The sequence below is a fragment of the Aurantibacter crassamenti genome (assembly GCF_016811105.1).
GTDB classification, from domain to species: Bacteria; Bacteroidota; Bacteroidia; order Flavobacteriales; family Flavobacteriaceae; genus Aurantibacter_A; species Aurantibacter_A crassamenti.
In genome coordinates this window covers 1,441,789-1,488,220 of record NZ_JAFBGM010000002.1, presented here as the reverse complement: position 1 = coordinate 1,488,220, position 46,432 = coordinate 1,441,789, and the positions used below count along the sequence as shown (strand labels likewise).

Sequence of the window (46,432 nt, the reverse complement as noted above, 5' to 3'; positions counted from 1 at the left end):
TGCAAATTTTGAAACAAAAAAGCAGCAAAAGCATAAAGCCCTTGCTGCGCAGGATAACAATTTGATTACTCAACTTGTTTCCTAAATTTTAAAGAAAAAACTTGTTTTTTGACACAGTACCTAAGAGTAGTGCGGATTTAGAGAAACAATTCCCATAGCGCCACAACGCTTAGCAGAAGCTTTTTGTTTTGTTTTACTTTTTTCTAGTCCAAAGCAAAATCCTAAAGATTTTGCGACCATCTAAAAATACATAAACCATTGAATTAAACACCAAAGCCCGCATTACTTTTAGGTTCTGTTGGCACAAGTGTTTTTTTTGCGATGTTGCTTGCGTTCTACTTGCGTACTTAAAGTGTTGCTTGCGAATTGCCACCCCGGTAGGGGGAAGTAAGCGAACTACTTGCGTTTTACTCCGAACAGATTGGAAATTATTTTTTACATAACGATTGCGTCAACGTAAATAATCCGTCAAGTTATTCAGAATCCGTCTGCGTTTTAATTTCAGGAGAATATCAGGCAGTATTTTTAGTATTGGATATACTTGCTTAACATTTGCGCCAACGGTGCGGCTATGATTAGTGTGGGGCGGTGATTTACAATTCCTATTGCTCCACAGCTCGTAGCCAAATCTTTTTGTTTTGTTTTATTTTTTCTTGTCTAAAGCAAAATCCCAAAGATTTTGCGACCTCATAAATATACACAGACCTTGGCGTAAAAACCCAAACCCCACATTAATTATAGGCATTGTTACCACACGTTTTTATTTTTTATTTCGAATTTATATGGGTTTTCACTATCAAAAATCCCATTATGATAAATTAAAAATTCAGCGCCATTTTCGTTGAACTCTACCGTTTCTATCTTATCTATTCCGATTAAACATAAATCCGTTCGTATCAATATTCTTTTACGGAATATCCCTAAATCCGATTTAGTGATTGAAACTCTTTCTCCGCAGCCTAAAAATCCACTCTTTGAAACTTCAATTTTATATTTTTCATTTATCTTGTATTCGGTAATAACTTGCTCAAATACAAGTAGTAATGTTGCCAAAGAAATTAATGGGACTAATATAAAAAGTGATAATAACTTCGATTTATTGTTCTTGAAAAAACTAAAGTAAAAAAGAATTAAAATTATAAAAGTCAGTTCTATAAATGAGTGAGAGTAAATTCCTTTTAGTTGGTAACCATTTGACAACAAGATTACCATTAAAATAAAAATAATCGAAGTGATTATTAGTGTTCGTTTAATAAGTGTTTCTAATTTTGGAAACTCCGTTTTGACCACAAAAGGAATGCAATTCAATCCAATTATAATCAAGAAAAATAATATTATTACGGTCATTTCTTAAATGTGTGGTAACGCTTAGGCTATGGCAAGTAGGGCAGGCAAGGAAACTTTTCGTTTCCGTCTGGTCTGCGAGCCAGAGCTTTTTGTTTTGTAATTATTTTTCTTTTTTTAATTGCCAAATCCAAAAGATTTGGCGGACTTAGTAAATGAGCCCAAGCCTTTAAATTAGGCGCTTTATGCCCTATTTGCTATAGCCATTGTTAGGCGCAGTACTTTTTTCTTTAAACATCCCGTAGTCAGAAAATTCACTCAATTCAATTTTGTTTTTGGACGTCAAAACGCAACTCAAGTTAGATATCAAACTATCCTGTCCATTTGATAGGGTTAAATCCTCAATTTCTATTGCTACTATTCCTAGATTCTCTCTTTGCCGTATTATTACATGTCCTTTTTTTACTTTTATACTATCTCTATGTGGCGATTTGTCCATACTAACTATATCATTTAAGTCATAAAAAGTTATAGAATCTCTTGTCTCTTTAAAACCATTGAATTGATATCTGTAATATCTTCTTTTCATATTTCTCAAGTCTTTATCTTGATAGTATTTTATTCGAAGATTTAGTCCCTCAATTTCTATTTTTTTTGTTTCTACAGGTACAAATAATTCTTCTAAGTCTTTCATCTCTTCATAAGGAACTCGAACTGTCGCAATAGCCTGAATTAGATTTTTATTTGGGATGTCAGTTAACTGTGAAATCGGTAAATTATTGACTCCTGCGATTGTGAATTTTTGAGTGGTGTCCCGAACCGTATATCCGGAAACGTGCGAATCCCTTCCACCCCAAGCATCGTATTTATAAATAGCCTTAGACGTTCCCTCAATTTTTTGTTCATATAGGGTTATATCCCATTCTCCAATGCCAGGTAGACACCCGTAAAATGATATTAAAAGACCTATACAAAATATTTTGGCTATGATTTTCAAATTTTGACTGCGTTTTTAGTATTGTGCCTAACAATTGGCTAAACGTACTATTACGTTTATTCCATTTTTAGTATTACTAATCTAAAACTTATTTTTAATTTTATTCCTTTCGTGTCAAAAGCTAAATTTATTCTCGATAGCTATCGGGGTATCATCATTATAAATATACACAGACCTTTTGATTTGGCCTTAAACACTGCATTATGTTTTTATTGTAAACTGTAGCGATGCGCACTAGTAAGCACGAACGATTAGGTTTATGTTTTTTTTCGTCTGAGTAAAGTCCATTTTGTTCATAAAGCAGAATTCTTTTTAAATATCTTTAAATCCGAAAGCAATAGAGCAACTTTAAAAAAGTATTTGCCTTACTATTGTGTTAAAAATCGACCAGCTATAATTATTGGCTATTTTTAGTATCACCTTAAATAAGCAGTATGAGAGTTTTCTTTACCCTACTATTTTTTTCATTAGGTATTGTGCAAAGTACAGCACAGAATGATGACACCATATATTTTACTACTGGTTTTAAAATAGGGGAGGTTACCCACTCATCGGCAATTATTCTAACACGTTTATGTAAAACTGCAAAACCTGTTGCCATTTATCATGAACAAAAAAACACCACTTTCAGACCTCCTATAGATTTTGATAATTCCATGCCCGTGCAAAAAATGGAGGGTGCTGTAGAAGGTGCTGCCGGTCAAGTGAAAATAACCTTAAAGTCTAAAGACACTACAATTACAACGGATTGGGAATATGTGTCTGGCTATAAAGATTTTACTATAAAACAAAAATTTGATGGCTTAGCTTCAAACACCACATATGCTATTATTATTCAAGGTAGAAAAAATAGCGATGCCACTAGTACTGAAATTAAGGGTGCCTTTACAACGGCTCCTTCGGCTGATGAAGCAGTTCCAATATTGTTTACCTCGTCAACATGCCAGTATTTTTGGTCTCATGATGATCCACAACGTGGTTTTAAAATTTATGATAGCATGCGGAAATTGAACCCGTCTTTTCATTGCCAAACTGGTGATTATGTATATTATGATAAACCCGGGCCAATGGCCTATACAGTTGAATTGGCACGGCACAAATGGCATGCAATGAATTCGTGGCCTGCCTTAGTTGATTTTTATAGTAGCACGTCTGTGTATCAACAAAAAGACGATCACGATTTATTAAAAGATGATACAACGCCGTATTCTACACCTTTTGGAGAATTAAGTTATCTAGATGGTTTAGACATATGGCGTGAGCAAGTGCCCATTATAGAAAAACCCTACAGAACTGTTCGCTGGGGTAAAGATTTACAAGTATGGATGGTAGATGTACGCGAATTTAGAAGTGACAATAAAGCACCCGATGGAAAGGAAAAAACTATTTGGGGTGCCGAACAAATTGAATGGTTTAAAGAAACGGTAGAAACATCGGATGCAAGTTTTAAAATTCTTGTTTCACCAACACCTGTTGTTGGACCAGACCGATCAAAAGGTAAATTTGATAATCATTCAAACCGTTCATTTGAAACGGAAGGCGAATGGTTGCGAAAGTACTTAGCCACACAAAAAGTTTTTGTAATTAATGGGGATCGGCATTGGCAATATGTTTCTGTAGATCCAAAAACTGGTTTGCGTGAATTTAGTCAAGGCCCCGTTAGTGATAATCATGCACAAGGTTGGGATCCTAATGATATTCGACCGGAACATAAGTTTTTACGTGTAAAAGGTGGCTTTTTGGCAGTGAACGTATTTCGCGATAAAAAAACACCTACAATTCAATTTACACATTATGATGTTGATGGTGCGGTTGTGAATCAAGAAGTTATAAAGGCACCAAAGTAATATAGGTATTGTGTTAGTTTCTGTTTTGATAACGACAATACTAATAGAATAGAAGAAAGTTAAAGTGATTTGTTGTTCTTAATTTTACAGTAACAAATAAATGAAAGATAAAGACATGTTAAATTGGAAAGATATAATTCATTTTAGTGTTAAAGGTAATCCGACACCAGATAAAAGGGTTGAGAAAACAGAAGCCGAATGGAAGGCTATTTTGACGCCTGAACAATATAGAATTACACGCCAAAAAGGAACTGAAGCTCCACATTCTGGTGCCTTATGTAGTGTTCATGAAGCGGGAAAATATAACTGTGTGTGTTGTGATACGCCTTTGTTTGATTCTACTATTAAATTTGAATCGGGTACGGGTTGGCCAAGTTTTACACAACCTATTGCAGCAAACGCAATTAAATATCATAAAGATTCTTCTTTCGGAATGGTGCGTGTAGAAGTGATGTGCAATACCTGTGACGGACACTTAGGGCACGTTTTTCCGGATGGCCCTGAGCCAAGTGGACTCCGTTATTGCATCAACTCAGAATCAATGCAATTAGAAACACAATCTAACGAAGAATAATTGCGGTTTTAGCTTGAACCTTTCCGTAAGGACTAGGCTGAACAAACGACTTAATTTGTTGGAATCACCATGGTATATTAAAAAGAAAGGAAAACTATTTTGAGTTTAAAATTAAACATACAAGACAAGTTCAATAAAGAGCTGCCTGCGGATCCAATTACAGCGAATGGTAGACGGCAAGTAATGAAATCTTGTTTTTCTTATGTAACGCCAAAAACCACAGCAAATGCTGAAATGCTTCATGTTTCTTCTGAAATGTTGAATGAATTGGGGCTAACTGTTGACGATGCTAAAAGTGAGGCTTTTTTAAAGGTTTTTACGGGCAATGAGGTTTTGCCAAATACATCTCCTTTTGCAATGTGTTATGGTGGTCATCAATTCGGAAATTGGGCTGGGCAGTTGGGTGATGGTCGCGCAATTAATTTGACTGAAGTTGAACACAATAATAAAAGCTGGGCTTTACAATTAAAGGGTGCAGGTGAAACACCGTATTCAAGAACTGCTGATGGTTTGGCGGTCTTGCGTTCGTCAATTCGTGAATACCTGTGTAGCGAAGCTATGTACCATTTGGGTGTACCTACAACTAGAGCATTATCATTGGCGCTTTCTGGTGATCAAGTTTTACGTGATGTACTCTACAATGGTAATCCTGAATATGAAAAAGGCGCTATTGTGTGTAGGGTAGCACCATCTTTTTTACGCTTCGGTAGTTATGAGATTTTTGCTTCCCGCGAAGATACAACGACTTTAAGAATCCTTGTTGATTATACCATCAAACACCACTATGCACATTTGGGTGAACCGTCAAAAGAAACCTATCTGAAATTTTTAAAAGAGGTGGGTGAGAAAAGTTTGGCAATGGTTATGCATTGGCAACGTGTTGGTTTTGTTCATGGGGTTATGAATACGGATAATATGTCGATTTTAGGATTGACTATTGATTATGGTCCGTATGGTTGGTTGGAAGGATATGACCATGGCTGGACACCCAACACTACAGATAGGCAACATAAAAGATATCGTTACGGTTCGCAGCCAGATCTTGTGCTGTGGAATCTATACAAATTGGCGAATGCACTTTATCCGTTGATTGATGAGGTTGCACCTTTACAAGATATTTTAAAGACTTTACAAGAACAAACGGATGCCGCGTATTTGTCTATGATGCAGTCAAAACTTGGATTGTTTGAAAAGGATGAAAATGACCTACAATTGGTTACTTCACTTGAAGCAATTTTGCAAAAATCTGAAACGGATATGACTATCTTTTTCAGGAATCTAGCAAATTTTCAAAAAGAGGGTGAGGTAGAAGGTTTGGCAATTGTTGAAGCAGCCTTTTATAATGCAATAGAAATTACGGGTGAACTTGAAGGCGAATGGAACGAATGGTTTTCAAACTATCAAGTTCGGTTGAAAAAAGAGATGCTTTCTGATGATGAAAGAAAAACGGCCATGAATAAAACCAATCCTAAATATGTGTTGCGAAATTTCATGGCGCAATTAGCTATTGATGCCGCTGACGAAGCGGATTATAGTTTGATTGATGAATTGTATCAGTTATTGAAAAAACCCTATGATGAGCAACCCGAAAATGAAAAATGGTTTGCAAAACGACCGGATTGGGCGCGACATAAAGTAGGATGTTCAATGTTGTCGTGCAGTTCATAAAACTATTTTGAATTTGTTTGTTTTAAGACGGATAGATTAAAAGAATTAAAAAGAAAAGAATGAGTATTAAAAAAGCATATATCGCTGGGGGTTGCTTTTGGGGAATGGAAGATTTGTTTAGAGTGCAACCCGGAATTAAAGATACTGAAGTTGGTTATTTAGGTGGAGAAAATGAAAATCCTACGTACAAAAATCACCCAGGTCATGCAGAGGGAATCGAATTAACTTACGACTCAAATGAAACTTCGTTTAAGGCTATTTTAGATTATTTTTTTAGAATTCATAATCCTACCACAATAGACCAACAAGGCAATGATCGTGGGTCTAGTTATCGTTCTACTATATTTTTTCAGAATGAAGAAGAGAAAGCGATATCCGAAGAAGTGATTAAAATTGTTGATGATTCCAATCGGTGGGAAGCAAATGCGGTGACTACTTTAGAACCTTTTACAGTTTTTTGGCCAGCAGAACCTGAACATCAAGATTATTTGCTTCGTATACCTAATGGGTATACGTGTCATTTTGAACGTTTTGGTACTTTTCTTAAGTAAGCCATCTTATTCAAAACATATAAATAATAGTGTTGAGTTTATGGTTGCCTATAATTAGATCAGCACGGCTTTTCATTTTCCATAAACCATTCAATTAATTAATCTGAAGACAATTTCGGAATCTAATCTTATTTTACTTTCAAGAAATAGATAGCTGTTTGCGATTCTCAAAATATCAAAAAAACAGCTTTACCCTAAACAAATATTAGCGTCGACAGAACATTGAAAAAAAAAGTTTATATCTTTTAGGCATAATAGTATTTCATGCAAAATCTATTTAGCAAACTAACTTTAATTTCAATTCTAAATGACGACAAGAAGAAACTTTATTAGAAAATCAGGAACCGCAGCAGTCGGTATTTCCATTCTTCCCAGTAATGTAATTACCGGATTAGGACACAAGGCACCCAGTGACAAATTAAATATTGTTGGTGTTGGTGTCGGAAGCATGGGATTTGGAAATTTAAGAAACCTTGAAAGTGAAAATATTGTCGGTCTTTGTGATGTAGATTGGAATTATGCGAAACGTTGTTTTGAACATTTTCCTAAAGCGAAACGCTTTAAAGATTTTAGAGTCATGTTCGATGAAATGGCTGATGAATTTGATGCAGTGGTTATTGCCACTGCAGATCATACACACGCCATTGTTGCGGCAGAGGCTATGATTCGTGGCAAGCACGTGTATGTGCAAAAGCCATTGACACATTCCGTTTATGAATCACGTTTATTGACCAAACTTGCCAAGAAACATAAGGTTGCAACTCAAATGGGGAATCAAGGTGCCTCAGGTGCTGGGGTGGCTGAAACCTGTGAATTGATATGGAGTGGTGCCATTGGTGAAATTACCAAAGTAGAGTCGTTTACAAATCGTCCTACTTGGCCACAAGGTTTAAATCCGCCGACACAAGGTCACTGGGTTCCTGATACTTTAGATTGGGATTTGTTTACAGGACCTGCAAAATTAGTTCCGTATAATCAAGTGTATCATCCTTGGAACTGGCGTGGTTGGTGGAATTATGGTACTGGTGCCTTAGGTGATATGGCCTGCCATATTTTACACCCCGTTTTCGAAGCTTTAAAATTAGGATATCCGACGAAAGCACAAGGTAGTTCTTCATTACTACTAAGAGATTGTGCGCCAACTGCACAATCTGTTAAGATGACTTTTCCGAAGCGTGGAAAAATTGGTAAAGTAAAACTGCCAGAAGTTGAAGTCTCATGGTTTGATGGAGGAATTAAACCAGCATTACCTAAAGGATGGACGAATGGTAAGGATCCAAATAAATCAGGTGGTGGTACCTTCTTTTATGGAACTAAAGGAATTATTCATGCAGGTTGTTATGGAGTGGAACCTGAAATTATTGGTAGAGATTTACCAAAAGTTGCTAAAACAGAACGACGGGTTGAGGAAGAAATAGGATTGGCTTGGAACAAAGGGGCACATGAGATGGATTGGGTTCGTGCTTGTAAAGAAAGTCCTGAAAATCGCAAACCTTGTACTTCTGATTTTTCTGAAGCAGGACCATTTAATGAAATGGTAGTTATGGGAGTTTTAGCTGTACGATTACAATCATTGAATAAAATTTTAGAATGGGATGGTGCCAACATGCAGTTCACCAATATTGGAGATGATGAAACTATTAAAACAGTTATTCGTGATAATTTTGTCACTACCGATGGTGGTCGACCGAAATTTCAAAAAGATTGGACGGAGCCTTTTTCTGCTAGTGAATTTGCAAAAGAACTGGTGAGTCATACCTATCGTGATGGATGGAAGTTGCCTGACATGCCTGCGTAGGTTATTTGATTTTTAAACAATTTTTTAGCACAATGGGAATAGATAATAAATTCTATTCCCATTGTTATTTTAAGAAACTTTGGTCCGCGTAACTATTTTTACTTAATAGCTACTACTGGTTCTTTTTTTAAATACCCAAGCGACTGTAAAAAAATATCAGTTTCAGTAATTGTCTTTTTGTAATTTTCAAAATTTGCATAATTAAAGAAACCGTGTCCCTGACCCTCATAAATTTTTAATTCGCATCTGCTTTCAACTTTGTTCATTACGGTTTTGTAATACTGTACCGTTTCAACCGGTATATGTTTATCCTTTGTCCCTAAAAATAATATTGTTGGAGGAGCTCCTTTTTTTATGTTGTGTAAAGGGGAAAAACTTTTATAGGTAGCACCAATTCGTTCGTATCCATAACCGCCTGGGCCATTATCAATTACTGGGTTGTAAAGAACTAAGGCATTTGGTACAGAACTTATAGATATATCATCAGTGGTTTCATTAAAGTCTTCTATTAATGCTGTTGCAGCAGCAAGATGTCCGCCAGCTGAGCCTCCAGAAGCGATAATTTTAGCGCTGTCGATTTTAAAATTACTCGCGTTTTTTCGAATAAATCGCATTGCAGATTTAGCATCTTTGAGCGATTCAAACGGCGTGGTGTTGTTTTTACTTTTTGTTCTATAATCCGCCAAAAAACACACAATTCCTCTTTTAGAAAAATACTGCGCATGGTTAATAAAATGACTTCTATTTCCACCAGTCCATCCGCCACCAAAAAAGAAAATCATAGCTGGGTAACTTTTATTTGCTTCAAGCTCTGCCGGATAATATGTTTCTAAAAATAATTTCGTTGAATCAATCTCTTTGTACAAAGTTTTTTCTTGAGCAATACAATTTGAACTATTTATAATAGCAAATAGCACTATGGTAAAGAGGAGTTTAAATTTCATACTTTTTTGAATTCATTAATCATTTCTAGGGGTGACTTATGAGATTTACCCGTAGCTTTTTTATAATCCGAAGATACGTCATTAGCGCCATTTTTAATGCCTTCGTAAATGCCTGAAATTATAGTTCCTATAAAATCACCCAACGCATTTTTTCGCTCAATTAAATAGTTCGCTACCGAAACGGAGTTGTATACGAGATGTGTATTATAAACCTGATTTATGTAATCAGCGAGTTGGTTTTGGGTTATAGGTTGGCCGACAAGATTATATGTTTGACCATTGTGTTTTTCTTCAATAAGCATTTTAGCGTATGCATAACCTAATTCTTCTCTGCTGGTATAACTACATTTTCCATCACCAGCACAGTTTCTAATTTCACCTTCCTTTTCGTAGGTTTCTATATACTCTAAATCGGGCTCAATATAAATTCCGTTTCTACCAATTACCCAATTCAGACCTGAATTTTGAACATCAACTTCTGTTTGGCGGTTACTTTGTACTACGGGACTAAATGCAGTATTTTCTTCGTCTCCAACAATGCTGGTATATACTATTTTCTCTGCACCATTTTGTTTTGCTGCTTCAATTACATTTCTATGTTGTTGAATTCTTTTTTGGGGTTCATCCATTCCAGAAAGCAACATCACAGTGTCTATTCCTTGTAAAGCAGTATTAAAATCTTCACGATTATTATAATCTCCTTTTCTTATTTCAATACCTAGATGTTTTGCTTTTTCTGGTGTACGTGCAATGCCTATAACATTTTCTTTTCCTATTTCCTTAATTAAGTTTTTTATAATTGCCGAACCTAATTTTCCGTTTGCTGAAGTAACTGCTATTTTCATTTTATTAAATAATTTTTGGACCCAATATGTAAAATTAGTTTTGATCTAGGTTATTGCGTACTAGAATTTAAAAGGAATTGAGATTGCTTTTAGATTTTAAAAATGGAAACAGTATCGATACATTTACCGGTATTCAGGATTGTCAAAATTCCATCTTGTACCATCATCCCATTCTTCTCTAGAATTTCCGTAACTAGGATATCCATCTTGTTTTTTTAACATAGAAGCCAAATGCAATAAATTGTACGTCATGAAAGTTGTATTGCGATTGGTGAAATCGGAATCAAAACCCACAGGTGTTTTTAATTCTTCGCCATTCCATTCAGTATCTCCATAACTAGGTCCGGGGCCTACTGTTCCTATCCATCCGCAATCTGCTTGTGGTGGTATAGAGTATCCTACATGTTGTAGTGAATATAATATCCCCATAGCACAATGCTTGATTCCATCTTCATTACCAGTAACCATGCAGCCACCCACTTTACCATAAAAACTATATTGGCCTTTAGCATTTGTTTTGCCACTCATACCATATAATCGCTCGATTAATTTCTGTGCGACGGATGATTTTTCTCCCAACCATATTGGCGTACCAACAATTAGAATATCTGCGTCAAATATTTTTTCAAAAAGTTCAGGCCATTCATCTTCTTTCCATCCATGGTCTTTCATATCTGGATAAACACCGGTAGCTACATTATGATCAATTAACCGAATCTCTTCAACAACAACTTGTTCTTTCTTCATTATCGATTTTGAAACCTCGATAAGTTTTGACGTATGGCTAGTTAATGGTGATTTCTTTAATGTGCAATTCACATAAACTGCTTTTAGGTCTTTAAAATCTTTATAGCTCATAACAATTGCTTTATTTGTTTACTTCAGTTCTTTTGAAGATACTAATTTTAATTTCTTGTTAGAATGTAATCTGCAAAATAGGCTTTACTATCTAGTATTTTGTTTTCAAGAACGAAATCAGTTTTAGAAATGATTTTCTTTATAAGGTCATCATTATATTTTCTAGATATTTCGGTATGAATTTTTTCGCCTTTGGTAAAATTGTATGTTTTGTCTATGGCTTTAATTTCTACTTTTTGATCCGCCGTACTCATAATAAAACTTTTAGCGATACCCTCATTTTTATTGTATTCGGGTTGGTGTTTAAACTGTTTAAGATTAAAATTTCCGCCAAGTTCATTATTAATTCTATCGAGTAAATTAAGATTAAATTTTGCGGTAATACCTTTACTATCATTATACGCAGGTAGTACAATTTCTTCTGATTTTATTAAATCTACACCCAACAATAACTTATCGCCTATTTGCAGATTTGACCCTAAATTATAAATGAAATCTGCGGCTAAATCATCTGTCATATTTCCAATATTTGAACCAAGAAATAATATGATTTTAGGCTTTTTATTATCTTTTAGTGAAGCTAAAACCTTAAAGTAATCACCTTGCTTTGTTTGTACAGATACTCTTGGTAATGCTGCGTTAAGGTCCTTTTCTAATAAGTTTAACGCATTGGAAGAAATATCGATAGGGAAATAATCAAAAGAATGATTCTGTTCATCTAATAATCGAAGTAATTCTTTGGTTTTTGTGCCGTCACCAGCACCTAGCTCTATCAACTCGAAATAAGAATCTGGTTTTACGCCCAAAGCCTCAACAAGTTGCTGGGTTTTGTTTTGAAAAATATTCAATTCACACCGGGTAAGGTAATACTCAGGTAAATTCATTATTTCAACAAAAAAAGCATCTCCTTTTTTATCATAAAAGTATTTTGAAGGTAGTGTTCTCGGACATGATTCTAATCCTTTTTCTACATCACTTTTAAAAATCTCTATCATGTTATTTTACTAATCTTATTCCAGTGAATTGCCAGCGTTCTGAAGGATGAAAAAAATTGCGGTAGGTAATGCGACTATGGTTTTTAGAAGTAGCAACAGAAGCCCCTCTTAGTACCATTTTGTTACTCATAAATTTGCCATTGTACTCACCAACAGCACCATTTTCTTTTACAAAATTCGGGTAAGGTAAATAGGCACTGTTTGTCCATTCCCAACGTTTACCCCAGTCCAATTTTTTAGCAGCTATTTCCCATTCAAATTCAGTAGGTAACCGCATACCTTTCCACTCTGCAAAGGCGTTTGCTTCATAAAAGTTAATGTGACATAATAGTGCTTGGCTATCTATTTTTTGTAAACCTGCAAGCGTATAGGCATGCCATGTACCATCAATTTTATGCCAGTACATGGGTGAATCAATTTTGTTTGAGTTTACCCAAGACCAACCTTCATCAAGCCAAAGATTAAAATCAGAATAGGCACCGGATTCTATAAATTCAATAAACTCCTCATTTGTTACTAGATGATTGTTTATCTCAAAATCATCAATATAAACCTGGTGTACACCTAATTCATTATCGTAACTAAATTCATTGCTTTGATGCCCAATTTCATAGACGCCGGCATTAATTTTTATGCTTTCTGAAGTTGCGTTTTTGTCTTTTATTAAATTGTATGCAGTATCAAAGACAGGAAACAAAGCATTATGACCAAGCATATATTTTACATCTGTAATCAATAATTCTTGGTGTTGTTGCTCATGGTTTAAGCCTAAAACAACTAAATCGATAATTTTTTTTGAAGGATCTTGTTGTAGATAATCCAACATTTTTTCATCCACATAGTTTCTATAAGAAAAAATTTCATCGGTACTCGGGCGAGACATATTGCCTCTGTTCGCCTGTAAAACTCTATCGCCTACATTGTTGTAATAACTATTGAAAAGGAAGTTAAAATTTGAATCAAATTCAGTGTAATTGGCTACTTCATTTTTTAAGATAAAGGTTTCGAAAAACCAAGTTGTATGCGCCAAATGCCATTTTGCAGGACTCGCGAATTGTACAACCTGAATGGAGTAATCTTCTGCTTGTAAGTGGCTGCAAAAATTGAGGGTTTGTTGCCGTATGTTTTTATACTTTTCGTCTAGATTCATATTGATTACGAATGTGAAGTTGTTCTAATTTTTCGAAGTATACTGAAATAATTTTTAATCAAAATTTTCTTATTAAAAAGCCAATGGTTACAATTATAACATAAATTAATCAAGCTTTAGTTTTTTGCAGTCACATGTAAAATAACTGCATGAGCAAAGCGCTATTGCTTACACCATTTTTTATACCAACACAAAGCTGGCAGCATTTAATTTGACTGATTTTTTTTTATTCCTTACTATTAATTGGTGCTACTTTTTTCTATATGTTCTATGTGATTGATATTTAGTTATTTAACTTGATGTTTTTATAGCTGTTTTATTTCTACAAAAGTTCATTGTATAATTTGGTAATCCATTCTCCATTTTTACCATTTTCAATAATTTTAAGCCCTTTTCGTAAAGTATTTTTGAATTTATAGAAAAGCATTAAAGGGCTACTTTAATTAATAAAGCAAGCCTCGGCTATCGGCAAGGTTTTAACAAAACATAAGTGTGTCGTCGCGTTTCATTCTTATTTGGAATGTCGCCTAATTAATTGATTTGGAATTACGTATGATGTTTACTGAACAAACCTTACGAAAGGGACATAAAACTGTTTCAGAAATAGCTTATGATTTTAGTTTCAATTCACTCCAAAATGTAATTTAATAATTGGGTGTTGTAGATTTTGTGACAGGTTTTGGAACAAATCTTACATCAAAACTTTTAGCAAGCTTTTAGTTTTACATTATTGTTTTAGCACGGTATGAGAATTGAATCTCATGTTGCTATAAACAGCTACTAATCACTAAAACATATAGTATGAAAACTAAAATGACGCTTATATTATTTACTGTTTGTTCATTTTTTATTACAGGTTGTAATGATGATGACGAAGTGCAACCGCAACCTACTGTTCAAGTAGATCTTATACAAACTGAATTTCCTGAAGCCAAACAAGAAGTTATTGAAACTTGGAATGCAATTGAACAAAGCCTTAGAGATGGCGATATGGACAAGTTAATTGCCTTTCATGGCTATAGTACAAAGTTTACCGAATTTAAAAATGGTGAAGCAGTTAATGATGCAGCAGCTAACGAAGCTTATGAGCGGGGAGCTTTTGGTGCAGTTACTGAAGTTGTGAAATTTGATGCAATAAATTTAAAAGTTGCTGTCTATGGTGATGTTGCTAATTTGACTTTTCAGTCTGATTTTCATTTAAAGTTTGGAGAAGACCTAGTTGTAATTAATGAACAAACTACTCTATTATTTGTACGAACAGACGGTGGATGGAAAATAGTGCACGAACATCATTCGCCTTGGAATCAATAATGTATTTAGTTTTGATTGCTATACTATTTAAAGTTTTTCATACGCTGCTCTAAAATCAGCAAACATAGAGGTTACAATTTGTTTTGGGTCGCCGTCAGTTAAGCTTTCGAAAGAAATGTAACCTGTATAGTTTGCATCTTTCAAAATGCGAGCTATCTTTTGCATATTAACAGGTTCCGCAATTCCATTTACATAAACTAATTCTTTTATAAACCAGTAATTTGCGTAGGGTGCTAATTTCTGTATTTCTTCGTACGGATTTCCTTTTCGTAAACTACCAATATCTAAAATTAATCCGAACCATTCTGAATTTACTCTTTTTAAAATATCGATAACCTCATCTGCTTCAAACAAGAAATCGTTGTGATGTTGCATGCCTGCAATAACACCTGTTTCTTCAGCATATGTAGCACACTTTTGAAAGTCTGATACCATCCATTTTTTAACTTCGTCTCTTGAATAACCTTCGTGCTCTCCTTTCCCTGGAAAAATGCGCATAATTGAAGCTCCAAGTTTTGATGATACTTGCAACCAATTTTTTATCAACTCAGCATCAGATTCTCGTACAGTTTTATCTGGATTTACAAAGTTATTTCTAACACCTGTCCATGAAATATTTAACCCTAATTCTAATGCTTTCTTCTTTAGTTGAAACAGAGTTTTATCATCAGGTATTTTAGGAAAATTGGTAAAATAATAGCCTGTTATGTCCACTGCATTCAAACCCAGAGTGGAGGCAAACTCCATCATATCAAAAAATGTCATTTCTCCGCTTTTAAGCAAAGAATTGAATGTATATGCATTGACACTATATTGCAATCTAGACGAGGCTGAGGTTGTATTTAATGGACTTGCAAAAAGGTTTCGAGAACTCAATAAAATAGGAGCAAGTGCTAGGCTGCGCAGTACATTTCTTCTTTTCTTATCCATATTTAAAATCAAATTTTGGCTGTTAGGCAAATCATGATTGCTAACAAATCATCTTTAATATTGTTTCAAGTCTGAAGATAAGATATTTAGAAAAACAAATGTGTTTCTAAGTTAGGGTGATTTCTAACTTTGGATTGTATTAAAAATATAATTAACGGTCATAATTTAATTTATAGCTATGCGCATTAAAATTCGCGTTTACCGAATTCGCTATCAATAAACTTAGATTGGTTTTTACCATTCTTGAAAGTGTAGGATACGTTTAGCATAACCATGTCTACTTCATACACATAGTTAGTTGTAGTATAAAACTCGTTTGGGCGGTAGGTTGTAATGCGTTGCTCATTGGTGGCTAGTAAGCCCATATCAATGTTCTGCCATTGCAACGTGGCCGTTAATCGATCTTTTAAAAACGATTTTTGAAAAGTTAAGTTTGGTGAATAAAATCTTGAATCTTCACCTTGAGCGGTTATTCTTTCTGATAAATAATTAAAGGTAAATTGTAGTGATGCGTTTTCCCAAAAATTATAAGTCGAGTTCAAATTTACGGAGTATACAGTTGCGTCAGTAGCTATTGGTTTGTTGTCAAATGAACCGTCTATTTTATAACTATATAGATTAGCTCCGATAAAATTAGACCAATTTTTAGTAGGTTTTAGTTGTGTGCCTATTTCTAAGCCAAGGGCCTTTGCAGTGCCAACATTTGAATAAATTCGATTTAAAATAGTGTCGTTGTAAATTGTGTTTACACGATTTACCACATTTTTTACATTCCTGTAATACGCTGTTGCAAAAAGTGAATTTCCACCCTTTAAGTTTTCGGTGATTCCCAATTCAATTAAATCTATAAATTCAGGTTTTAAAGTAGGATCACCTTGTTCTAATGTTTCAGAATGTTCTCTTTCAGGAAAAGGATTCATTTTAAAAGTAGTTGTGCGTTCAACACGTTTGCTATATGAAGCCTTTAGTTTTGTGCGTTCACTTAACGCATATTGTAGTGAAGCTGATGGATATAATTTTGTAAAATCATAAGTGTAGGTCGTGTCTATTGTATTGGCTTTATCACGCAAGTCTAAGGTTCGGTTTGTAAGTTCTAATCGCGCTCCGGCAGCATAATTCCATTTATCACTTTTGCCTGTCAATTGTGTGTAGGCCGAATTAATTGTTCGATTTAAATCTACTTCACTTGAAAAATCTGGAACCAATGCAAAGTCAGCATTATAATCAGTTCGTCGTTGGTAAACAAAATCGCCGGTATGATTTAAATTTCGATACTGATAACCTGCTTCTAGGGTTCCGAATTTAAAAGGCTTAAAAGCATAATCAACTTGTAGGCGCAATCCGTTTAAGGGGTTGTCATTGGTATTGTATTCATCTTGATACACAATTGAATTGTCAGGATGACCTAGATTTTGATTCACCGTTGGTCCACCTAAAAGCGTATACTCATATAAAAATGAAGTTGATAGTGTTGATTTGTTTTTAAAGAGATGCGTATAATCAAAACTACCTAAGGCAAAATCACTGGTACGTATTCTTAAATTATGATTGTAATAGCTAAAGGTTCTAAATCTATTTTCATTTTCAACTGGGGTACGTGCATGATTGTCATAATAAACAATATCCGCTAAACGATCCTTACTACGTTTGCCTGCAAAAAAGCCCAATGAAAAGGTGTTAGTTGTATCTGGCGTGAAATCTACGGTTAGCCTTCCGTTGTAGTTGACTTCATCAAAACTACGCTCGCCTGATGAAGGAAACTGGGTTAGTATATCATTGATAATTGTAAATACATCACCTTCACGTCTTCCACCTAAATCATTCCTTTGATAATTTGCTCCGAAGGAGATATTCCATTTATCATTTCGAATGTTATACGTTGCATCAATGCCGTAACGTTGGTGAAATTTATCATTGTCATATGTTTCAATTGATGGTAACCCACCTTTTAAATTTAATTGACCGTAGGCACCATCGGTTGCGCCCTTTTTTGTAATAATATTTAGAATACCTGCTTTTCCTTCAGGGTCATATTTAGCAGAAGGGGCTGTAATTACTTCAACACGTTCAATAGCATTTGCTGGTAATTGTGCAATCAATGCGCTGGCATTACCTTGTGTGGGTTTTCCGTTAAGTAATACCATAAAACCTGTACTACCTCTTACGCTAATTTCACCTTGCGCATCAATACTTACTGAAGGTAAATTTCGTATCACATCTACACCCGTTCCTCCTTTGGCATTTTTAAATTTTTGAGCGTCAAAAACTTGACGGTCTATTTTATTAATCACCGTAGCACGTTCGCCTTGTACAACAACTTCATTTAGCTGATTGCCCAATATTAATTGAATGTTTTCTAGCTGTTTTACATTTTTTGAATTGGTGATGCTAATATTTTTTATAGTTTTTATGTCATAACCAATAAAAGATGCTTCGATGTAATATGTGCCATTTTCGATATTTTCAATTCGAAAAATACCGTCAATGTCAGTAATAACACCGGTTACTAATGAACCATCTGACTGCTTAAATAGTGCAGCAGTCGCATATTCAAGCGGGATATTTTGCTCGTCTATAATTTTGCCCTGAATTTGAGCAGTAGCGCTCGTTAGCGATACAATTAAAAAGAAGAATACTATAAATGTACCTTTTGCCATTCGTTTGTTGTAGGTTGATTTAATAGCACAAGGTATTATTAGGATATTTCCTTTTATGGTCTATTTTACAAATAAATGGTACTATTTATTAGGATGAAGTCTTACGGAATTGTAACGGAGTTAATTTGGTATGACGTTTAAAAAATTTGGTGAAATTTGAATTGTCATTGAAGTTTAGATCATACGCAATGTTACTTATATTTTTAGATGTATATAACAATTGACGTTTAATTTCTTGTATCAAATGTTCTGTAATTACTGTTGAAGCAGTTTTGTGAAATGTTTTTTGGCAGACTGCATTTAAATTTTGCGCTGAGGTATTTAATTTACGAGCATAAAAATCTACGTTGTTATTAAGTTCTTCAGATAGTAATTGTATAAAACCTTGTTCTAACGAATTGTTTTTTTCTTTTGAACTACTTGAGTGTGAAATTACTTTTGAGAGTAATGCTTTTAAACAACCTTCTATTACTTCTTGATTGATTATTTGTGCTTTCATTTCAAGGTGTAAAGCTTTAAAAAGAATGTCAATGACCTTGTCATTTTTGTCAATAGCTATTTCTTGTAGGGCTTTTAGTTCAATCAATTGCATATGAATTGATTTGTCAAGTATGTTATCTAAAAACGATTCTTTAATTATTATTACATAGCCTTCAGGAAGCGAATCTATACTCCAATGATGTACTTGGTTTTTATGAATAAGAAATACAATTGGTGGTTTAATTTCAAGTGGATTTAAATCTAAAAAATGAAAGCCACTACCCTGTGTGAAATATGCAATTTCAAGATATTTATTGTGCTTGTGCGGTTTGGTATATCTTTTAGTGATGTCAAAGGGCTCAATCTTTATATCATTAAAAGTTGGAATTTTATTGTAAACAGGTATGTCTTCATTTGCATCGCTACCCATAAATTTTCGCTTGATAGAACTTCTTTAAACAACTAAAATACGCTAACTTTTTTAAGGAGAATTTATTCTTACTTATATGAAATACTCATGTGCATTCTGCATATTAATTTTAGTCAAAACTTTTAACCCGTTTTAGCGCCATTGCTTTAATCATCCAATTGGGTACAGCTTTTAACGGACTTCTCTTTTTTAGATTAATATGTAACCCCAATTGTTTAATTAACGGAACTTTATGAGTTTCTACAAATTCAATTAAGGTTCCATCGCAATCTTCAATATAGCCCCAGTGACCATTTGCATCACCCATGTCAAATGACTCAGCACTCAATACTTTAAAAGGAAATCCTTTGGCTTTACATTCTTTTGTCAGGGCTTTCATATTTCTGATGTCAAAGCACAGATGAATAAAACCGATATCGCCCCAGTACCTATCTTTAAAAATTTTCTTTGGCTTGTTATCTAAACATTGTATCAACTCAATTTGACTTTTGCCAAACAATTTACTGAAGCCGCCAACTCTTTCTTTTTCATGTGTTAAAAGAACTCTACGGAATTTGCTTTTTCCATTTGGCAATCCATCAATGTCGTTAAAAATGTCGGTTTTATCATATATCACTTGGTCATAGCCTAAAATATCAGCATATAGTTTCATTGATTTCGCAATATCTGTAACGCCAATAGAACATCCGAAAATGCCACCCAAATCATTTCCATCATCTGCATACCATGAATCATATTCTTTTATTTTTAGCATGTTGCCAAACGGATCTTTTAAGTAAAAACTTTTCTCAAAATTTGGTTCATTTTTAATATCAGTTAGAATGTTTTCACCAAGGTTTTTTAATTTTTGATATGTAGCTTCTATGTTTCTTGTTTTTATAAACGCGCAATTAACCCCCAAATCTCCTAGTTGAATATTGGTTTTAGAATGTGCAGGTTTTCTATCAAGGTATTGCCATATTTCATAACCGCTGCCACCTTGCATATTCATTGCCAGAATCGCTCTTTTTTTATGTGGATTTCCACCCATATAGGGCGCCATATACGTGGCAGTATTACTGTCATCAAAAACTGGAACATCAGCCCCTAAACGAGTTGCATACCACTCAAATGCCTTATCAGCATTTTCAACTCCAACTCCAATTTGTTGAATGCCGTATATCAATTTGTTTTCCATATTATGTTTTGATTATAAGGATTTTATTATATTCAACAACGTGTTGAAATTGGTGTATAGGGGAGTGAAAAGGGATAAACTTTGAAGTTCGAGCTGCGCTAAAAAGGTGTATTTTGTTTTTATCTTTTTCTATTTAAAAGTCTTCTGAAATCTTAGGATAAAAATTGGTTGTGTTTGCAAATGTTGCAATTTAAAAATTAACGTCTTGAAGCATTCACAGGTTTGCATAAACTTTAGTTCGAATAGATTTTTTTAAGCAAAACTAATTTCACTTGTTTGTAATTACTTCATCATCATTTATTTTTATTATACCGGGAAATGTCAAATTAATATCTCCTTTGTATTGTAGGCTATTATATATGTTTAAAATATTCCTATCAAATTTACCTTGATGAATTATGTTATTTTGACGCTTTATTGTAACAGGCTTGTCCAAATCTAACATGTCATCATTAATTAGTAATTCTAGTGTTTCACTGTAATTTTCAATTATATTAATTTCATTTAAACTAGAATTGTATTCAGCTGAAATTACGCCACCAGTTTTGGTATGATTTTTTGGTGTTTTAATCCAATAAATGCTAGAATGATGTCTGTCGTCTTGTTTCCAAACAACTTTTTGCGGAATAGGGTTTCGCTTGTAATTTATCATCCACGGAAATGCTACGGCATCCTGTAATTTCATCCAATGTTCTAACCCTTCGTGTAATTCAACTTGGTGTATATAGCCGTCATTATCGGTCTGTTGTAAACTATCTAGTTGTGTGCCCCATTGCTGAGCAATACCATTTCTGTTGTATGCCTTATCTAAGGCTCCCATATGTAGTGCAAAAGGTAAATTTCGAAGTCCTAAAGGTGAAGTTTCATTAGGGTGTCCGGCCATCATTGAAGCTGCCGCCCAACGATCTGCTATTCGTGGAGCCAATTGATAAACACCATCACCGCCTGCCGAATAACCTAGAAGATAAACCTTATTCGGATTTACATTTAGTTTGATAACTGCCATTTGAATTAAGATGTTAAAAAAATCATCAATATGATTTTCATGCCATAAGTTCCATGTATTGGTCGGAGCTCTTGCAGCAAGGTATACCCCTTCAAGTGAATCCATCGTTTTATCGTACAAGTGTTTTTGATTCTCATACTGTTTATCATTTAAAGCGGCTGGTGCATTGCCACCTCCGTGCATCGAAATAAATAAATTTCGTCCGTCAGCAGGTTCTTTGCCAAAGATTTGAAAATAAAAAGGCATTTGATGAGTATCATAATTTATCAATCGATTTTCCCATTGTTTATCATAGGTATCTGTTATCCTTGACTTTTTATCTGCTACTAAAAGGGCCGTAGCTAGCTTTGCTTCTTGTTTAGTCAAAGCTTTTTTAGAAAAAGTTAAACTGTCTAAAGGTAACCTGCTAGCATAATCAACCTTTAACCAATTTTTTAAATCAGAGATTTGGGCATTACTGGTTAAATTAATTAGTAAAAATAAAACAGACAGTGTGATTGTTTTTAAGTGCATAGTCATGATTTAACAGTTGCTAATTGTGTTGTAGTTCCTTAAATACTATTTAATGATTATTCCCCAATTCCACGCATAAGGTAAATAAACGCAATTGTCTTACGACGACCTTTAGTCAAACCTATAATTAGTATTTATTTTTATATATAGTTAGCAGCTGTTGTTTTTATAATATTTTATTTCCGTTAGAGTTCAGTTAAGCTAGTTATTAATTTCTTTGCTACTGTAATTTCGACTAATTTACGAGGTATTAATTATCTTTTATGAAACCATTGAAGCGCATCACCCAATTACTATTTGGAATATTCTTTTTTGTAATACTAGGGTTTTTAAATTTTAGTTGTACAGCTATTCATCCTAAGCCCGAATTGTACATTGTGGCCAACCAAAATAATGATTTATTAAAAGTATTATCAAAGACTGAACTTGTCTATACCGTTTTTGAGGATGTACACACCGCCATGAATGAGATTCCGGAGCATGGTAAATTAATGGTACTTGCTCAGCAATATCCCGAAGAAAAAACAGTACTTCCATCTGATTTTTATCAAAAAGCAACAACAAAAAAGCTGAAAGTATATGTAGAGTTTCCTGAGTATTTGAATGCTGAAGAATCTGGTAAAATCTTCGCAACAAAAAAGGAGCGACTTGTGGTTACATCTGAGGCATTTGGGCAGCATTTACCTGAAATGAGTATTTTAGATGCGGGTCTATTTTCATATGTTTCATTATCTGACAGAGCGTCACTTTTACAAGGAGCGAAAGTAGCAGGATTTAAATCAGCAGTTTATGGGTTGAACAAAACCGAGCATTTTCCTGTTCTATTTGAACAAGATAATATACTTGTTGCCACAACTAAATTGAGCAATATTATTCAGGGGCGATATTCGCCAATTAAAGAATGGAATGTTGTTATTGGGCATGTACTTTCATATTTAATCGACGATTTTGATGCCACTACTGTACAATGGGATCCGATGGTTAAACCGACTTATTCAAAAGAACAAAAGCTGCCTGAGAATGCATATCAACTTGCTATTGATCGAGGTGGCCAATGGTATGAAAAAGGGCGATTTTTAATACATCCTGACTGGAAGAACGATTGGGAAGCTATTGATACTTTGGCACTGCCAGTTGGGCCACCGATGAACCTTAATCGACCTTCAGGTGACGGTTCTTTAGGGGTTATGGAAGGGCATTATTCATATATAAACCCTGACGGAAGCCAACCGTACCGTTATTGGTTAAGAGCCGACTGTGTTGCAGAAACAGCAATGACCATGGCCATGGCAAATACGGTTCAAGAACGTAAAGGCAATGTACATACGGCTGAAAATTTAATGGATTTTCTTTTTAACACTGATACATTTAAAACTGAGGACAGTAAAAATCCGGATCGAGCATCATACGGACTTATCGGATGGGCTGATACTAATCCACACAAATATTATGGTGATGATAATGCCCGGGTAATTTTAGGAGGACTTTTGGCAGCAGAAGTACTTGATAATAAGAAATGGGATGCATCACTAAAAAAGCTAATTCTTGCAAATTTTCGGACTACTGGTAAAACTGGATTTCGGGGTAATGCTTTGAATGGAATAAAAATGGAGCCCGAAGGTTGGCGAACTTTAAATAATGGTGAATTGATTAATCCTGCACCGCATTATGAATCATGGTTGTGGGCAACTTATATTTGGTTGTACGATAAAACAGGATATAAGCCCTTGTTGGATAAAGCTAAAAGGGCAATAGCAAGTACAATGGCTGCTTATCCAAATAAATGGATTTGGACGAATGGCTTGCAACAAGAAAGGTCTCGAATGATTTTGCCTTTGGCGTGGTTGGTGCGTGTTGAAAATACGCAACAACATCAAAAATGGTTAAAGTTGCTTTGCGATGATTTATTAGAATTTCAGGTGAGCTCTGGTGCACTTCGTGAAGTGCTTGGTAATCAGCAACAAGGCAAATATGGTGCGTCAAAAAGTAATGAAGCATACGGTACTTCTGAAGCACCGGTTATTTTTTCAAATGGTGACCCAGTTGCAGATATGTTATACACCAGCAATTTTGCACTTTTCTCATTAAATGAAGCAGCGCAGGTAACACAAGATGTAAGTTACTTAGAAGCTGTAGACAAACTTTCTGATTTTTTAGTGCGCATTCAAAGTACGTCTTCTGGTAGGGCCGATTTAGATGGTGCATGGTTTCGTGCCTTTGATTATGAGAATTGGGAATATTATGGATCCAACGCAGATCATGGCTGGGGTGCATGGGGTACGCTAACGGGATGGACGCAAAGTTTTATTACTACAACCTTGGCTTTAAAGTTAGAGAACACGAGTTATTGGGATAAAACAAAAAATTCAAGTGTGGGATCTGATTTTAATCAGTTGAAAAAGACCATGCTTCCCGGGCTTTAAAACAATGATTTCGAGCTATATATTTTAGTTTGCTTACTGTTCTGTATTTTTCTTTTTCAATAGAAATTGATGCACTCCTTTTGTTAATGAAAGCGGAACTCCATCGCTTAGCTGTTGGTTCGTGAAAATTTGTTGATTCTTGGTTGTATAATTGGTTAGGTCATAATTCCTGCCTTTTTCTACAGTAAACCACTCCGGAAATTGATTGATTCTAGGCCAATCAAAAGGCATATTCATAATTGTTTTATGTCTGGGCGTATCAAACTTTAAAATGCCGGTCCAGTCTTTATCTAAAGTAAGACTAATAAGTAAATCATCTTCTTTTAATACAGCACCTATTTGAAGATCAGAACGCCATGGATAAGCTGTAACCCCTTGGGTTTTCCAAAGACAGTACATTATAGTGGTTCTAGCGAAATTTCCATCTCCGTGCCATCCTTCAATTACACCTGATGAACGCCATTGTTCTGTGTTTTTTCTAAGACTTGTGTCTTGCAAAGACCACATTACTTGGGTTTCACTATCAATCCAAGCAGCAGTAGATGCAATCGGTTCTCTAGCATATAAATTTAAAGCACCTTCAATAGCATCTGCATAACCATCTGAAGAACCATCTTCCCAGTCATTATTTCTGTACTTTTCATTTAATATTTCCAATGCTTTTAACGTAGCTGTTCGATATGCTTCTACACTGTCTATCTGATACACAGAATAAAACGCGTTGAATGTATATCCGAAATTATCAGCAACGCGAGATTTTGTTACATCGCCAGTTTGTGGATTAATGGCATCATAAAAAAGGCCATCTTCATTTCTTCCGACTTCAAGAATGCGATCAAGCATTGCATAGATTTGCGGCTGATACGTTTCTTTTTTTTCGTTTGCTGCGTAACTTATTGTGACATAAAGTTCACAAAGTCCGGATACCACCTCACAACCATGATCACGTAATCTGAGTTCTGCAAAATCTTTGGTTGGATGATGATTTCCTAATAGATAGTAATCACCTAAACGTATGGCCCAATCAAGATATTTTTGTTCGCCTGTCATCCAATATACCCGAGAGAGTACTTGTAGCATTTCACCATTTAATTCTACATTGGTAGAAACGATATTTCCGTAATCGGTTTCCACTTCTGCATGCTTCCACATATCCTCTAAAATGCCAATCATTCTTTCAGACCATGGACTTTCACCTAGCCATTCGGTAAGTGGTAAAAGTCCATCTTTGATGTATTCAGAAGATCCAAATAAAATACTTTTTAAATCAACTTCAGGCGAATCAAAACCTTTTTTACTAAATGAATATGTGTCTGGCAATCTGTCAATACGTGAAGTTAAGCGCGTTTCGTTTTTTAGCATTTCAGTCATTCGCCCATCAAAAAGTGCTTGATCCGTAATCGCCGCTGTTAAAACCATAAATGGATAATTATCTGCTGCAGCATCCTTTGCATTCCAAATGTCTGTGCTCTCGTTTAAATTTCTTGGGATGAGACCAGTAGTTGAATCGGCATGAACTAGCCAATCTTTCACAAAACGTCTACACCGTTCTAAGCCTACATTAACTAATATACCATTGGCTTGCGCTTGTTTTAAAGCTTTTTGTTGATTGGGAGTTGGCTCATGAGTATTATCAGAAGATTGATTACAAGACAGCAAAAAAACACTGGTTAATATTAGAATTAAATACAGTTGCAGCGTTTTCATTGGTTGATTTTTAGTTTAAAACATAAGATTGATAGTTTGGCTATCGCGAATTTATCAATAGGGGGCGATTATAAAAATACGTAAACCTTTCTGTTTTTTCTTAAGCTGCTATTGTGTGATTTTTTGATGTTAGTGTTTTTTTGGCCAAATGGTTTCAAACTGTTCGAGAACTAGAAGCATTTCTTCAGTTGGTACTTCACCGTTTTCTTTCATTACACTCTCAAAATAATCCCAATGCGCTTTTTTCCATTTTTTAAGAGGATCGATAGTTGTTCCCATATCTAGTTCAGCATGATTTTTTGATACTTGATTAAACGGAATTGTATCTATTTTTTTAATCTCAATAATCGCCATTGCTTTTCCTGAAAAATTGGTGACAATGTGTTTTGTACCAACGGTTGGTAAATCAGCATTTGCTTCTTCATACCAAGTATATAAACCAGAAGTCGTCGCTTTCTTTTTACCGCTTAAGGTTAAATTTGCCAACCGATTTGCATCTTCTTCGTTATCATGAAAAAACCAAGATTCTGGAAGTTCATCTTTTTTGAATTCGGCATTTGATGAGGTAAAATTACTCCACATTTCATAAACAGATTCGTCAATTCCGTTTTCAGTTTTTGTTTCGCTCTTACAGCTAAAAACGATTAAAATCAGGCTGACTATTATATATTTCATAGTTTATTTTAGGTATGGAATTGTGATTTCCGTTACTAATTTAGCAATTACAAAACGAATTGAATATTGAAGAACCCAAACGCTTTAAGGTTTAAGTTTTTGAAAACAATCAATTACTTTTTGACGGTAAAGTTTGATTAATTTAGTTGCCAACAAACTGCACTATGAAACTTAAAAAAATTACATTCCCTTTACTGTCATTTTTTTGCCTTTTACTTTCTGTATTTGACACATACTCGCAAACCACCAAAACGCCTGAACTTTATTTAGAACCTATTTTTAAAGTTAACTATGGCGACGCAACAGCCGATAAACCGCAATCAAAATCTTGGACCAATAAACACGGGCAATGGTTATTAGTAGGTGATGAAGATGGTCCTAAATTATTGAAAAAAGATATTTCTGGATGGGCGAGTCAAACATCAATTAATCAAGCATTGCAAGCATTACCGAGTAGGGCAGATGTTTTAATTAAAGGGGATGAGGCGCATATTGTTTTAGTTGATGATTGTGCCTTAACAGTTGTTCAATTAACTTATACTCATGATTTAAAACAGTATGAACATCAATCGAAGGTAAATCTCCCCATCCCCGAGAAGTGCAACACGATTGAAACAGCAACCATTACGCTTGATTCAAAAAATGAATTCTGGGTCTGTGCTGATATGAATGAAAGTATTATGGTCTGGCATTCGGTAAATGGTAAAGATTGGTCTAAACCGTTTGTCTTAGCAGCCGATATTAATAAAGACGATATCTCTTTAGTTGTGGGACTTAAAAACCAAATTTCAGTAATCTGGTCTAATCAAAACACAGCATCTATTGTTGAGCGGATCCATTATGATGGCGATGCTCCTCAGCAATGGTCGGCACCTGTAATTGTGCAACAGGGTGATAATAATGCCGATGATCATTTGAATGCTACAGTGTTTGAAAATGGAGAAATGGCTCTTGTTACCAAAAATAGTGTAGACAAAATGAATGCACCTCAATTTGTATTGCGTTTACGAAACGTTGAAGGCAAATGGACAAATATTCCTTATGAAAACCTTACGAAACAACGAAGTCCTAGTCGCCCTATAATTAATCATATTGTATCTGGTAAAATTTTTGAAATTCACTCCGTAAGAAATCGAGAGAATAATCAATATTTCATTTCTGTTAATGAAATAGTAAAGAAAAATAATGAATGGCAGTTTAAAGAACTGATGCAACTAAAAACAAAAATTAAAGGGAAAAACGGCGATGTCACTTCAAGTAAGGCTAGTTTTTTACCCCATCAGGCTAAACTCATATTTTTCTCTGATGATTTGGGCAATGTTTATTCATTTGACCTTGATACGCTGTTGTAGAGTTGTATGCTGTTTATTTAATTTTATATCAATTTACTTTTTTATTAATTAACTTAATAAGTTTTATTTTTTCTTGCTGAATGGTTGTTAGAAAACTGATCGACACTCTATTCGTTTGTCGTTTCAAAGTTAGTTTACCATTGAAATTATTAGCGAGGCGTACTTTATCAATTTCTTCAATCATTCGGTCAAATATGGGCCCAGTATTAATGACAGATAAACTACCTACAGGGTTAATTATTGTTGGATCACCTGATTTTCGATAGAAATCGATGAACTCACCAATGAATGAGAGGTATTCTTCTTGTAAACGATTTATCTTACCTAGCAATTCTAATATATCAGGATCAATTAAATCAATATTTCCAGTACTTACCAATGCATCGAAAGTTTGGGTATTAAAACCTCGTATACTTCCTATTCTTGGATCCCAATCATTTACCATTATTTTTACAACATCGTCTAAAGTTGCATCGTCATTTGTCAAAATATTTCGATGTTCTGATATTTTTAAACTGTCGCTAATATGATGCATAATAATCGCCTCTATTTCGATTGTGTCTTGTACAATGTCAACCATTAATGATTTTAAATAGGTTTGAGTTAGTTCCTGTCTTTTGATTTTTTGATTCGTAGTATTAATTGATAAAGCAATCAAAATACCAATAACTACAAGAACAATTTCACCAATGGCATATAGTAAATATTTGCTGAATTTATTTTCAGAGAGCATTTTTTGTCTTATTCTTCTAAAGAACTTAATCATAATTTTGAGTTATAAATTGGTGATGCCAATAGTGAGTTCTCTATGAATGTCTAGGCAGAAGGTCTATTTAAAACTTAATATTGCTTTGTTAAGCTACAAAATTTTATCATTGGTTGTTTGTTGGTGCTGATAGATAAGGGTTTGATTCACAATACCTAAACAAAAACTAATGATAAATTATATGCCTTGTAAACTACTAACTTTTCTAAATGTTTTTTCTGCTTGTTTAATATGTCTTTCGTTATGATATATTAGTACTCTAAAAGTATCTCCTAATTTTAATTTGATCAATTTTGAAATTGAAATAGCGGTTTTTGTTTTGTCAAGATTAACATTTTTTGCTGTATCAAGGAGCTCAATAATTTGATGTTGTTGTTTTATAAATTTTTCAAGCGTTTGAATATTTAATTTTGAGTTTAACGGGTTCATAGATTTAAAGGTTTTCATTTTATTTAAATCTTCACTATATGAAACCGATTTACTAAAATATTTACCTAGCCAATTACTTTTAAATATTTCTGAACTTTTATATGTAGTAGCTTGTATTCTATTTGTTATTTCAGGAATATAAAAATCTCCATACTTATTTAAATGTTCAATACATTCTAATACACTCCAACTTTCTGGATTTTGTTTCCAGTTTAAACCCTCTGTAGATTGGTTCTTTAAATTTTCAACGACATTTAAATTCTCAATAGTGATTACTCTTAAGTTTTGTAATAATTTTTTTGATGATAGTACCATTATTTTTTATTACAAATTTCAAGATTTATATACTTTAAAATCTTGATTGAAATTAAGATTTTTTAATTCTAGAAAGCGTTTCAGGAGTCATTCTTAAATATGAGGCAATATATTTATTTGGTATTTCTTGAAATAGTTGTGGACTTCTTTTTAAAACTCTATTGTACCGTTGAATAGGAGATGAAGTTAGAATATCTCTTTCTCTTTCCATTTGTTGTAGTACAAAATTCTCTAAAATATTAAGCCATATTTTTTTATTCACTTCTGATGATTCAATAAAGGATATATACTTTTTTTTATTGATGGCTTTCACCGTAGTTTTTTTTAATGCTTGAATATAGAAATCTGACGGTTGTTCATTTAGAAATGAATCTAATGATGCTATTAAATTGTTTTTATATCCAAACCGAATTGTATGTTCTTCGTTTTCATCAATTACAAAAATTCTTAAGCTTCCCTGTACAACTAAGTAGATATTAGTGTCAATACTTCCTTTTACTTTCAAATATTCATCGCGTGCTAATGTTATTTCACAATCCCAAAGATTTTCATGGTCTATTCTATTAATTAAATTTGAAATAGGATTCATAATAACGTGCCGATAAAGTAGTAAACCATTAGTTAATCTGTTAAATATATAATTTAATAAATACAAACCGAATAGTATCTCATATGTCAAGAGTCTAACATAGAGTTAAATTTTTTGATTTAAGTCTTACAAAGGCATTTCAATATAATCAATGTCGAGTTCGTTATATTCTATGTTGAAGATTTATGCGCTTATTTCTCGGATAGAAATATTCTTATTTAAAAACAATAACGGTTCAAGTTTTCACCAGAACCGTTATTGCATTTATAAATTGATGAAGGTCAAATTTCGCATTAAACTTGTTTAAGTTGCTTTTCTAGTCGCTCTGCTTTTTCCTTGTATTTCTGCATTGCTTTTTTTAACTGACCTACTTTTTTTATCAAGTCATCTTCTTGAATGGTTTGATAAGTTGTTACTCCATTCGTTTCCTTAATTTTTGATGAACTGCCACATGTTGGACAGGTTGCTACTGTGCTCATATTACTTCTTTATTAAATGGTCAATAACTCCTGTTAAAAAAACCGTTTTCAGTTTTCTATCAGGATTATTTTCATATCCTATAATTATAGAACTATGGACTACCATTTTGTCAAAATCAAAAACAATGGTCAAATAATCTTTAATCCCTGTTTCATGCCAATTAACTAGAAAAAGATTATCTCCAATTTTACGTGAACGATACTGAATGTCTTCATTTCCTCTTCCTTTTCCTGGGCCTACAATCCATTCATATTTGGCTTTTCCATTGTAGAAATCCATATGAATTGCTTTACCGTCTTGATATTGAAAATTTAACGAATATCCATCTAAAAAATGTTCTGCCGCTCCAAATTGAAATTTGTTTGTTTCTGATTTTTCGGTTTGGGCATAACTAACGCTAAATGTGATAAGGCTAATAAAAATAATTAGTTTCTGTTTCATTTTTGTTGCTTTTAAAAATTAAATTTTCCATTGCTGTTCTTTCTTTCTGACTCTGCTAAAATAGTTTCAATGGTATCCCAGTGTTCTGCTATTTTTCCATCTTCAATTCTAAATAAGTCGTAAAATGAGGTTGGCTTTCCGGCAAATGTGCCTTCGCTTATTGATAGTACAAAATTACCTTCTCCTAATACGATGTGATTTTTTTCAATTACCATTGTAATGCCTTGTTTGGCCATTTCTTCAAAAGCTTTTCCTAAACCAGATACTCCGTCACCAATCATAGTATTGTGTTGAACATAATTGTCACCCTTAAAATAGTTGTGCATTTTGTCAAATTCACCATTGATTAAAACCGTGTTAATGAAATCTTTTATTAAAGCTTTGTTTTGTTCCGTCTTATCTAAGTCAATAACTTTTGTAGCACCATCTGTTTGTGTTCTTCCACTTGGGTTTACAGTTGATAAATCAGAAAAATTATCCCAATGCTCTATGATTTGACCATTTTCGAATTTAAAAATGTCAAAACCTATTTTGGGGCCAAAGAAGTCATATTCAGTATGTGTAATGGCGTAATCTCCATCTTGAAATGAACGAACAACGTTTGCTTTAAAACCGCCTTCTGGGGCATGATGTAATACTTCACCAAAGCCTTCCAAGCCATCTGCCACAGCAAGATTATGTTGTTTGTAATTTGTTGGGTTAATGTATGCAATAGTCGACTTGTCGCCAGTTTCTAAACTTGTGATTAGGGCTACTGCTTTTTCTTTGTTTGAAACTGCTGTTTTTGTTTCCATTTTTTCTAATTGTTTTTTGTTGCTTTTTTTGTCTTGGGCATTGCATGATGTCATTAATAATACCAGCGCAATAGATGTACATATTTGTTTCATTTTCTTTGTTTTTATATTAGAGTACAAAGATGAAGCAATAGCAATCTTCAGAAAAGATGAAAACGAGACTTAAAATGGTTAAAGTTGAACCATTATCTCTTGGAAAGTGATTTTATGAAGGTTTTAGGGGTTAAACCTGTATTTTTTTTAAAATATTTGGTAAAGTTTGTTGGGTCGTCAAAACCCAATTTATAAGCTAATTCTGTACTGTTGGTTGTTGAATTTATTAAGTTTCTTTTTGCTTGAAGAATTACAAAATCGTCAATTACGTTTTTAGCGGTTTTGCTAACCAATTCTCTACAAATGGTATTCAAATGTTTATAGGTAATCGCAAGTTCTTTGGCATAAAAATTAGCACTTCTGCTTTGGGTTAAGTGTTGCTCTATAAGGGAAATAAATTTTTGATAAACTACCGCTTTTGAAGAATCTGAAATATGAAAGGTTAGTTTTTGTTTTAAATTTTCCGCCTTTGATATCAAAATAGTTAAAAGCGATTGTATAGTTTTATCATGATTAAAGGTATCTGGTGTATCATTTTCTTTCAGCAATAAATTAAAATATGTAGTAAAATCTGAATTATTTGGTATTTGGAGAATAGGGGAGAATAATTCTGGGTTAAAAATTCTAAAAACAAAGTCATCTGACAAATTAGAAAAACTATTTACAAAGTACGCTTCTGTAAATATGATGCAAAAGCCTTTTAACTCTTCTGAAAACTCAAAAGCATTGATTTGGTCTTTAGTAAGATAAACCAAACTATTTTTTTGCACAGGATACCAGTTAAAATCGATAAAATGCCTGCCTGAACCTTGCGTGAAAAATATTAAATTATAAAATTTAAGCTGATGTGGTAATTCAGGATTGTGTTCATGTTCATTTTTGCTCTTTGCAATTTCTTCAATCGGAACAATTTCAAAACCATGAGAATCTGTTGTTGCAGGGTTGAATGTTACATATGGAATGTCATTTGTCATTTTACATACATAGATTAATATATGAGTGGAAACTGTTTTATGTTTTATGCGTTACTAAGATTTAGTCGGATGCCCATTAGCTTCAAGGTGGCCATAACTAAAGATAGTTTTTGTGTTTGAATTTCGTTTCATCTCAACATTTCGGTGTTCTTGAAAAGACGAATAATAACAATGAAATATACACTACTTGAGTTTGATTCTCTTGAGATTAATAGTATAATCAGAATAGAAAAGTTTAAATCATATCCTTCATATGTTTTTTAATATTGGTATCCTTATAGATTTTCTGAACCATCTCTGCGTATAATTTTGTGAATCGCTCATTGTTGATTAGTTCTCCAAAAAGGGATTCTTGTTTTATAAAGGCTAGTCGGTCGGTTTTGGTTTGATTTGCCATCTGATGAAGTTCAGCATTCATTGTATCGATAATTTCAATTTGATGTCCATGTCTATTTATTCCTTTATCACTATAATAACACCAGGTAGCGATGATTAATGTAGCAAATTTTATGCTACCACCTTTCGCTAGATTATCATGTAGGGTAGCAATTAAGAATTTGGGTAATTTGGCAGAACTTTCAGAACAGATACGACTAACGCTGTCTTTGATATTCGGATTAGCAAAACGCTGTAACAAAATGTCTTTGTAGTCTTCTAAATTGATACCTTCAATATCTCCTAATATAGGTGTTGCTTCATTATCTAGAAATGCCCGTAAATATCTGACAAAGGTTTCGTCTTCCATACAAGCATTGATTGTAGGGTGACCATGAATGGCACCCAAAATACCCAAGACTGAATGACCTGCATTCAGTAAGCGGAGTTTCATTTTCTCATAGGGCTCAACATCTGTTACAAATTGTACGCCAACTTCTTCGAACTCAGGTCTGCCATTTGTAAAATTATCTTCAATGACCCATTGTATAAAAGGTTCGCAGGTAACGGGCCAAGCATCTTGAACACCATAGGTTTGTGATAGGGTTTCGATATCCGCATGCGTAGTTACCGGAGTGATACGATCTACCATACTATTGGGAAAGCAGACTTCTTGGGCTATCCATTTTGCTAAGTCTGGGTCTTGTACTTCTGCAAAGGTGAGTAACATTTTGCGTGCCATATCTCCGTTGTGTTCGATATTATCACAAGATAAAATGGTAAAGGCGGGCAAGCCTGCTTTATAACGTCTTTCCAGGGCTGCGCATAGAAATCCGTAAACGGTTATCGGGTCTTCTGGGTGACGAAGTTCGTGTTGTATGTCTGGGTTGTCAAAATTGAATTCCCCCGTGGTGGGATTGAAATTATAGCCCCCCTCGGTAATCGTCAGCGATACTATTTTGGTATCTGCATGTGCCATTTGGGCAATGACGGGTTCAGGGTCTATGATTCCCATTTTGAAATCTACAATTGACCCTATGACTTCGGGTTCGATTTTTCCGTTGGGGTGTTTGACCATCAGGGTATATAGGTGGTCTTGCTTTTTGAAAATTTGGTTTAGTTTATCATCTGCTTCACGTAAACCAATTCCGCAGATACTCCATGAAGAGGCAGCGTCCTTTTTTTTTAATTGGTGTAGGTAATAGGCAAGGTGGGCTCTGTGAAATCCGCCGACGCCGATATGTACGATTCCTGTTTTATCCGAAGAACGACTATAGTTTGGTACGGGAATACGACTTCCTAGTGTCTCTAAATTTTCTTGATTGAGTTGTAATGGGGTTTCCATGTTTATGCTGTTTTAGCCTCGATAATCGAGATTTTAGTATTCTGAAGTCTTTCACGAAATCAAAATATATTCTTCAAAATGCCTATAATTATTCTTTACCTGAAGCGGTTCGTTTTCCGCGTTTGAGTGCCCAATAGGCCAATACGAAATAAATGATGGTACAAATGAAAGCGTAGGTGTAAAAGAGTTTCCGATTTTCTATATAATTTGCTTCCGTAGCACTCCCGAACATTACATTACTAGCTAACACTAAGGTTGCTACCAAAGCCAAAATGGCTACGAATTTTAATCCTTTAGATAGCACAGATGTATCTTTTACATGCGCAGGTTCGGCTGTTGCTTGTTCCTCTTGAAAGCGTTCAATAGCTTCATTACGAAGTTCTTCCTCTTGTACTTCTTCCGCAAAGGTCTCTTTTGCACCATACTTTCCTGCGAGTACAGTATAAACAGCGATAGTAAAAAACCAAGTTGGAATAAATAGATAATAGAAGGAAATTACATCTAAGAAATTCAAACCAAAACCGAAGACCAAGCCCAAACCCCACGCGGCAACCGCGGGCAGACTAAAGGTTAATTTTTTATAAGATGACCAATAGCGCGTATAGCCAATTCGAGGGAAAATCTGATGTTCTGTAAATACAATTGCCCCCACAGGAACCACCAACAGACCAGCATAGGTTAGTAGCGGCAGAATTTGAGAAAATACAAATGGGAAACAGGCGATGGCAATGGTAACTATACCAACAACAATTGTTGTTTTCTTTCGCGAATTATTGAAGAAGATAGCTTGTGCTGCCAAACCTGCTCTATATAGGTTGGTAATTGCGGTCGTCCATCCTGCAACAATAACAATCACAAATCCCGACCAACCAAGTGCGTAGTAAGCAACATCTCCCGGATCGAGTTCAACAATGGATTTTCCTAAAATAACAGCAGCACCTGCACCCATAATTCCGGCTGCTATCCATGCAACATAGTGTCCGAACATCATACCCGTACTGGTGGCATAGCCGTAGCTTTTCTTTTTGGCAAAACGAAGAAGTGCCATATCAATTAATCCGAAATGTGTAATGGTATTGGCAGCCCATCCAAAGCCGATGACTTCGACCAATCCGATGCCTGGTTCGCCATCGCTGTTGATGCCTGTCCAGATACTCTGATTGCCAAGGGTCATAAAATCAGACCACCCTGCGGGTAGGGTTTTGTCTAGAACATCTAAAGACAAAGCGGGGAGGAGCACCATAGCGCCACTCGTAAACATTACAAAAAGCCAAGGCGCACAGATGCCTGAGAATTCGGAAACTGCATTAAAACCATAGAGCGCAATGGATACTACCACGATGCCCACAGCTAAGACTATCAAAATAAACCAGGCATTGGTGGGGTACCAATTAAGTTGCGCAGGAATATCAAAAGCAAAGCGAACTGCTGTTGCCGATACCGTTATCATCGCCGCAGATATTACCGAAAAGATGATGACATTGGCCCAATTGTACAACTTGGTCATCGAATCTCCGGCAATCTTATTCAGATAAGTATAAAGGCTTAAACGCGTATCAACAGCAATAGGCGAGGTGATGAACCTCCAACTCAGTACGGCCAGAATATTACCGATTAGCAGCCCGAGGATAATGTCCATAGTCTTGGCGCCTAGCGCGACAAAAGTTGCCCCAATGACAAACTCTGTTGCTGCTACATGCTCGGCAGCATATAGTCCAGCAAAATGTGTCCAATCATGTAGTTTGTGTTTGGCTACAGGGAGTTGTTCTTCGTCTAAGTTTTCAAATTGTTTAAAATTTTCAGTTGTGTTCATGTTTTAGAATGGTTGCAAATTATACGCTTGCTAATTGCTAATGTATAATTTTTTAAAAGGTTTAATCAAATGTGAACTTCACATGGTTAAATGTATTGGGCGAACCTGGAGTAGTCCATAAAATAGGAAATCCTTTTTTCGGAATACGTATTATGGTACCCATGATGGTGCTCTTATTAAGTATTGGTCGAGTTGATTTTAGCTCTCTTAATCCTTCAAAATCTATAGTATTAGCACTGTCGCCTAAAGTTTCATTTGCTAAATTTAACCTTGCATGCGTATAGCCAAAGCTACTATCGTTACTATCCTCATCTATCTCGTAAATAACAGGAGCATTTTCTTGAAGTGTATGATTAGTATGCGCTATATATTGCTGTTTCTTATTGTCAATAACTTCAATATTATCTTCCCAGGTTTCAACTGTAATTGCAGTTTCTCTATCAGCAATTAGATAATTCATTGAGGTTCCAAAATCTACCTTTTTGAGATACTCAAGAGATTCTGTAATGTTCTTTGACTCCAGTATTTTTCGCACATTAAATGAAACAGGAAGTCCTTTAGTAGATACAGGCATATCTATTATTGTATTTATACCTACCGCAACACCATAATTGTTAACTCCATTTTGACCAATCTGGCCTGCAAATGTTTGTTGGAGTATGACCAAACCTGAATTTGGGTACTTAATTTTTAAGATAGTTACTGCATCTTCATGATAACTAGGAAGGTCATTGTTATGTGTAAGGAAATTTGCTTGGTTTTCTCTGCCAAAAACACCTGTTGTTGTGCAATTACCTTCATTTTTTTTAAAATGATTACCAGCTTCTAAATACGAATAGAACTCATCAAAACTTTGATACGTAAAAAGTGTGTTAAAATCAACTTGAGCCCCATCAACAATGCCCTGAAATTCATTGAACAATTCAGGCAATTGGTTTTTGGTTGATTCAATATATCCGGAACTGGTCGCAAAATCAGAAATGGCTTCTTCAGGGACTTTTATAGCTGTTTTATCGGCTATCCAGTTTTCAAAATTCATTAAAGAATTTTTGATAACAAATTCTAGCGCTTTGCCTTGTTGAAAGCCTCTTTCGTATGCAGTATTACCATCCAATTCTAAATAATATATACCTTGTCTGTATTCGACAATAGGTATTTTTATTTCCTTTATTTGTGATGATACAGTAGAGCCAATACTTAGTAAAAGAACAACTAGTAAAGTGTGTTTTTTCATATTTAGAATTTTAACACTATTCAAGTAATGTGCTCGTTTCATTACTGCTAACCGCTCGGCCATATTTAGTGTGGGCTGGTGATTTACAATTCCCTTTGCGCCACAGCTCGCAGCTATTTTTTTGGTATCAGGGCTACCCAGAAGCGTTGGGCCAAAGATTTTTAGTACTAGGTCAATAAACGCAAGTCTTTAAATTTAAGACTTTATGACCTATTTGCAATAGCAATTGTGTGCAACTGCTTTTAATCTGATAGATATTGGTTTATTTCTACATACTCAAAATCTGGCGAGTCTTTAAAAAGTTGTCTTAACTGCCACACATGACCTGCACCATAAAGTAATAAAACCCGATCTTCTTTTGAGAAATCAACGATATCATAAGTATTAGCAAATATTTTTAAATTACGCTGATACCATCTTGAAACAGCGTCTGCACCAATGTATAAATCTCCTGCACCTGCTAATATGCTTGAAGTGAGATAAGATTGATGATCTTTTAGCCGAACTTTGGGATCATTATCTAATTTAAAATATTCTTTCAAAGTAATTTTAGTTTTTAAGGAATCATGATATTCATAGATTTTTTCATAATCATACCTATTTGATTTTTCATATTGTATAAGCGATTTTGTGTATTCATCTTCATCATAATTGTCCCAATCTATGTCAGCACCAAACCAGTAAGAATTTTTTACATCAGAGGCATAGATTCTTGTATGTCCTAATTTTTTTGCTAAACGAAAAGCAAGCTGATAGGTTTCACTTTTTTTGTCACTAATACTATAATTTCCGTTTAAGAACTTTTTATACCTATCATTTATTAAACTGTCACTTTCTTTTCTTCTTACTTCTACTAGAATTTTAGTTGGTTTGTACGCAACAAGACTTGTGATTACGTCTTCAAGTTCAGATTGTCGTTTTTTGGAAAGAATGTCTATCGAATACTTTTCTTTATAATCGTCTAATCCTGGATTATCGAAATGAAAAACACCTAAAATAGTAGCTTTGGTTTTATGATTTCCAATAAATTCATCTGGGTTTCCAAGAGATTCTGATGATATGGTATTTATATTTTTCTTTTCTTCTTTCAGAATTTGTTGTTTACATGATATCAAGATAAATAGGCATACAGTAATAACATATGATTTTTTCATTGTTTGTTGCTTTTAGGTTGGATTACCTTAAAGATTTAAACATTTTTCAATTGTTACACTGTTTTTAAATTTTTACCAGCGTCTTGACTATGATAAGCACAGGGATTATATTCACTTAATTTCTGATAAAGCACTTATTTAAAGCTTATTGTTTAGTTTTATTTTTTATCAAATTCCGCATTAATTCTATCTAGCGTTTTAAAAGAGGCCAAAACCATACACACAAGAAAACTTATCATTACACCCCATATTCCCCAAGTAGTGTTTTGTTCGGTAACAAAAAATCCGAGTACTGCTGTCAAAAAAGGAATGCATGAAAATTTTATTTAATTTTTAGCAAACACTCTTTGTGAAAAATTCCATTGCTCTTGGTTTTTCATAGCATGTTTATTTCGAAATCCATTGATACGCCCAATTTTTGTTGGGTTCTTTGTAAGAATGAAGCCAATGATTAACACAAGTAAACCCATCAATATTGAAGAAAATGCTATGAGAAAATTGAATGTCATTTATATGATAAATATATTTTGGTATAAAGTCGGTAATACGTTGTTCAACATTCTATATAAGAAACGTTTGGTACGCGATAACTATTTTTGTTTTTTATTTAGCTAAATATAAATAATTTGCTTTTATTTTATTTGGAACGAATGTTCTGTTATTTGTATGTTTGTATCTGGAACGATTGTTCCACTACAAATAGTAATAATTAAAAATGAAATAATGAGTACATTAAGAGGAAAAGTAGCAGTAATTACTGGAGGAAATAGTGGTATCGGTTATTCAACAGCTAGAAAATTAAAAGAAGAAGGAGCAACAGTAATCATAATAGGGCGTTCTCAAGAAAGGGTTAATTCAGCTGCAAAAGAACTTGATGTTAGAGGAATTATTGCAGATGTATCGGATTTATCTGCTATGGACAAAGCTGTTCATCAAGTTAAAAATGAATTTGAGAGAATTGATATTTTGTTTGTTAACGCAGGCGTTTTTATTCCTATGCCGGTAGGGCAAAATTCAGAAGAAGGTTTTAATACTTTAATAGATATTAATTTTAAAGGGGCAATTTTTACAATCGAGAAATTTCTACCACTTCTTAATGATGGAAGTAGCATCATAAATTTATCTTCAATAAATGCTTATACAGGAATGCCTAACACAGCTGTTTATGGTGCAACCAAAGCTGCTTTAAATTCTTATACTCGAGCAGCTGCTACAGAATTGGCTCCACGAAAAATTAGAGTAAATGCTGTTAACCCGGGGCCAATTGCCACACCAATTTTTAGCAAAACAGGGATGTCAGAAGAGCAACTTAAAGGAATGGGAGATATGATGCAAAACCGAATCCCTCTAAAAAGATATGGCAAACCTGAAGAGATTGCTGAAATGGTAGCTTTTCTTGCTTCTGACAAAGCTTCGTTTATTACAGGTTCTGAATTTAATGTGGATGGTGGTCTTAATGTAAATCCAATATTTGCAGGTTAATATTTGGAATGATAATTCCAATAAGATACTTTTGTGGAAGCGTTTTTACGCTTCCACATTTTATAGTATGCCAAGAGTAAAATTATTTGATGAAAAAGAAATCTTAACAAAAGCTATGAATTTGTTTTGGAAACAAGGCTATTCGGCTACTTCGATACAAGACTTGGTTACACATTTAGGAATAAACCGAGCGAGTTTGTATGATACTTTTGGTGATAAGGAAAAACTTTTTAAAAAATCGTTTGAGCTTTACCGTAGTCAAAGTATTGATAAAATTTGTCAGTTTTTTCAAAACCAACCAAATGTTAAAGAAGGTTTTTCTGAACTTTTCAATAATGCAATAAATGAAGCTTTACTAGATAAAGATCGAAAGGGTTGTTTTGCAGTAAATAACACGACAGAACTCGTTCCTAATAATGATAATTGTCTAGAGGTTTTATCTAGTAATAGGCGTGATATTGAAAACCTTTTTTATGAATACCTAAAAGAAGGTCAAAAGAACGGTCAATTAAAGCAATGTAAAGATTTAAAGTCATTGGCTTCTTTTCTATTTATAATTTATAATGGTATTCTGGTAGTTACTAAAATACACACTAACAAAAAGGAACTAACTGATTCTGTGAATTTAGCTATGTCTTTGCTGGTTTAACCTATTTCATGACAACCGAGGTTATGCTATGAACACTATGGGAGCAAACTAGCATTTGCTTTCTACCACGCATATTGCTTTTTTATAGCTAAAATTGAATATTTCACCGACATGTAATCTTCAATTATTCGGACAACATAATTATATACAGACCTTTCGTTTTAGCCCAAAAGTCCGCATTACGTTTAGGCTTTGTTGTGTGTAGTTGTTTTTTGAGTTATTCTTTTAAGTCATTCATTTTCAGCACCGTATGATAAGAGTCCATTCTCGAATGTGCAGTTCCGTCAATTAATAAGATAGTTATCAGCATTGCAATTGTGGTAATGCTAATTGCCCTCCAAGTTGGTGTGTTAACAAACAGAATTAGTAATGCTGCTATGATAATTAAAATCGGAATTACTTTAAATACAACTGTGTATTCTTTTAAGGTGCTCTCCGAACGTTCAATTTCGGATTGATAAAAGGCAGTAGCATTAGAATTAAATGCTTTTTCAAATTGAGTAATCCTTGATTTGTTGGTATAGAATAATCCAATCCCAATTGTCATTAGCATCAAGCCTGCTACCAAGGTTGGAATGATGTAAGCCTTTGCTAAATCTGTTTTTCCTAATTGCCAAAAACTAACACTTGCGATTAAAAATCCAATCGCGAAAAAAATAAAGAATCGTGTTGAAAAGACTTCGGCTTTTGCCCATTCTGTGGCTAATTTTAATAGTTCCATTGTTTAATTCAGTTTGTATTTTTCTCTATAATCCGTAGGACTTAAACCTTCTTTCTTTTTGAACAGTCTCGAAAAATAGGCTGGATATTCAAACCCTAATTCATAAGCAACCTCTGCTACGGTTTTATTCGGTTTCAATAAAACATTCTTTGCTTCATCAATTAAACGTAAGTGTAAATGTTCGGTCGTGGACTTGCCTGTTTCTTTTTTAAGTGTATCACTTAAATAACGCTGTGAAACCGACAATTCGGTTGCTATCTGCTCTATGCTTGGAATTCCTTTTTCTTGCAGTTTTCCCAATTCAAAATATGTGTCCAAATGATGGTTGAATTGTTCTAACAAATCGTTGGACAATTCTTTTCTGTTTAAAAACTGGCGTTCATAAAAACGATTGGCATACTTTAACAATGTGTCTAATTGAGAAATGATGATGTCCTTACTAAACTCGTCTTGGTTGTTTTGATATTCAATTTCAATATTTTCTACAATGAACTCTAATTGTTTTTCTTCTTTAGGCGAAAGGTGCAAAGCTTCATTTACGGAATAAGAGAAGAAACCATATTTTTTTATTTGTTGCGCTAATTCTGTTCCCTTTAGAAAATCTTCGTGAAAGTTTATTGAAAACCCTTTTTGTTCAAAAACTACGCTTTTATCCCATTGTAAGACTTGTCTGGGTGAAATGAAAATCAAAGCACCATTGGTAAAATCGTACTGGGTGCGACCGTAGTTTAATTTTCCTTCTACAAACTTTTTAAAACTTATGCTATAACAATCATTTGTAATTGGTGGCGAACTTTCTTTTGGGCAAGGTAAGAAGCCATCGCCTTTTGAGTTAAATACACTCAACATTGGATGCTCTGGGCGAGGCAACTGCAAATAATCTAAATAAGATGATAAGGTTTTAAAGTGTTTCATTTCACTAATTTAAATATTCCATTTTACTCTTGTCTCTTTTTCCGAAAGTTCCCACAGTCTTTTAGCCACCGATTTATCTTTAGCGTGTGGCTCTATTTTGTGTGCTCCAACTGGACCCACCCAATTGCTTCTACCTGTTGGGCCGTAAAAACCTTTCTGGTCAAGATTTGGCTCCGTTGCACACATTAATTGCGGATATGCACCTTTTTCAGCTGATTGTGTTAATGGGGATAATTTCATCAGATTAAAAATGAGTTTCATCATAAAACTACCACTCGTATTAATTAGGTTGGTTCTTGAAGAACCCGGATGACACGCATAGGCTTTAATATCTGTTTTCTCAGCTTCTTTCAATCTTTCCTGTAGTTCGTAAATTGACATTATCTGTGCAAGTTTACTTTGACTGTAAGCATTATTAGGCGTGTAATCTTTATCCCAATTTAAGTCATCAAATTTGATTGTTTTAATACCCATATCATAACCCAAACTTCCTACGGTTACAATGCGTCCTTTGGATTTTTCAATAAGCGGGAACAATAAAGCTTGTAAAGTCCAATTTCCATAGTAATTCGTTCCCATTTGACTTTCCCAGCCGTCTACAGTTAGTGTTTGTTTAGGCACTTGGGCAATTGCTGCATTACAAATAAGTGCATCAATTTGAGGAAGCGTTTTTAAAACTTCTTCAGCCGCTTTTTTTACGGAGACTTGCTGGGATAAGTCCATTTGAATGTTGGTTACATCAATATCGTTACCCAATTCTTGTTTCAATGAAGTAATGGTGTCTTCTGCTTTTTTAGGGTTTCTATTAAGCACTACAACTTTTGCACCCTTTGAAAGTAAAATTCTTGTTGCTTCAAAACCTGTTCCGCTTGTAGTTCCTGTTATGACATATATTTTGCCATTCAAATTTTCGATTCTATCAGGTGTCCAACCTTTTTTACCAAATTGATTTGTATTCATTTTGTCTATTTCTTTTAATGAAAATTATAAGACAAAGGTCAGATGGAAGAGGTATTGTTTTGTTATACGGATTTTCGAATATTGTATACTTTTTGGTTGGTCATTATTAAGCACAACGTTTAGTATATGGTAATTAGGGCACCAGAAAGCGATCAACTTTCAAGTTTTCGCTGAGCCAAATCGTTGTATTTTTTTTAATTTATTCATGCTTAAAAGCCAAATTTTTAAATATTTCCCTATCAGGTAATCTAACGATTTGGCAGTGTTAATAGATAGCACTTTACTTTCAAAAACCACCGAAAGCCCTATTTGCTATTAACAGTATTGGCATTTCGTTATTTTTTTTCTAACCTTTTAAATCCGTAGAAAATCAGACCGCAACAAATTAATAAGCCAAGAATCGCTGGTATCAAAATTGATTTTCCTGATTCACCCGCATTTTGAATACTCCACACCATTTTACCTGTTGCCATAAGAACAACTACCGCAATACCCAGTATTACACTTCGTTTCCAAAAAGCTAATCCTAAAGCAATAAATGAAATAGGGATTGTTAAGGTCAGTAGTTGTTTGCTTAAGTTCCATTCACCGTACAGATACTCTTTCTCAAATTCTAAAAAATCTATTACGCTTTTACTTACAATTTCGGGTTTGGGAAACCAAAACATACTTGTGAACAAGGCAAAAATCGAAACCATCATTCCAGCAAAGCTTTTTTTATAAGCGAAATAGCAAAATGGAAGTAAAAATAATGGTCTTAGATACCTACTCCATTGATTATGGTGTCGTTCAAAAACCCAATCAAAAAAAGGTTCGTTAGTCATTGAAATCACAATGAAGGTAATTGTTAGAATTAAAAATATGCCTCCTACTAATAAGTCATAATTTCTACTTTTCATCTGTTTTATTTAATGAATGCCATCGGTTGGGCTCGTATGTTTGTTGCTGTGATTTGTCCGAAGCCCCGGAAATTTAAGGGCATCCAAACCTAAAGATAACTTTTTTGCGCGTGATTCATGTTTAGTGCCGATAGCTATAGATACCCAAGTAATCTATTTTTTAGCCTTTGTTTGGCAATCGTTTTATTAAAAATCATTAAGCTTTCTCAATATGATTTAATTATAGCGGACAGAAGGAGACTAAAACAGATTGAATAATAAAAAGGATGATAAAAGGTAACACTAAATAACCCATAATATCACGTGCTTGTATTTTAATACCTAGTGCCATTATTGGTAATACAAGTAACAAGAAAAAAGGTTGTAACATGTTACTTAAACTCTCACCATATGCTACAGATAACGAGGCTCTTGCAATCATTGTAGTAATTTCTTCAGCAGGTAAGCCTACACTTATTTCTTTTACAGCATTAATTATACTTGGGCCAACCACGGCAAATTCACCACCAGCCGATGGAATTGCAAAATTGGCAATGGCTCCGGTTAAATAGGCGAAAAAAGGATAAGAAGTCAAACTAGCTTGCGATGCTAAAATTTGTCCAAGTTTTTCACCTAAACCTGTATATAACATAATACCCATTATACCAGCATAAAAAGGGTACTGAAATACTATTCCTGAAATATTACTACTTGCATGTCTCATTGAAATAACATAACGCATTGGTGTTCTATGCAGCAATAAACCAAGAATAAGGAATATGAAAATCATGATATTAAGATTCAAATCAAATCCTTTTGTTTTAAAATGATAAAAGATATAAACAAAGCCCATTATAGCAATGATCATCTGAAGAATTGCACTATTATTCAACTTGTCAGAATATGATTTATAGGGCAATTTTAGACTTAATGCTTCTTCTTTTATTGTTTGAGTATTTGAAATTTCTTTACCGATCATTAAATCAGTTAATTCTTTATTATGTGCGTTTCTAGGTCGAAGAAAAAGTAAAATTATCGGTGTTAAAATAAGCAATGTAATAAGCATTGTAATATTTAAGATTGACCCCAATGTATAAGAGGTTGGAATAACTTCCGTCAATACACCGGATTTAATCAAAAAATTATTTTCTGTATTTAAAAGTAAAGGAATAGAACTTGATAACCCTGAAACCCAGCCGGCACTTGATACATAAACACACGCAATCAAAAAAGGATAGTTAACCCCCTTAACTCGTAATGCCAACTCTCTTGCTAAAACACAGGTAATAACTACCCATCCAAAACTTACAAGGGTTAATAATAAACCGATTAAAACAACCAAAAAATATACCTGTTTTGGAGAATTAATATGTTTAGCAACGGAATCTATTCCGCTTTTAACTATTGGTGATAATGCGATACTGAATCCAGTAATAATAATTAAAACCATTTGCATCGCAAACCCTAATAAATCAAAAAAGCCGTCATACCAAGAGGTTATGATTTTTATTGGTGAGGTGTCTAACCAAATAAAAGCGCCTAGGGCGGTTATAAAAGTTAAGAGTATTGCAAAAACAAATGCATTTGGCATATATTTTAAAAATAGATGCGTTAGTTTTTTCCCAAGTTTTTCAATCATTTTTAACTCTTAAATGTTGCTAACGGTTCGGCAATGGCAAGTAGGGGGTAGGCAAGGAAACATATCGTTTCCGCCTGCTTGCCGGCGGGCAGGTCTGTGCACGAGGCTAAAGATTTTGGTTTTGTTTTTTCTTTTTTGGTCCAAAGCTAACCCGAAACGTCGGGGCATAAGATTTAGCGACTTCATAAATATACACAGACCTTTCGGTTTTGCC

Annotated in this window: 41 protein-coding genes; 11 read left to right on the top strand and 30 right to left on the bottom strand. The window is 34.2% G+C overall.

Annotated features, from left to right (window positions below; translation table 11 throughout):
* Positions 1–747 precede the first annotated feature (747 nt).
* Positions 748–1,347, bottom strand: coding sequence for a hypothetical protein (locus tag JQC67_RS18975; protein WP_203254473.1), 600 nt, complete (start codon positions 1,345–1,347; stop codon positions 748–750).
* Positions 1,348–1,534: 187 nt separating this feature from the next.
* Positions 1,535–2,281 (bottom strand): hypothetical protein, encoded by a 747-nt coding sequence (locus JQC67_RS18970; protein ID WP_203254472.1) that lies wholly within the window; start codon positions 2,279–2,281, stop codon positions 1,535–1,537.
* 434 nt (positions 2,282–2,715) lie between these two features.
* Here JQC67_RS18970 and JQC67_RS18965 point away from each other — a divergent pair, with 434 nt between their 5' ends.
* The 5 genes from JQC67_RS18965 to JQC67_RS18945 all read left to right on the top strand — a co-directional run bounded on the left by JQC67_RS18965 (position 2,716) and on the right by JQC67_RS18945 (position 8,719).
* Positions 2,716–4,128 carry an alkaline phosphatase D family protein gene (locus JQC67_RS18965; RefSeq protein ID WP_203254471.1) on the top strand — a complete coding sequence of 471 codons (1,413 nt, stop codon included), beginning with the start codon at positions 2,716–2,718 and terminating at the stop codon, positions 4,126–4,128.
* Positions 4,129–4,243: 115 nt separating this feature from the next.
* Entirely contained in the window at positions 4,244–4,702 is a 459-nt protein-coding gene (gene msrB, locus JQC67_RS18960) for a peptide-methionine (R)-S-oxide reductase MsrB (RefSeq protein WP_203254533.1), read from the top strand.
* 99 nt (positions 4,703–4,801) lie between these two features.
* Positions 4,802–6,370 carry a protein adenylyltransferase SelO gene (locus tag JQC67_RS18955; protein ID WP_238934923.1) on the top strand — a complete coding sequence of 523 codons (1,569 nt, stop codon included), beginning with the start codon at positions 4,802–4,804 and terminating at the stop codon, positions 6,368–6,370.
* 59 nt (positions 6,371–6,429) lie between these two features.
* Positions 6,430–6,921 (top strand): peptide-methionine (S)-S-oxide reductase MsrA, encoded by a 492-nt coding sequence (gene msrA / locus JQC67_RS18950; RefSeq protein ID WP_203254470.1) that lies wholly within the window; start codon positions 6,430–6,432, stop codon positions 6,919–6,921.
* Positions 6,922–7,228: 307 nt separating this feature from the next.
* On the top strand, positions 7,229–8,719 hold the full coding sequence (locus JQC67_RS18945; protein ID WP_203254469.1) for a Gfo/Idh/MocA family protein: 1,491 nt from the start codon (positions 7,229–7,231) through the stop codon (positions 8,717–8,719).
* Positions 8,720–8,817: 98 nt separating this feature from the next.
* Here JQC67_RS18945 and JQC67_RS18940 read toward each other — a convergent pair whose 3' ends face one another.
* From JQC67_RS18940 to egtB, 5 genes are all read right to left on the bottom strand, one after another.
* Entirely contained in the window at positions 8,818–9,663 is an 846-nt protein-coding gene (locus JQC67_RS18940; protein WP_203254468.1) for an alpha/beta hydrolase, read from the bottom strand.
* The gene (locus JQC67_RS18935; RefSeq protein ID WP_203254467.1) at positions 9,660–10,508 is read right to left on the bottom strand and encodes an SDR family oxidoreductase; all 849 of its coding nucleotides are present in this window, start codon (positions 10,506–10,508) and stop codon (positions 9,660–9,662) included. The genes JQC67_RS18940 and JQC67_RS18935 overlap by 4 nt, the downstream gene beginning before the upstream one ends.
* A gap of 123 nt (positions 10,509–10,631) precedes the next feature.
* Positions 10,632–11,366 carry a flavodoxin family protein gene (locus tag JQC67_RS18930; RefSeq protein WP_203254466.1) on the bottom strand — a complete coding sequence of 245 codons (735 nt, stop codon included), beginning with the start codon at positions 11,364–11,366 and terminating at the stop codon, positions 10,632–10,634.
* 47 nt (positions 11,367–11,413) lie between these two features.
* Complete coding sequence (locus JQC67_RS18925; protein ID WP_203254465.1) at positions 11,414–12,361, bottom strand: L-histidine N(alpha)-methyltransferase; 948 nt, start codon at positions 12,359–12,361, stop codon at positions 11,414–11,416.
* Position 12,362: 1 nt separating this feature from the next.
* Positions 12,363–13,511 carry an ergothioneine biosynthesis protein EgtB gene (egtB, locus tag JQC67_RS18920; RefSeq protein ID WP_203254464.1) on the bottom strand — a complete coding sequence of 383 codons (1,149 nt, stop codon included), beginning with the start codon at positions 13,509–13,511 and terminating at the stop codon, positions 12,363–12,365.
* An 801-nt stretch (positions 13,512–14,312) separates the two neighbouring features.
* Between egtB and JQC67_RS18915 the strand changes: the two genes are divergently transcribed.
* Positions 14,313–14,822, top strand: a complete 510-nt coding sequence (locus JQC67_RS18915) for a nuclear transport factor 2 family protein (protein WP_203254463.1) — start codon at positions 14,313–14,315, stop codon at positions 14,820–14,822.
* Between the two features lie 27 nt (positions 14,823–14,849).
* Here JQC67_RS18915 and JQC67_RS18910 read toward each other — a convergent pair whose 3' ends face one another.
* The 5 genes from JQC67_RS18910 to JQC67_RS18890 all read right to left on the bottom strand — a co-directional run bounded on the left by JQC67_RS18910 (position 14,850) and on the right by JQC67_RS18890 (position 22,015).
* The gene (locus tag JQC67_RS18910; protein WP_203254462.1) at positions 14,850–15,752 is read right to left on the bottom strand and encodes a sugar phosphate isomerase/epimerase family protein; all 903 of its coding nucleotides are present in this window, start codon (positions 15,750–15,752) and stop codon (positions 14,850–14,852) included.
* Positions 15,753–15,937: 185 nt separating this feature from the next.
* Positions 15,938–18,409, bottom strand: coding sequence for a TonB-dependent receptor domain-containing protein (locus JQC67_RS18905; RefSeq protein WP_203254461.1), 2,472 nt, complete (start codon positions 18,407–18,409; stop codon positions 15,938–15,940).
* Between the two features lie 88 nt (positions 18,410–18,497).
* Positions 18,498–19,319: a helix-turn-helix domain-containing protein gene (locus JQC67_RS18900; protein WP_203254460.1), complete on the bottom strand. Its 822-nt coding sequence runs from the start codon at positions 19,317–19,319 to the stop codon at positions 18,498–18,500.
* Between the two features lie 109 nt (positions 19,320–19,428).
* Positions 19,429–20,496, bottom strand: coding sequence for a VOC family protein (locus JQC67_RS18895; protein ID WP_203254459.1), 1,068 nt, complete (start codon positions 20,494–20,496; stop codon positions 19,429–19,431).
* Positions 20,497–20,764: 268 nt separating this feature from the next.
* Positions 20,765–22,015, bottom strand: coding sequence for a hypothetical protein (locus JQC67_RS18890; protein WP_203254458.1), 1,251 nt, complete (start codon positions 22,013–22,015; stop codon positions 20,765–20,767).
* Between the two features lie 263 nt (positions 22,016–22,278).
* Between JQC67_RS18890 and JQC67_RS18885 the strand changes: the two genes are divergently transcribed.
* Positions 22,279–24,438 (top strand): hypothetical protein, encoded by a 2,160-nt coding sequence (locus tag JQC67_RS18885; RefSeq protein ID WP_203254457.1) that lies wholly within the window; start codon positions 22,279–22,281, stop codon positions 24,436–24,438.
* A gap of 33 nt (positions 24,439–24,471) precedes the next feature.
* On the opposite strand, the gene JQC67_RS18880 is transcribed toward JQC67_RS18885, so the two are convergent.
* The gene (locus JQC67_RS18880) at positions 24,472–26,145 is read right to left on the bottom strand and encodes a hypothetical protein (RefSeq protein WP_203254456.1); all 1,674 of its coding nucleotides are present in this window, start codon (positions 26,143–26,145) and stop codon (positions 24,472–24,474) included.
* Positions 26,146–26,274: 129 nt separating this feature from the next.
* Complete coding sequence (locus JQC67_RS18875) at positions 26,275–26,820, bottom strand: ASCH domain-containing protein (RefSeq protein ID WP_203254455.1); 546 nt, start codon at positions 26,818–26,820, stop codon at positions 26,275–26,277.
* A gap of 164 nt (positions 26,821–26,984) precedes the next feature.
* On the opposite strand from JQC67_RS18875, the gene JQC67_RS18870 reads away from it, so the two are divergent.
* Entirely contained in the window at positions 26,985–28,172 is a 1,188-nt protein-coding gene (locus JQC67_RS18870) for a hypothetical protein (RefSeq protein ID WP_203254454.1), read from the top strand.
* Positions 28,173–28,200: 28 nt separating this feature from the next.
* On the opposite strand, the gene JQC67_RS18865 is transcribed toward JQC67_RS18870, so the two are convergent.
* The 9 genes from JQC67_RS18865 to JQC67_RS18825 all read right to left on the bottom strand — a co-directional run bounded on the left by JQC67_RS18865 (position 28,201) and on the right by JQC67_RS18825 (position 36,112).
* Positions 28,201–28,938 (bottom strand): DUF6090 family protein, encoded by a 738-nt coding sequence (locus JQC67_RS18865; RefSeq protein WP_203254453.1) that lies wholly within the window; start codon positions 28,936–28,938, stop codon positions 28,201–28,203.
* Between the two features lie 177 nt (positions 28,939–29,115).
* On the bottom strand, positions 29,116–29,682 hold the full coding sequence (locus JQC67_RS18860; RefSeq protein WP_203254452.1) for a DinB family protein: 567 nt from the start codon (positions 29,680–29,682) through the stop codon (positions 29,116–29,118).
* 52 nt (positions 29,683–29,734) lie between these two features.
* Positions 29,735–30,271: a Crp/Fnr family transcriptional regulator gene (locus JQC67_RS18855; RefSeq protein ID WP_203254451.1), complete on the bottom strand. Its 537-nt coding sequence runs from the start codon at positions 30,269–30,271 to the stop codon at positions 29,735–29,737.
* 293 nt (positions 30,272–30,564) lie between these two features.
* On the bottom strand, positions 30,565–30,750 hold the full coding sequence (locus tag JQC67_RS18850) for a hypothetical protein (protein WP_203254450.1): 186 nt from the start codon (positions 30,748–30,750) through the stop codon (positions 30,565–30,567).
* A gap of 1 nt (position 30,751) precedes the next feature.
* Complete coding sequence (locus tag JQC67_RS18845) at positions 30,752–31,192, bottom strand: MoaF-related domain-containing protein (protein ID WP_203254449.1); 441 nt, start codon at positions 31,190–31,192, stop codon at positions 30,752–30,754.
* 11 nt (positions 31,193–31,203) lie between these two features.
* Positions 31,204–32,079, bottom strand: a complete 876-nt coding sequence (locus JQC67_RS18840) for a nuclear transport factor 2 family protein (protein ID WP_238934921.1) — start codon at positions 32,077–32,079, stop codon at positions 31,204–31,206.
* 92 nt (positions 32,080–32,171) lie between these two features.
* Positions 32,172–33,053 (bottom strand): AraC family transcriptional regulator, encoded by an 882-nt coding sequence (locus tag JQC67_RS18835; protein WP_203254448.1) that lies wholly within the window; start codon positions 33,051–33,053, stop codon positions 32,172–32,174.
* Positions 33,054–33,288: 235 nt separating this feature from the next.
* The gene (locus JQC67_RS18830) at positions 33,289–34,773 is read right to left on the bottom strand and encodes a mannitol dehydrogenase family protein (RefSeq protein ID WP_203254447.1); all 1,485 of its coding nucleotides are present in this window, start codon (positions 34,771–34,773) and stop codon (positions 33,289–33,291) included.
* A gap of 88 nt (positions 34,774–34,861) precedes the next feature.
* Positions 34,862–36,112, bottom strand: coding sequence for a hypothetical protein (locus JQC67_RS18825; protein ID WP_238934919.1), 1,251 nt, complete (start codon positions 36,110–36,112; stop codon positions 34,862–34,864).
* Between JQC67_RS18825 and JQC67_RS19105 the strand changes: the two genes are divergently transcribed.
* Positions 36,099–36,308, top strand: coding sequence for a hypothetical protein (locus JQC67_RS19105; protein ID WP_238934917.1), 210 nt, complete (start codon positions 36,099–36,101; stop codon positions 36,306–36,308). The genes JQC67_RS18825 and JQC67_RS19105 overlap by 14 nt on opposite strands.
* 339 nt (positions 36,309–36,647) lie before the next feature.
* Here the strand turns inward: JQC67_RS19105 and JQC67_RS18820 are convergent, their stop codons facing one another.
* Positions 36,648–37,820 (bottom strand): C45 family autoproteolytic acyltransferase/hydolase, encoded by a 1,173-nt coding sequence (locus tag JQC67_RS18820; protein ID WP_203254445.1) that lies wholly within the window; start codon positions 37,818–37,820, stop codon positions 36,648–36,650.
* A 242-nt stretch (positions 37,821–38,062) separates the two neighbouring features.
* Positions 38,063–38,974 (bottom strand): DUF5694 domain-containing protein, encoded by a 912-nt coding sequence (locus JQC67_RS18815; RefSeq protein ID WP_203254444.1) that lies wholly within the window; start codon positions 38,972–38,974, stop codon positions 38,063–38,065.
* Positions 38,975–39,697: 723 nt separating this feature from the next.
* Here JQC67_RS18815 and JQC67_RS18810 point away from each other — a divergent pair.
* Complete coding sequence (locus JQC67_RS18810; RefSeq protein ID WP_203254443.1) at positions 39,698–40,456, top strand: SDR family NAD(P)-dependent oxidoreductase; 759 nt, start codon at positions 39,698–39,700, stop codon at positions 40,454–40,456.
* Positions 40,457–40,523: 67 nt separating this feature from the next.
* Positions 40,524–41,105 carry a TetR/AcrR family transcriptional regulator gene (locus JQC67_RS18805; RefSeq protein ID WP_203254442.1) on the top strand — a complete coding sequence of 194 codons (582 nt, stop codon included), beginning with the start codon at positions 40,524–40,526 and terminating at the stop codon, positions 41,103–41,105.
* Positions 41,106–41,322: 217 nt separating this feature from the next.
* On the opposite strand, the gene JQC67_RS18800 is transcribed toward JQC67_RS18805, so the two are convergent.
* From JQC67_RS18800 to JQC67_RS18780, 5 genes are all read right to left on the bottom strand, one after another.
* Positions 41,323–41,826, bottom strand: coding sequence for a hypothetical protein (locus JQC67_RS18800; protein ID WP_203254441.1), 504 nt, complete (start codon positions 41,824–41,826; stop codon positions 41,323–41,325).
* A gap of 3 nt (positions 41,827–41,829) precedes the next feature.
* Positions 41,830–42,741 carry a helix-turn-helix domain-containing protein gene (locus JQC67_RS18795; protein ID WP_203254440.1) on the bottom strand — a complete coding sequence of 304 codons (912 nt, stop codon included), beginning with the start codon at positions 42,739–42,741 and terminating at the stop codon, positions 41,830–41,832.
* A gap of 9 nt (positions 42,742–42,750) precedes the next feature.
* Positions 42,751–43,701, bottom strand: a complete 951-nt coding sequence (locus tag JQC67_RS18790; RefSeq protein ID WP_203254439.1) for an SDR family oxidoreductase — start codon at positions 43,699–43,701, stop codon at positions 42,751–42,753.
* Between the two features lie 335 nt (positions 43,702–44,036).
* The gene (locus JQC67_RS18785) at positions 44,037–44,600 is read right to left on the bottom strand and encodes a hypothetical protein (protein ID WP_203254438.1); all 564 of its coding nucleotides are present in this window, start codon (positions 44,598–44,600) and stop codon (positions 44,037–44,039) included.
* Between the two features lie 220 nt (positions 44,601–44,820).
* A complete protein-coding gene (locus tag JQC67_RS18780; RefSeq protein WP_203254437.1) occupies positions 44,821–46,218 on the bottom strand; it encodes a short-chain fatty acid transporter in 1,398 nt (465 codons plus the stop codon).
* Positions 46,219–46,432: the final 214 nt, after the last annotated feature.

Bases quoted from the DNA above. Each gene is read 5' to 3' on its own strand.
- JQC67_RS18975 (WP_203254473.1), bottom strand. From the start codon at position 1,347: ATGACCGTAATAATATTATTTTTCTTGATTATAATTGGATTGAATTGC.
- JQC67_RS18965 (WP_203254471.1), top strand. From the start codon at position 2,716: ATGAGAGTTTTCTTTACCCTACTATTTTTTTCATTAGGTATTGTGCAA.
- msrB (WP_203254533.1), top strand. From the start codon at position 4,244: ATGTTAAATTGGAAAGATATAATTCATTTTAGTGTTAAAGGTAATCCG.
- msrA (WP_203254470.1), top strand. From the start codon at position 6,430: ATGAGTATTAAAAAAGCATATATCGCTGGGGGTTGCTTTTGGGGAATG.
- JQC67_RS18945 (WP_203254469.1), top strand. From the start codon at position 7,229: ATGACGACAAGAAGAAACTTTATTAGAAAATCAGGAACCGCAGCAGTC.
- JQC67_RS18940 (WP_203254468.1), bottom strand. From the start codon at position 9,663: ATGAAATTTAAACTCCTCTTTACCATAGTGCTATTTGCTATTATAAAT.
- JQC67_RS18935 (WP_203254467.1), bottom strand. From the start codon at position 10,508: ATGAAAATAGCAGTTACTTCAGCAAACGGAAAATTAGGTTCGGCAATT.
- JQC67_RS18930 (WP_203254466.1), bottom strand. From the start codon at position 11,366: ATGAGCTATAAAGATTTTAAAGACCTAAAAGCAGTTTATGTGAATTGC.
- JQC67_RS18925 (WP_203254465.1), bottom strand. From the start codon at position 12,361: ATGATAGAGATTTTTAAAAGTGATGTAGAAAAAGGATTAGAATCATGT.
- egtB (WP_203254464.1), bottom strand. From the start codon at position 13,511: ATGAATCTAGACGAAAAGTATAAAAACATACGGCAACAAACCCTCAAT.
- JQC67_RS18915 (WP_203254463.1), top strand. From the start codon at position 14,313: ATGAAAACTAAAATGACGCTTATATTATTTACTGTTTGTTCATTTTTT.
- JQC67_RS18910 (WP_203254462.1), bottom strand. From the start codon at position 15,752: ATGGATAAGAAAAGAAGAAATGTACTGCGCAGCCTAGCACTTGCTCCT.
- JQC67_RS18905 (WP_203254461.1), bottom strand. From the start codon at position 18,409: ATGGCAAAAGGTACATTTATAGTATTCTTCTTTTTAATTGTATCGCTA.
- JQC67_RS18900 (WP_203254460.1), bottom strand. From the start codon at position 19,319: ATGGGTAGCGATGCAAATGAAGACATACCTGTTTACAATAAAATTCCA.
- JQC67_RS18895 (WP_203254459.1), bottom strand. From the start codon at position 20,496: ATGGAAAACAAATTGATATACGGCATTCAACAAATTGGAGTTGGAGTT.
- JQC67_RS18890 (WP_203254458.1), bottom strand. From the start codon at position 22,015: ATGCACTTAAAAACAATCACACTGTCTGTTTTATTTTTACTAATTAAT.
- JQC67_RS18885 (WP_203254457.1), top strand. From the start codon at position 22,279: ATGAAACCATTGAAGCGCATCACCCAATTACTATTTGGAATATTCTTT.
- JQC67_RS18880 (WP_203254456.1), bottom strand. From the start codon at position 26,145: ATGAAAACGCTGCAACTGTATTTAATTCTAATATTAACCAGTGTTTTT.
- JQC67_RS18875 (WP_203254455.1), bottom strand. From the start codon at position 26,820: ATGAAATATATAATAGTCAGCCTGATTTTAATCGTTTTTAGCTGTAAG.
- JQC67_RS18870 (WP_203254454.1), top strand. From the start codon at position 26,985: ATGAAACTTAAAAAAATTACATTCCCTTTACTGTCATTTTTTTGCCTT.
- JQC67_RS18865 (WP_203254453.1), bottom strand. From the start codon at position 28,938: ATGATTAAGTTCTTTAGAAGAATAAGACAAAAAATGCTCTCTGAAAAT.
- JQC67_RS18860 (WP_203254452.1), bottom strand. From the start codon at position 29,682: ATGGTACTATCATCAAAAAAATTATTACAAAACTTAAGAGTAATCACT.
- JQC67_RS18855 (WP_203254451.1), bottom strand. From the start codon at position 30,271: ATGAATCCTATTTCAAATTTAATTAATAGAATAGACCATGAAAATCTT.
- JQC67_RS18850 (WP_203254450.1), bottom strand. From the start codon at position 30,750: ATGAGCACAGTAGCAACCTGTCCAACATGTGGCAGTTCATCAAAAATT.
- JQC67_RS18845 (WP_203254449.1), bottom strand. From the start codon at position 31,192: ATGAAACAGAAACTAATTATTTTTATTAGCCTTATCACATTTAGCGTT.
- JQC67_RS18840 (WP_238934921.1), bottom strand. From the start codon at position 32,079: ATGAAACAAATATGTACATCTATTGCGCTGGTATTATTAATGACATCA.
- JQC67_RS18835 (WP_203254448.1), bottom strand. From the start codon at position 33,053: ATGACAAATGACATTCCATATGTAACATTCAACCCTGCAACAACAGAT.
- JQC67_RS18830 (WP_203254447.1), bottom strand. From the start codon at position 34,773: ATGGAAACCCCATTACAACTCAATCAAGAAAATTTAGAGACACTAGGA.
- JQC67_RS19105 (WP_238934917.1), top strand. From the start codon at position 36,099: ATGGATACTACCACGATGCCCACAGCTAAGACTATCAAAATAAACCAG.
- JQC67_RS18820 (WP_203254445.1), bottom strand. From the start codon at position 37,820: ATGAAAAAACACACTTTACTAGTTGTTCTTTTACTAAGTATTGGCTCT.
- JQC67_RS18815 (WP_203254444.1), bottom strand. From the start codon at position 38,974: ATGAAAAAATCATATGTTATTACTGTATGCCTATTTATCTTGATATCA.
- JQC67_RS18810 (WP_203254443.1), top strand. From the start codon at position 39,698: ATGAGTACATTAAGAGGAAAAGTAGCAGTAATTACTGGAGGAAATAGT.
- JQC67_RS18805 (WP_203254442.1), top strand. From the start codon at position 40,524: ATGCCAAGAGTAAAATTATTTGATGAAAAAGAAATCTTAACAAAAGCT.
- JQC67_RS18800 (WP_203254441.1), bottom strand. From the start codon at position 41,826: ATGGAACTATTAAAATTAGCCACAGAATGGGCAAAAGCCGAAGTCTTT.
- JQC67_RS18795 (WP_203254440.1), bottom strand. From the start codon at position 42,741: ATGAAACACTTTAAAACCTTATCATCTTATTTAGATTATTTGCAGTTG.
- JQC67_RS18790 (WP_203254439.1), bottom strand. From the start codon at position 43,701: ATGAATACAAATCAATTTGGTAAAAAAGGTTGGACACCTGATAGAATC.
- JQC67_RS18785 (WP_203254438.1), bottom strand. From the start codon at position 44,600: ATGAAAAGTAGAAATTATGACTTATTAGTAGGAGGCATATTTTTAATT.
- JQC67_RS18780 (WP_203254437.1), bottom strand. From the start codon at position 46,218: ATGATTGAAAAACTTGGGAAAAAACTAACGCATCTATTTTTAAAATAT.